This window comes from Nocardioides sp. NPDC006303, assembly GCF_040613175.1.
Lineage (GTDB): Bacteria > Actinomycetota > Actinomycetes > Propionibacteriales > Nocardioidaceae > Nocardioides.
This window is the reverse complement of sequence record NZ_JBEXRR010000043.1, coordinates 1-55,023: the sequence shown is the minus strand read 5'-3', so window position 1 is coordinate 55,023 and position 55,023 is coordinate 1. Positions and strand designations below refer to the sequence as shown.

At 68.7% G+C, this 55,023-nt stretch carries 54 protein-coding genes and 3 tRNA genes; 31 read left to right on the top strand and 26 right to left on the bottom strand.

The window, feature by feature from the left end:
- Positions 1-202: 202 nt before the first annotated feature.
- The 3 genes from ABZY89_RS24580 to ABZY89_RS24570 all read left to right on the top strand — a co-directional run bounded on the left by ABZY89_RS24580 (position 203) and on the right by ABZY89_RS24570 (position 3,029).
- Positions 203-1,051, top strand: a complete 849-nt coding sequence (locus tag ABZY89_RS24580) for a glycerophosphodiester phosphodiesterase (protein WP_355231436.1) — start codon at positions 203-205, stop codon at positions 1,049-1,051.
- Entirely contained in the window at positions 1,048-2,400 is a 1,353-nt protein-coding gene (locus ABZY89_RS24575) for an MFS transporter (protein WP_355231433.1), read from the top strand. The genes ABZY89_RS24580 and ABZY89_RS24575 overlap by 4 nt, the downstream gene beginning before the upstream one ends.
- Positions 2,401-2,642: 242 nt before the next feature.
- Positions 2,643-3,029 (top strand): RNA polymerase-binding protein RbpA, encoded by a 387-nt coding sequence (locus ABZY89_RS24570; protein WP_008359714.1) that lies wholly within the window; start codon positions 2,643-2,645, stop codon positions 3,027-3,029.
- Positions 3,030-3,105: 76 nt separating this feature from the next.
- Here ABZY89_RS24570 and ABZY89_RS24565 read toward each other — a convergent pair whose 3' ends face one another.
- From ABZY89_RS24565 to ABZY89_RS24540, 6 genes are all read right to left on the bottom strand, one after another.
- Entirely contained in the window at positions 3,106-3,585 is a 480-nt protein-coding gene (locus tag ABZY89_RS24565; protein WP_355231431.1) for an FxsA family protein, read from the bottom strand.
- On the bottom strand, positions 3,582-4,382 hold the full coding sequence (locus ABZY89_RS24560) for a polyprenol monophosphomannose synthase (RefSeq protein ID WP_355231429.1): 801 nt from the start codon (positions 4,380-4,382) through the stop codon (positions 3,582-3,584). Before ABZY89_RS24560 ends, ABZY89_RS24565 begins: the two co-directional genes overlap by 4 nt.
- Before the next feature lie 486 nt (positions 4,383-4,868).
- A complete protein-coding gene (locus tag ABZY89_RS24555; RefSeq protein ID WP_355231427.1) occupies positions 4,869-5,267 on the bottom strand; it encodes a hotdog domain-containing protein in 399 nt (132 codons plus the stop codon).
- The gene (locus ABZY89_RS24550; RefSeq protein ID WP_355231425.1) at positions 5,264-6,004 is read right to left on the bottom strand and encodes an OAM dimerization domain-containing protein; all 741 of its coding nucleotides are present in this window, start codon (positions 6,002-6,004) and stop codon (positions 5,264-5,266) included. Before ABZY89_RS24550 ends, ABZY89_RS24555 begins: the two co-directional genes overlap by 4 nt.
- Positions 6,001-7,557: a lysine 5,6-aminomutase subunit alpha gene (locus ABZY89_RS24545; protein WP_355231423.1), complete on the bottom strand. Its 1,557-nt coding sequence runs from the start codon at positions 7,555-7,557 to the stop codon at positions 6,001-6,003. The genes ABZY89_RS24550 and ABZY89_RS24545 overlap by 4 nt, the downstream gene beginning before the upstream one ends.
- A complete protein-coding gene (locus ABZY89_RS24540; RefSeq protein WP_355231421.1) occupies positions 7,554-8,630 on the bottom strand; it encodes an L-erythro-3,5-diaminohexanoate dehydrogenase in 1,077 nt (358 codons plus the stop codon). Before ABZY89_RS24540 ends, ABZY89_RS24545 begins: the two co-directional genes overlap by 4 nt.
- 110 nt (positions 8,631-8,740) lie before the next feature.
- Between ABZY89_RS24540 and ABZY89_RS24535 the strand changes: the two genes are divergently transcribed.
- Positions 8,741-10,120 carry a lysine 2,3-aminomutase gene (locus ABZY89_RS24535; protein WP_355231419.1) on the top strand — a complete coding sequence of 460 codons (1,380 nt, stop codon included), beginning with the start codon at positions 8,741-8,743 and terminating at the stop codon, positions 10,118-10,120.
- Positions 10,121-10,158: 38 nt separating this feature from the next.
- Here the strand turns inward: ABZY89_RS24535 and ABZY89_RS24530 are convergent, their stop codons facing one another.
- The 3 genes from ABZY89_RS24530 to ABZY89_RS24520 all read right to left on the bottom strand — a co-directional run bounded on the left by ABZY89_RS24530 (position 10,159) and on the right by ABZY89_RS24520 (position 12,133).
- Positions 10,159-10,602: an Lrp/AsnC family transcriptional regulator gene (locus ABZY89_RS24530; RefSeq protein WP_355020057.1), complete on the bottom strand. Its 444-nt coding sequence runs from the start codon at positions 10,600-10,602 to the stop codon at positions 10,159-10,161.
- Between the two features lie 92 nt (positions 10,603-10,694).
- On the bottom strand, positions 10,695-11,396 hold the full coding sequence (locus ABZY89_RS24525; protein WP_355231417.1) for a cache domain-containing protein: 702 nt from the start codon (positions 11,394-11,396) through the stop codon (positions 10,695-10,697).
- Entirely contained in the window at positions 11,393-12,133 is a 741-nt protein-coding gene (locus tag ABZY89_RS24520; RefSeq protein WP_355231415.1) for a GntR family transcriptional regulator, read from the bottom strand. Before ABZY89_RS24520 ends, ABZY89_RS24525 begins: the two co-directional genes overlap by 4 nt.
- Before the next feature lie 86 nt (positions 12,134-12,219).
- On the opposite strand from ABZY89_RS24520, the gene ABZY89_RS24515 reads away from it, so the two are divergent.
- The 7 genes from ABZY89_RS24515 to ABZY89_RS24485 all read left to right on the top strand — a co-directional run bounded on the left by ABZY89_RS24515 (position 12,220) and on the right by ABZY89_RS24485 (position 19,189).
- Entirely contained in the window at positions 12,220-13,290 is a 1,071-nt protein-coding gene (locus ABZY89_RS24515; RefSeq protein ID WP_355231413.1) for an ABC transporter ATP-binding protein, read from the top strand.
- Positions 13,291-13,316: 26 nt separating this feature from the next.
- Positions 13,317-14,492, top strand: a complete 1,176-nt coding sequence (locus ABZY89_RS24510) for an extracellular solute-binding protein (protein ID WP_355231411.1) — start codon at positions 13,317-13,319, stop codon at positions 14,490-14,492.
- Positions 14,489-15,349 (top strand): ABC transporter permease, encoded by an 861-nt coding sequence (locus ABZY89_RS24505; protein ID WP_355231410.1) that lies wholly within the window; start codon positions 14,489-14,491, stop codon positions 15,347-15,349. The genes ABZY89_RS24510 and ABZY89_RS24505 overlap by 4 nt, the downstream gene beginning before the upstream one ends.
- Entirely contained in the window at positions 15,346-16,158 is an 813-nt protein-coding gene (locus ABZY89_RS24500) for an ABC transporter permease (RefSeq protein WP_355231408.1), read from the top strand. Before ABZY89_RS24505 ends, ABZY89_RS24500 begins: the two co-directional genes overlap by 4 nt.
- 24 nt (positions 16,159-16,182) lie before the next feature.
- A complete protein-coding gene (locus ABZY89_RS24495; RefSeq protein ID WP_355231438.1) occupies positions 16,183-17,091 on the top strand; it encodes a 5'-3' exonuclease in 909 nt (302 codons plus the stop codon).
- Positions 17,092-17,192: 101 nt separating this feature from the next.
- The gene (locus tag ABZY89_RS24490; protein WP_355019981.1) at positions 17,193-17,630 is read left to right on the top strand and encodes an SsgA family sporulation/cell division regulator; all 438 of its coding nucleotides are present in this window, start codon (positions 17,193-17,195) and stop codon (positions 17,628-17,630) included.
- A 125-nt stretch (positions 17,631-17,755) separates the two neighbouring features.
- Entirely contained in the window at positions 17,756-19,189 is a 1,434-nt protein-coding gene (locus ABZY89_RS24485; protein WP_355231406.1) for an OFA family MFS transporter, read from the top strand.
- Positions 19,190-19,304: 115 nt separating this feature from the next.
- Here ABZY89_RS24485 and ABZY89_RS24480 read toward each other — a convergent pair whose 3' ends face one another.
- Entirely contained in the window at positions 19,305-20,126 is an 822-nt protein-coding gene (locus ABZY89_RS24480; protein WP_355231405.1) for an aminotransferase class IV, read from the bottom strand.
- A gap of 168 nt (positions 20,127-20,294) precedes the next feature.
- Between ABZY89_RS24480 and ABZY89_RS24475 the strand changes: the two genes are divergently transcribed.
- From ABZY89_RS24475 to ABZY89_RS24460, 4 genes are all read left to right on the top strand, one after another.
- Positions 20,295-20,367 (top strand) — tRNA-Gly (locus tag ABZY89_RS24475).
- A 35-nt stretch (positions 20,368-20,402) separates the two neighbouring features.
- Positions 20,403-20,473 (top strand) — tRNA-Cys (locus ABZY89_RS24470).
- Between the two features lie 32 nt (positions 20,474-20,505).
- Positions 20,506-20,577: transfer RNA gene (locus ABZY89_RS24465), tRNA-Val, on the top strand.
- Positions 20,578-20,712: 135 nt separating this feature from the next.
- On the top strand, positions 20,713-21,408 hold the full coding sequence (locus tag ABZY89_RS24460) for a DUF3841 domain-containing protein (protein WP_355231403.1): 696 nt from the start codon (positions 20,713-20,715) through the stop codon (positions 21,406-21,408).
- Here the strand turns inward: ABZY89_RS24460 and ABZY89_RS24455 are convergent.
- Both ABZY89_RS24455 and ABZY89_RS24450 read right to left on the bottom strand, forming a co-directional pair.
- On the bottom strand, positions 21,383-21,946 hold the full coding sequence (locus ABZY89_RS24455) for a flavoprotein (RefSeq protein WP_355231401.1): 564 nt from the start codon (positions 21,944-21,946) through the stop codon (positions 21,383-21,385). The genes ABZY89_RS24460 and ABZY89_RS24455 overlap by 26 nt on opposite strands.
- Before the next feature lie 23 nt (positions 21,947-21,969).
- Positions 21,970-22,857: a helix-turn-helix transcriptional regulator gene (locus ABZY89_RS24450; RefSeq protein ID WP_355231399.1), complete on the bottom strand. Its 888-nt coding sequence runs from the start codon at positions 22,855-22,857 to the stop codon at positions 21,970-21,972.
- Positions 22,858-22,992: 135 nt separating this feature from the next.
- On the opposite strand from ABZY89_RS24450, the gene ABZY89_RS24445 reads away from it, so the two are divergent.
- From ABZY89_RS24445 to ABZY89_RS24435, 3 genes are all read left to right on the top strand, one after another.
- Complete coding sequence (locus ABZY89_RS24445) at positions 22,993-24,309, top strand: MFS transporter (protein ID WP_355231397.1); 1,317 nt, start codon at positions 22,993-22,995, stop codon at positions 24,307-24,309.
- Between the two features lie 64 nt (positions 24,310-24,373).
- Positions 24,374-26,002 carry an AMP-binding protein gene (locus ABZY89_RS24440; RefSeq protein WP_355231395.1) on the top strand — a complete coding sequence of 543 codons (1,629 nt, stop codon included), beginning with the start codon at positions 24,374-24,376 and terminating at the stop codon, positions 26,000-26,002.
- Between the two features lie 7 nt (positions 26,003-26,009).
- The gene (locus ABZY89_RS24435; protein WP_355231394.1) at positions 26,010-26,777 is read left to right on the top strand and encodes a thioesterase family protein; all 768 of its coding nucleotides are present in this window, start codon (positions 26,010-26,012) and stop codon (positions 26,775-26,777) included.
- A 4-nt stretch (positions 26,778-26,781) separates the two neighbouring features.
- On the opposite strand, the gene ABZY89_RS24430 is transcribed toward ABZY89_RS24435, so the two are convergent.
- Positions 26,782-28,221, bottom strand: coding sequence for an MFS transporter (locus tag ABZY89_RS24430; RefSeq protein ID WP_355231392.1), 1,440 nt, complete (start codon positions 28,219-28,221; stop codon positions 26,782-26,784).
- A gap of 95 nt (positions 28,222-28,316) precedes the next feature.
- Between ABZY89_RS24430 and ABZY89_RS24425 the strand changes: the two genes are divergently transcribed.
- Entirely contained in the window at positions 28,317-28,877 is a 561-nt protein-coding gene (locus ABZY89_RS24425; RefSeq protein ID WP_355231391.1) for a TetR family transcriptional regulator, read from the top strand.
- Here ABZY89_RS24425 and ABZY89_RS24420 read toward each other — a convergent pair.
- Both ABZY89_RS24420 and ABZY89_RS24415 read right to left on the bottom strand, forming a co-directional pair.
- Entirely contained in the window at positions 28,868-30,598 is a 1,731-nt protein-coding gene (locus ABZY89_RS24420) for an AMP-binding protein (RefSeq protein WP_355231389.1), read from the bottom strand. The genes ABZY89_RS24425 and ABZY89_RS24420 overlap by 10 nt on opposite strands.
- 53 nt (positions 30,599-30,651) lie before the next feature.
- Positions 30,652-31,131: an OsmC family protein gene (locus ABZY89_RS24415; RefSeq protein ID WP_355231387.1), complete on the bottom strand. Its 480-nt coding sequence runs from the start codon at positions 31,129-31,131 to the stop codon at positions 30,652-30,654.
- A 234-nt stretch (positions 31,132-31,365) separates the two neighbouring features.
- On the opposite strand from ABZY89_RS24415, the gene ABZY89_RS24410 reads away from it, so the two are divergent.
- The gene (locus ABZY89_RS24410; RefSeq protein ID WP_355231386.1) at positions 31,366-31,764 is read left to right on the top strand and encodes an ion channel; all 399 of its coding nucleotides are present in this window, start codon (positions 31,366-31,368) and stop codon (positions 31,762-31,764) included.
- Between the two features lie 57 nt (positions 31,765-31,821).
- Positions 31,822-33,522 carry an alpha-glucosidase gene (locus ABZY89_RS24405; protein ID WP_355231384.1) on the top strand — a complete coding sequence of 567 codons (1,701 nt, stop codon included), beginning with the start codon at positions 31,822-31,824 and terminating at the stop codon, positions 33,520-33,522.
- Between the two features lie 18 nt (positions 33,523-33,540).
- On the opposite strand, the gene ABZY89_RS24400 is transcribed toward ABZY89_RS24405, so the two are convergent.
- From ABZY89_RS24400 to ABZY89_RS24385, 4 genes are all read right to left on the bottom strand, one after another.
- Entirely contained in the window at positions 33,541-35,142 is a 1,602-nt protein-coding gene (locus ABZY89_RS24400) for an alpha-amylase family glycosyl hydrolase (RefSeq protein WP_355231382.1), read from the bottom strand.
- A 27-nt stretch (positions 35,143-35,169) separates the two neighbouring features.
- A complete protein-coding gene (locus tag ABZY89_RS24395) occupies positions 35,170-36,672 on the bottom strand; it encodes an MFS transporter (RefSeq protein WP_355231380.1) in 1,503 nt (500 codons plus the stop codon).
- A gap of 61 nt (positions 36,673-36,733) precedes the next feature.
- Positions 36,734-37,903 (bottom strand): CoA transferase, encoded by a 1,170-nt coding sequence (locus ABZY89_RS24390; protein WP_355231378.1) that lies wholly within the window; start codon positions 37,901-37,903, stop codon positions 36,734-36,736.
- A 5-nt stretch (positions 37,904-37,908) separates the two neighbouring features.
- The gene (locus ABZY89_RS24385) at positions 37,909-39,237 is read right to left on the bottom strand and encodes an SLC13 family permease (protein ID WP_355231376.1); all 1,329 of its coding nucleotides are present in this window, start codon (positions 39,235-39,237) and stop codon (positions 37,909-37,911) included.
- A 110-nt stretch (positions 39,238-39,347) separates the two neighbouring features.
- Between ABZY89_RS24385 and ABZY89_RS24380 the strand changes: the two genes are divergently transcribed.
- Both ABZY89_RS24380 and ABZY89_RS24375 read left to right on the top strand, forming a co-directional pair.
- A complete protein-coding gene (locus tag ABZY89_RS24380; protein WP_355231375.1) occupies positions 39,348-40,049 on the top strand; it encodes an FCD domain-containing protein in 702 nt (233 codons plus the stop codon).
- A complete protein-coding gene (locus ABZY89_RS24375; protein ID WP_355231373.1) occupies positions 40,046-40,807 on the top strand; it encodes a sulfite exporter TauE/SafE family protein in 762 nt (253 codons plus the stop codon). The genes ABZY89_RS24380 and ABZY89_RS24375 overlap by 4 nt, the downstream gene beginning before the upstream one ends.
- A gap of 15 nt (positions 40,808-40,822) precedes the next feature.
- Here ABZY89_RS24375 and ABZY89_RS24370 read toward each other — a convergent pair whose 3' ends face one another.
- A complete protein-coding gene (locus ABZY89_RS24370) occupies positions 40,823-41,098 on the bottom strand; it encodes a DUF4873 domain-containing protein (protein WP_355231371.1) in 276 nt (91 codons plus the stop codon).
- Positions 41,095-41,775, bottom strand: coding sequence for a TetR/AcrR family transcriptional regulator (locus ABZY89_RS24365; protein WP_355231369.1), 681 nt, complete (start codon positions 41,773-41,775; stop codon positions 41,095-41,097). The genes ABZY89_RS24370 and ABZY89_RS24365 overlap by 4 nt, the downstream gene beginning before the upstream one ends.
- Positions 41,776-41,857: 82 nt before the next feature.
- On the opposite strand from ABZY89_RS24365, the gene ABZY89_RS24360 reads away from it, so the two are divergent.
- A complete protein-coding gene (locus tag ABZY89_RS24360; protein ID WP_355231368.1) occupies positions 41,858-42,745 on the top strand; it encodes a diiron oxygenase in 888 nt (295 codons plus the stop codon).
- Between the two features lie 9 nt (positions 42,746-42,754).
- On the opposite strand, the gene ABZY89_RS24355 is transcribed toward ABZY89_RS24360, so the two are convergent.
- Complete coding sequence (locus ABZY89_RS24355) at positions 42,755-43,333, bottom strand: TetR/AcrR family transcriptional regulator (RefSeq protein ID WP_355231366.1); 579 nt, start codon at positions 43,331-43,333, stop codon at positions 42,755-42,757.
- Between the two features lie 99 nt (positions 43,334-43,432).
- On the opposite strand from ABZY89_RS24355, the gene ABZY89_RS24350 reads away from it, so the two are divergent.
- Both ABZY89_RS24350 and ABZY89_RS24345 read left to right on the top strand, forming a co-directional pair.
- Complete coding sequence (locus ABZY89_RS24350) at positions 43,433-43,861, top strand: DUF4267 domain-containing protein (RefSeq protein WP_355231365.1); 429 nt, start codon at positions 43,433-43,435, stop codon at positions 43,859-43,861.
- Between the two features lie 360 nt (positions 43,862-44,221).
- The gene (locus tag ABZY89_RS24345) at positions 44,222-44,713 is read left to right on the top strand and encodes a hypothetical protein (RefSeq protein ID WP_355231363.1); all 492 of its coding nucleotides are present in this window, start codon (positions 44,222-44,224) and stop codon (positions 44,711-44,713) included.
- 215 nt (positions 44,714-44,928) lie between these two features.
- Here ABZY89_RS24345 and ABZY89_RS24340 read toward each other — a convergent pair whose 3' ends face one another.
- Positions 44,929-46,113, bottom strand: a complete 1,185-nt coding sequence (locus ABZY89_RS24340; protein WP_355231361.1) for an acyl-CoA dehydrogenase family protein — start codon at positions 46,111-46,113, stop codon at positions 44,929-44,931.
- Positions 46,114-46,250: 137 nt separating this feature from the next.
- Here ABZY89_RS24340 and ABZY89_RS24335 point away from each other — a divergent pair, with 137 nt between their 5' ends.
- The 3 genes from ABZY89_RS24335 to ABZY89_RS24325 are packed head-to-tail and all read left to right on the top strand — an operon-like array spanning position 46,251 to position 48,232.
- Positions 46,251-46,922: a YceI family protein gene (locus ABZY89_RS24335; RefSeq protein ID WP_355231359.1), complete on the top strand. Its 672-nt coding sequence runs from the start codon at positions 46,251-46,253 to the stop codon at positions 46,920-46,922.
- Positions 46,923-46,961: 39 nt separating this feature from the next.
- Positions 46,962-47,465 (top strand): sigma-70 family RNA polymerase sigma factor, encoded by a 504-nt coding sequence (locus ABZY89_RS24330; RefSeq protein WP_355231357.1) that lies wholly within the window; start codon positions 46,962-46,964, stop codon positions 47,463-47,465.
- Positions 47,462-48,232, top strand: coding sequence for a zf-HC2 domain-containing protein (locus ABZY89_RS24325; protein WP_355231355.1), 771 nt, complete (start codon positions 47,462-47,464; stop codon positions 48,230-48,232). Before ABZY89_RS24330 ends, ABZY89_RS24325 begins: the two co-directional genes overlap by 4 nt.
- A gap of 14 nt (positions 48,233-48,246) precedes the next feature.
- Here the strand turns inward: ABZY89_RS24325 and ABZY89_RS24320 are convergent, their stop codons facing one another.
- A complete protein-coding gene (locus ABZY89_RS24320; protein WP_355231353.1) occupies positions 48,247-49,851 on the bottom strand; it encodes an AMP-binding protein in 1,605 nt (534 codons plus the stop codon).
- Between the two features lie 52 nt (positions 49,852-49,903).
- Positions 49,904-51,487, bottom strand: coding sequence for a GMC family oxidoreductase N-terminal domain-containing protein (locus tag ABZY89_RS24315; RefSeq protein WP_355231352.1), 1,584 nt, complete (start codon positions 51,485-51,487; stop codon positions 49,904-49,906).
- Between the two features lie 158 nt (positions 51,488-51,645).
- Here ABZY89_RS24315 and ABZY89_RS24310 point away from each other — a divergent pair, with 158 nt between their 5' ends.
- On the top strand, positions 51,646-52,671 hold the full coding sequence (locus ABZY89_RS24310; RefSeq protein ID WP_355231350.1) for a DUF4236 domain-containing protein: 1,026 nt from the start codon (positions 51,646-51,648) through the stop codon (positions 52,669-52,671).
- 11 nt (positions 52,672-52,682) lie between these two features.
- Here ABZY89_RS24310 and ABZY89_RS24305 read toward each other — a convergent pair whose 3' ends face one another.
- Entirely contained in the window at positions 52,683-53,645 is a 963-nt protein-coding gene (locus ABZY89_RS24305; RefSeq protein WP_355231348.1) for a tyrosine-type recombinase/integrase, read from the bottom strand.
- A 100-nt stretch (positions 53,646-53,745) separates the two neighbouring features.
- Between ABZY89_RS24305 and ABZY89_RS24300 the strand changes: the two genes are divergently transcribed.
- Positions 53,746-54,840, top strand: coding sequence for a hypothetical protein (locus tag ABZY89_RS24300; RefSeq protein ID WP_355231346.1), 1,095 nt, complete (start codon positions 53,746-53,748; stop codon positions 54,838-54,840).
- Positions 54,841-55,023 lie beyond the last annotated feature (183 nt).

Here is a 55,023-nt window from a genome sequence, read left to right as displayed (position 1 = left end):
GGTCAGGTGGAGCGGGTAGTCGGCGCTCGGCTGCTCGGCCGGGCCACGGTGGGCGACGTCGATGAAGCGGGCGCGGCCGACGCGCCGACTCGACTGGATTTTCGGTCAGGATGAGCCGACTCGACGCACCTGCTGGGTTGTGGCGGCATCTGAGTCCGCGGGCTCATGTGATCCGAGACTCACGGGTGGTTAGATGCTCCCCGTGAGGGAGCAGCAACGACGCGTACGCGCCTATGCGCACCGTGGTGGAGCGCTCCATCCCGACCTGGTCGGGATGGAGAACACCATGGAGGCGTTCCGGCATGCGGTGGAGCTCGGCTACACCCATCTCGAGACCGACGTGCACGTCACCCGCGACGGTGTCCTGCTCGCCTTCCACGACGAAGCGCTCGACCGGGTGACCGACGTGAGCGGCCTGATCGCGGAGATGACGTACGCCGAGGTGCAGGCCGCCCGGATCGGCGGCCTGCACGGAGTGCCGACGCTGGCCGAGCTCTTCAAGGCGTTCCCCGAGGTCACCTTCAACATCGACCTCAAGTCCGACGGCTCGGTCGGCGCGGTGGCCGAGCTGCTCGCCGCGACCGACCACGAGGACAAGGTCATCGTCGGCTCGTTCTCGGCCCGGCGGCTGAAGGCGTTCCGCCGGCTGACCGAGGGGCGGGTGCGGACCTCGGCGCATCCGCGCGAGGTGCTCGCCTACCTGCTGGCACCCACCACCGGGATCGCCAAGAGACTCGTCGGATCGCGGTTCGACGCCTTCCAGATCCCCCATCGCCAGCACCTTCGCGGGCCGCTGTCGATCCGGGTGGCATCTCGTGGTCTCGTCCGCCGCGCCCACAAGGCGGGCAAGGAGGTCCATGTCTGGACCGTCGACGACCCGGCCGAGATGGAGCGGTTGCTCAAGCGCGACGTCGACGGGCTGATGACCGATCGCACCGACGTACTGAAAGCGTTCCTGGAGGAACGTGGGCTGTGGGAGGCTGTGCCGTCTCGGGTCGAGCCCGTCGACGAGGCCGAGTCCGATCCGAATGACGAGGAGCCCGAGAAGTGACCACATCAGCCGGGATCGGCGACTTCACGCCGGTCGAGCGGGCGCGGGAGCAGAAGGGCTGGTTCTTCACCGACTGGGCCGTCTCCGCCTTCCAGACGACGGTGGCCGGCGTGCTGTTCGCGCCCTACCTGATCGAGATCGCGAAGGCAGCCGCCGTCGACAACCGGATCGACGTCCTCGGGCTCTCGATCGCGCCCGGCGCACTGCCGTCGTTCGTCATCACGTTCTCGACGATCCTGTCGGCGATCATCTACCCGCTGGTCGGCGCGATCGCCGACCGCACCTCGCGCAAACCGGACCTGATGGCCGGGTTCGCCTGGGCCGGCGCGCTCTGCGCGGCGCTGTTGTTCTTCATGACCGGGGACAACTGGTGGTTCGGCTCGATCATGTTCATCATCGCCAACCTGTGCGCGGGCGCGGCGGTGGTGGTCAGCGACTCGATCCTGCCGCTGATCTCGACCGAGGAGGAGCGCGACCGGGTCTCCTCGATCGGCTGGGCCTACGGGTACGCCGGTGGCGGACTGCTGCTCGCGATCAACTTCCTCCTGGTCACCTTCGCCGATCCGCTCGGGCTCGGGACGGCGCTGGCGGTGCGGATCTCGATGCTCTCGGCCGGACTGTGGTGGGCGGGGTTCATCATCATCCCGTGGCGCCGGATCCGCCGGCGCGAGCCCGCCGACGTCGAGGAGGTCTCCGGCGGTGTCGTGGCACGCTCCTTCGGTCAACTGTTCGTGACGCTCCGGGAGCTGCCGCAGTATCCGGTCGCGCTGACCTTCCTGCTGGCGTACCTCTTCTTCAACGACGGCATCCAGACGGTGATCAGCTCGGCGTCGATCTACGGGGTCGAGGAGCTCGGGTTCGAGACCGGCACGATGCTCGGCATCTATCTGCTGGTGCAGTTCGTGGCGGTCGGCGGAGCCATCTTCTTCGGCCGGCTGGCCAAGAGCTTCGGTGCCAAGCGGGTGATCCTCGGCGGTCTGGTCGGCTGGATGGTCATCGTGGTCGCGGCCTACTTCGTGCCCGAGCAGACCCTGGTGCCGCTTCTCGTCGTCGCGGTCGGGATCGGTCTGGTCATGGGCGGCACCCAGGCGCTGGCCCGGTCCTACTTCTCGCTGTTCATCCCGGCCGGCAAGGAGGCGGAGTACTTCAGCCTCTACCACGCCATGGACCGCGGTACCTCCTGGCTCGGCACCCTGGTCTTCGGACTCGTCTACCAGATCACAGACTCCTACCGGCCGGCGATCCTGGCGCTGATCGCCTTCTTCGTCCTCGGCGGCGGGCTGCTCGCGCTGGTGAACACCGCGAAGGGCATCGAGCAGGCGGGCAACCGGGCGCCCGAACGGGTCTAGGACCGCGCCTGGCGGTTGGCGGGTTCGAGACATCGGCCGCTCAGGACTTTCTCAGAGAGATCCGCAGGTCAGGCGGGTCCTGTGTCGAACAACACGGCGAGGATCTCGACAATTCACGGAATCATCACCTCCTCTGTACCGTTGACGATGTGAAGAGGCCTGACCGGCCTGCGTTATGAGTCCGCAGACCGCCTCGCTCTTCAGCTCATTCAACGGGGGACGATCGACTCAGGAGGTGCTTCATGGCCGAGCGCACGTTGCGCGGCGCCCGACTGGGCGGACAAAGTTTTGAGGACGAACGCGGGATCGAGTTCGCGGGCCGTCAGCAGGTGGCGTACCGCTGCCCGCAGGGTCACGACTTCGAGATCACGATGTCGGACGAGGCCGAGGTTCCGGCCATCTGGGAGTGCCCGCGCTGCGGCATGGAAGCTCTCAACCTCTCCGGTGCCAAGCCGGAGGAGAAGGCCGAGAAGCCGGCGCGTACGCACTGGGACATGCTCCTGGAGCGGCGCTCCGAGAAGGAGCTCGAGGACATCCTCAAGGAGCGCCTCGACCTGCTTCGCGGTGGCGAGATCGGCCCGGCTCACCTGCACCGCAAGGGACCGGGGAAGAAGAAGGCCAACGCCTGACTTCTGACACAGCCAGATACGCCGAAGGCGGCCTTCCAACTGGAAGGCCGCCTTCGGCGTATCTCAGGCCAGATCGTCAGGCCAGGTTGTCCTTGTCGATGACCTCGCCGGTGACGATGTCGTCATTGCGCGGCCGGGCTCCGGAACCGAACGTGGAGGGCATCGCGGCGGTCACCAGGCGCTTCTGCACGACCTTGGCCAGGATGCGGCGGAAGAACGGCCGGGTGAACGGCAGGATGAGCACGATGCCGAAGATGTCGGTCACGAAGCCGGGGCTCAGCATCAGCGCGCCACCGAGCAGGATCAGGGCTCCGTCGGCGATCTCGTTGGACGGGAGCTTGCCCGAGGAGAGCGCCGTGGACAGCGCCGACCAAGCCCGTGAGCCCTCGCGGCGCATCAGCCAGGCACCGAAGATCGAGTCGGCGACCAGCAGCAGGATCGTCCACCACACGCCGATGACCTGGCCGACCTGGATGAGCACGAACAGCTCGGCCAGCGGCATCACCAGGAACAGCAGCACCAGCACCCAGGAGAACCTGCGGCGACGCGTCGTCATCGACGGCCTCCCACGAAACGGTCCAGCCCGAGTCGGCGCAGCAGGCGGAGCAGCTGGTCGCGGCGTTCGGACAGGCCCCAGCGAGTCACCCGGCGCATCGACTCGGCGGCGACCGCAGGGCTCATCTTCGACTCGCCCCGGACCCGCTCGATGAACTGGATCGGGACCTCCTTGACAGTCAGGCCGGCCCGCAGCGTACGCGTCACCATCTCGGTCTGGAAGACATAGCCGGTCGACTCGACGCTGTTCAGCTGCAGCTTCTCCAGCGTCGTACGCCGGAAAAGGCGGTAGCCCGCGGTGGCGTCGTGGACGCCGATGCCGAGCAGGAGCCGGACGTAGAAGTTGCCGCCCACCGACAGCACGCGTCGCGACAGCGGCCAGTTGACCACCGAGCCGCCGCGGATCCAGCGGGCGCCGATCACCAGGTCGGCGGAGGTGAGCGCCTCGAGGAGCAGGTGGAGCTCCTCCGGCTGGTGCGAGCCGTCGGCGTCCATCTCCCCGACGACGTCGTAGCCCTGCTCGAGGGCCCAGCCGAACCCGTGCAGGTACGCAGCCCCCAGCCCGGCCTTCTCGGTGCGGTGCAGCACGTGGATCTGCTCGTCGTTGTCGGCCAGCTCGTTGGCGATCGTGCCGGTGCCGTCGGGTGAGCCGTCGTCGACGATCAGCACATCGACACGTGGCTGCGCCTTGCGTAGCCGCCCGACGATCCAGGCGAGGTTGTCCGCCTCGTTGTAGGTCGGGATGACCATCACCGCCCGGCCGATCTCGGTCCAGGGTGGAAGCTGCTCGTTCGTCACGTACGCCGGCCTTGTCAAGGAATGGGGGTGGAGATCACAGGATATCCGCACACCGGTTGATCCCAAGATCCCGATCGAGCGGGACAGCGCGACGGCGAGGCGATCGCAGACAGACAGAGCGCGGGAGGAGCAAGACGTTCTTCGGGCCGTTCCGATCCCTGCTGGCGGCAGGGGGACGATCGTTGTCTAAGGGCGCCTTGGCCCTCCCGCGTTGCCCTCGCGGCCGTTGACCGCGCCCACGAAAACGCGTCGAAGGCATGCCTGGCTCGACACCCCCCGACCCGATTCGTCGAGCGCCGGTCCGCCGACCGCAACTCTGCATGGGCGAACGCTGTCACCATCACCCGCTGGCTCCGCAGAAGTCAACACGGCGCTGACCTGCGGAAACAGACGTTTTCGCAGGTCAACCACAGCCTGCGGAGCGCGAGAAAGTGACGAATTATCGCGGAACTTCGGCGTGTCGCCCTCGCGTACCCGTTACGGCGCTCACGGAACGACGACTGTACCTCGTGCGGAGGTGGCGAGGATCGGTGCCTTCAGCATCTCAGCGGCCCCAGGACGGGCCTCCGTGGCGGCTCCCCGGGCCACGACGTACACCGCGAACTCCATCACCCGGGACCGGGTCCCGGCCTTGATCAGCTCGCAGGTGATCTCCAGGACGTCGCCGGCACGCACGGGTGCCTTGAACTGCACGTCGTCGTAGGAGGCGAACAGACCCTCGTCGCCGTCGGTGAGGATGCACATCTCCGTCGCGACGTCGCCGAACAGGCCCAGGCTGTAGGCCCCGTCGACCAGGTTCCCGGCGTAGTGGGCGTGGGAGTACGGCACGTAGCGGCGGTGGACGACCTTGGTGCCGATCTCAGGGCCGATCTTGGGACTGCTCATGCCGCGGGCTCCTTCGAGGTGGTGCGGTGGACGAGGTAGGAGGCGACCTCGGCAGGGGTGGTGCCGCGGCCGAATATGCGGTCGACGCCGAGCTCGGAAGTCATCGACTCGTCGAATCGTGGACCACCGGCGACCAGGAGCGGCCGCTCCCCCGCCGGATAGGCCTCACGGAACGCCGCCGACATCTCCCGGGTGTTGAGCAGGTGCGCGTCGCGCTGGGTCACGACCTGGGAGACGAGCACGGCGTCGGCGCGCCGGGTGACGGCAGCCTCGACCAGGGACGGCACCGAGACCTGGGCGCCGAGGTTCACGACCTCGATCTCCTTGTAGTACTCCAGCCCCTTCTCCCCCGCGAACCCCTTGATGTTGAGGATCGCGTCGATCCCGACGGTGTGGGCGTCGGTGCCGATGCAGGCGCCGACGACGACCATCGGGCGCCGCAGCGTCTCCTTGATCACCGCGTTGGCCTCCTTCGGTGTCAGCAGCGGGAAGTCACGTTCGACGACCTGCACCTTGTCGGTGTCGACGAGATGGTTCACCTGCCCGTAGACCACGAAGAAGGTGAAGTCGTCACCCATCGGCTTGGAGTGGACGACCATCGCCGGCTCCATGCCCATCTTGTTGGCCAGCTGCAGCGCGGCGCCGTCGGCGACCTTGCTGTGCTTGATCGGCAACGTGAAGGAGACCTGCACCATCCCGTCACCGGTGGTGTCGCCGTACGGCCGGATGATGCTCATTCCTCGCCCTCCAGAATGGTGCTCGCGGGGTTGTAGTACGCCTCGGACTTCACGGCCACACCCTCGAGGCCCTTGCCTGCGTCGGCAGGGCGCTTCATCAGGCCGAAGGTGCCGTCCGCGATCGCGTCGAGGAGCCCGTTGGGCTCGTCGATGATCTTCCCGAGCAGGTCGATCGACTCCCCCAGGACCTCGCGCGCCCGGTTGGCGATGAACCCGTCAGGAGCCGGGTGGAAGTCCTCGCCGAGGCGTCCGGCGGCATCCATGACGTACCGGACGTTCTGCAGGGCCAGGTCGCGGTCGGAGATCCACGGTGTCACCACCGCCTCGGTCATCATCCCGACCAGCAGGATGCCCTGGTCGGTCATCGCGCCGGCCAGGTTGAAGAACCCGTCGAGCAGGTAGCCCTTGAAGATGTCCCCGGTCATGTGCCGCGTCGGCGGCATCCACTTCAGCGGGGCGTCGGGGAAGATCGTCTTCGCCAGCAGCGCGTGCGCGAGCTCGAGGCGGAAGGAGTCCGGTACGTCGGGGTTGATCTCGAAGGCGTGACCCAGACCGAGCTGCCAGTCCTCGAGGCCGGCCTCCTTGGCGAAGTACTCGTTGAGCAGCTGCGAGGTGGTCACCGTGTGCGCCGCCTCGACCGCGTCGGCGGTGGTGAGGTAGTTGTCCTCGCCGGTGTTGATGATGATCCCCGCCCGCGCGTGGATCTGGCGCGAGAGCCGCTGGTCGACGAACGTACGCACCGGGTTGATGTCGCGGAACAGGATCCCGTACATCGAGTCGTTGAGCATCATGTCGAGACGCTCCATGCCCGCCAGCGCGGCGATCTCGGGCATGCACAGCCCGCTCGCGTAGTTGGTGAGCCGTACGTAGCGTCCGAGCTCACGGCTCGTCTCGTCGAGCGCGGCCCGCATCAGCCGGAAGTTCTCCTGGGTCGCGTACGTCCCGGCGAACCCCTCCCGGGTGGCGCCCTCGGGCACGTAGTCGAGGAGCGACTGGCCGGTCGAGCGGATCACCGCGATGATGTCGGCGCCCTCGCGCGCGGCGGCCTGCGCCTGCGGGATGTCCTCGTAGATGTCGCCGGTGGCGACGATCAGGTAGATCCACGGCTTGCGGGGTGCGTCGCCGATCTCGGCGATCATCCGCTCGCGCGCCACCCGGCTGGCATCGAGACGGGCGATACCGACCCCGACCGCCTCGCGGGCGTGCTTCGCGGCCAGCTCGGCCTCGGCGCCCTCGGGCAGGTGGAAGGTCACCTGACCGGCGGCGGCCTCCTCGGCGAGCCGCGAGAGGTCGTTGTCGTGGGCGGCCAGCGCCTGCCACACCGGTAGCGCGACGCCGTGCTCCAGCCCGATGTCGGCGCGCACCGCGTCGACCAGGTGGTTCACCCACGGGGTGCCGTCAGGGTCAGCTCCGGCGAGCCCGGCCAGGCGCAGCGTGGCTCGCTCGACGGCGACCGTGGTGTGCTTCTTGGCCATCTCGACGATCGGGTCGCCGACCTTCGCGGCCAGCGCGCGGGCCTGGGCGATCGTGCGTGGGTCCAGTTCGAGTCTCACAGTTCCAGTCTTCCTTCGAACAGTGCCCGGACCCCGGCATTGGCGCGGAGAAGATCCAGGGCGTAGGCGGCGTGCCCGGGGACGTAGCCGTTGCCGACGAGCATCGTGACGTCGGCGGCGAGGCCCTCGGCGCCGAGCGCGGCGGCGGAGAAGGAGGTCGCCATCGAGAAGAAGATGACGGTGCCTCGGTCGGCGGTGGCGAGGATGGCGCCGCCCTCGCAGCCTGGCACGTCGACGCAGACGACGGTGACGTCGGCGGGGCCACCTGCCGAAGCGGAGCCCGAGGCGATGGGCGCAGCCTTGGCGACCGCGTCCCGCAGCGCCACTGGGTTCCGGGCGTCGGCGATCACGACCTCGTCGGCCAGGCCGGCGTCGCGAAGGCGCTCGGCCTCGGCCTCGGTCGGGACGATGCCGATCAGGTGGCCGGCTCCCGCGTCGCGGGCCGCGGCCAGCGACAGCGATCCGGACTTGCCGCCGCCACCGATCACCGCGACGACGCCGCCTGCGTAGCGCTCCGAGACGACCCGTCGGGTCAACGCCGGAGCCCCGCACACGTCCATCACCGACAGCGCGAGCTCGGGGGCGAGGTCGTCGGGCAGGACGGCTGCGATCGAGCGGCCGAAGAGGATGGCGTACCCCTCGCAGGGCACCTGCTCGGAGTCACCGTCCCAGCTGGCCAGCTTGTCCTCGATCACCAACGGGGTCAGGGTCAGCGACACCAGCGTCGCGACCCGGTCCCCGACCTTCAGCCCCAGAGGCGACTCGGGTCCGACCTCCTCGACGACACCGACGAGCATGCCGCCGGACCCGGTCACCGGGTTCTGCATCTTGCCGCGCTCGGCGACGATGTCGAGCACCTCGCGGCGCACGGCCTCTCCGTCGCCGTCGTGTGCCGACTCGAGCTGCCGGAACGAGGCGGCGTCGAGGTTCAGACGCTCCACCCGGATCCGCACCTCGTCGGGCCACAAGGTCTTGCGGGTGTCGAGTCTTCGGGCAGCCTGAGGCAGCGGCAACGAGCCGTTCACCGGCTCATCGAGCACTCGGTGCAGGCCTGTCGGGTCAGAAGTGGTCATCGTCGTACGCCTCCTTGCGTCCATCTCACGGCGGACCCTACCAGCGGTTGCGGGAAGAATTGCGGCCGATGGTTGCAGATGCCGCAGGATCTCCCGCTATGGTGGAGGGCATGACGGCAACCATCGAGCCTACGACCCGAGACGGACAGCCCTACGCCTACCAGCGCGTAGAGCTGGTCGAACCCGACTGGACCCGGTTCCCAGGCTGGGCCGACATCACCGACGAGCAGTGGCGCGACGTGCAGTGGCAGCGCGTCAACTGCATCAAGAACGTCCGCCAGCTCCGTGGTCTGATGGGCGATCTTCTCGACGAGCGGTTCTACGCCGACCTCGAGCGCGACATGGCCGAGCGGGCGACGATGTCGATGCTGGTGCCGCCGCAGATGGTCAACACGATGGTGCCCTCGGGCGCGTCGGCCGGCGAAGAGTTCACCGCGGCGTTCTACGCGGACCCGATCCGGCACTACATGATCCCGGTCTTCTCCGACCGCCGCACCGACTGGCCGTCACACCCGCAGGCGAGCCGCGACTCGCTGCACGAGCACGACATGTGGGTCGCCGAGGGGCTGACCCACCGCTACCCGACCAAGGTGCTCGCCGAGCTGCTCTCCACCTGCCCGCAGTACTGCGGCCACTGCACCCGGATGGACCTGGTCGGCAACTCGACCCCGGTCATCGACAAGCTCAAGCTCACCGGCAAGCCGGTCGACCGCCACGAGGCGATGCTCGAGTACCTCCGCAACACCCCGCAGGTGCGCGACGTCGTGGTCTCCGGCGGCGACGTCGCCAACCTGCCCTGGCCGCGCCTGGAGGACTTCCTCACCAAGCTGATGGCGATCGACAACATCCGCGACATCCGGCTGGCCACCAAGGGCCTGATCGGTCTCCCCCAGCACTGGCTCCAGGAGCCGCTCCTGGAGGGGATGAACCGGGTGACCACGATCGCCCGTGAGCGCGGCGTCTCGCTGGCGATCCACACCCACGCCAACCACGCCAACTCGGTCACTCCGCTGGTCGCCGAGGCGTCCAAGGCGCTGCTGGCGGCCGGGGTTCGCGACGTACGCAACCAGGGCGTGCTGCTGGCCGGCGTCAACGCCGACAGCCACAGCCTGCTCGACCTGAGCTTCCGTCTGCTCGACGGCGCGCAGATCATGCCCTACTACTTCTACATGTGCGACATGATCCCGTTCAGCGAGCACTGGCGGGTCTCGGTCGCCGACGCGCAGCGGCTGCAGCACGACATCATGGGCTATCTTCCCGGGTTCGCCACTCCGCGCATCGTGTGCGACGTACCTTTCGTCGGCAAGCGCTGGGTCCACCAGATCGCCGACTACGACACCGAGCGCGGCATCTCCTACTGGACCAAGAACTACCGCACCTCGATCGAGGCGTCGGATCCCGAGGCGCTGTCCAGGACCTACGAGTACTACGACCCGATCCACACCCTGCCCGAGTCGGGCCAGGAGTGGTGGCGTACGCACGGGGAGTGACCCGAACGTGACTGGGACCCGGCGCTGGGCGCCGGGTCTCAGTGCGTCATGGTGGGGCGGTTCTCGTAGTAGGTGTACATCGCGATCGTGGTGCGCGTGGACACGTTGGCGACCGAGCGGATCCGGCCGAGCAGCTCCTCGAGCGCCTCGGGCGTGGCGACGCGCACCTTGAGCATGTAGGACTCGACGCCGGCGATGGACCAGCAGGCCTCGACCTCGTGGAGGTCGGCCACCCGCTCAGGGGTGTCGTCGGGCTGGGAGGGGTCCATGGGCTGCACCGCCACGAACGCGGTCAGCGGCACCCCGATCGCGGCGTAGTTGACGGTGGCGCCGTAGCCGGTGATGAGACCGCGCTGCTCGAGGCGCTTGACGCGCTGGTGCACTGCCGAGGTCGACAGGCCGGTCGCCTTGCCCAGGTCTGTGTAGGACATCCGACCGTCCTCCGCGAGAAGCTGGAGGATTTTACGGTCGGTGGCCTCGATCTCAGGTGCAGTCACGGCGACAGCGTACCCACAACAGCAATATCTCCGCCGTAACGTCCAAAAAAGTAGTTGATGTCGAAAGATTTCCGGCCTCAGGAGGGCCAGTCGGCGAGCGTCTTCAGCTCCCCGTGACCGTCCGTAGAGGGCTGGACCACCGACAGCATTCGCCCGCCACGAGCCTTGTCCGGGACAGCGTTCATCGCCTCACCGGTGGCCTGGTGCGGGTCGGCGGAGACGACGACCCGGCCGTGCGAGTTGACCAGCGTCGCACCGATCTCGCGCAGGCCGGGCAGCAGCATCCGCTCCAGCGTCTCGACCGACGTGTCGGCGCCGGCGACACCTACGATCCGGCCGGCAGCGTAGACCGGCAGCGTCATGGTCATGACGTACTCGTCGGTGCAGACGAAGTCGACGTAGGGGCCAGCGAGGTTCAGCGCTCCGGTGCGCTGCGGCATGCGGAACCATGCCTGCCGGGTGTAGTCGAGAACCTCGCCCGTCGCCGGCACCACCGCGTCACCGAGGAAGTCGCGGCCGGCGCCCTGCCACCACGCCAGGTAGAGCCGGCGGTCGACGAGCGCGTCCGGTGCGGCGACGAACCCGCCACCCAGGAGGCTCGGGTCCTGAAGGAAGGCCAGCGTCCCCGTCTCGACCTGCGCGATCAGCTCGTCCGAGGTGACCGGTCCCGCGGCGAAGAGCGCGCCGACCTCGGCGCGCACCCGCTCGAGCTCCGTGAGTATGGAACCGAAGTGCTGCTCGATCCGGACGGCACAGTCGGCCGACACATCGATGTTCACGGTCGTACCACCTCATGGATCTCGGTCAGACGTTCAACGGCGTGGGTCACGTGGTCGCGTACGCTCCCCCGCGCCGCGGCGACATCGCCCGTCTCCAGCGCGGCGACGAGCGCCCGATGCCGCGCGGCGGATGCCTGACGGAAGTCCGACTCGCTCAGCGGCACTCGCAGCAACGTACCGAAGTCGGCCTCCTGTCGCACCACCTCCCGGGTGAGGCGCGCCGACTGGGTAAGCGCCGCGACCGAGAGATAGAGCTCGCTCTCGGCGTCGCGCCACCGGCCGACGTCGTCCTCGCCGAGCGGGATCAGCAGGTCCTGGAGATCCTCGACCTCGTCAGGGGCTGCTCGTTCGGCCGCGAGCTCCGCACAGCCGGTCAGCACCACCTGATAGAGACTCGCCCGGTCGCGCAGCTCCACCCGCGACATCGTGGCGAGCCGCCCCTTCACGATGTCGCCCGGATCGGGAGCGCGCACGAACGAGCCACCGCCGCGGCCTCGGGTCGTCACGACCAGGCCCTGTGCCCGCAGCGACACCAGCGCCTCCCGGGCGGTCACCGTCGCCACGCCGAGCATCTGGGCGAGCTCCTGCTCGCTCGGTAGCCGGTCGCCGTCGGCGAGCACGCCGGAGCGGATCGCCTCCGCTAGTCGGTTCTCGACACGTACGGCTCTGCCTTCGTCGCCGATCGGCGCGAAGATCGCCGACCGGGCGCGCGAGGTCATCGCACGGGCGTTGGCCACGATCGGGCTCCTCCTTCGAGTGGGTTTACAAAGAACTTACGCAGATACCCTTTAAAATCTAAGATCTGGTTCCATATGATTCAGCAATGGGACCGACCGAATCTCCGCAGATCCAGCTCGAAGCTGTGACCAAGGCATACGGCGACGTGATGGCTGTCGACGCCCTCGACCTGACCATCGGCGATGGTGAGTTCTTCTCGATGCTCGGGCCCTCCGGCTCCGGGAAGACGACGGTGCTGCGCCTGATCGCGGGCTTCGAGCACGCCGACTCTGGCACCATCCGCCTCGGCAGCGAGGACGTCACCGCCCTGGCGCCCTTCGACCGCGACGTCACCACCGTCTTCCAGGACTACGCGCTCTTCCCGCACTTCAACGTGCTCGAGAACGTCGCGTACGGCCTGCGTGTGCGTGGTGTCTCGAAGGCCGAGCGAAGCGCCCGTGCACGCGAGGCGCTGGAGATGGTCCGCCTCGGCCACGTCGCGAACCGGAAGCCGACCGAGCTCTCCGGCGGGCAGCGGCAGCGGGTGGCGCTGGCTCGCGCCATCGTCGTACGCCCTCGGGTGCTCCTCCTCGACGAGCCGCTCGGCGCTCTCGACCTCAAGCTCCGCGAGCAGATGCAGGTCGAGCTCAAGCAGATCCAGCGCGAGCTGGGGATCACCTTCGTCTTCGTCACCCACGACCAGGAGGAGGCGCTCACCCTCAGCGACCGGATCGCGGTCTTCGACAGCGGCCGGATCGTGCAGCTGGGCACGCCGAAGGAGATCTACGAGCGGCCCACCTCGCAGTACGTCGCCGACTTCGTCGGCACCTCCAACGTCTTCGACGAGCAGGCGTCGAAGCGGATGCTGAAGATGGACGGCGCCTTCGCGCTGCGGCCCGAGAAGATCCTGCTGTCCCCGGAGACCGCGAGCGCCCCGGTCGGCGCGATGACCGCCGCCGGCGTGATCACCGAGTCCATCTACATCGGCACCGGGCACCGAGTCCACATCGAGCTCGAGGACGGCACCAGGCTGGTCGCCCTCGAGCAGAGCCGTGGCTCGCTGCACCCGGATGCCGCCGAACCCGAGTCTCGGGGCGACCGCGTGGTCGCCTCCTGGTCGCCGGGCGACCTGGTCCCCCTGGGCACCGATTCGTCCCGTGCCGTGCAACACCGATGAGCCAGAGAACACCAGAGAGGTTGACCATGCGAAACATCCGAACCAGACACACCATCGGGGGCGCCCTTGCGGCCCTGTCCCTGATCACGCTGAGCGCCTGTGGCGGCGACGACGGCGACTCCTCGACCGGAGCGGTCGAGAAGCTCGGCGAGAACGAGGGCGAGGTCTCGATCCTGGCCTGGCCCGGCTACGTCGAGGACGGCTCGACCGACCCCGAGGTCGACTGGGTCTCCAGCTTCGAGGAGGAGACCGGCTGCCAGGTCACCGCGAAGGTCTACGGCACCTCCGACGAGGCCTTCAACCTGGCCAAGTCCGGCGAGTACGACGTCGTGGCCGCCTCCGGCGACCTCACCCTCCGCATGATCGCGGCGGGCGAGGCAGCCGAGGTGAACACCGACCTGATCCCCAACTACGAGGGCATCTACGACTTCCTCAAGGACCGTGAGTGGAACACCGTGGACGACAAGAACTACGGCATCCCGCACGGCTACGGCGCGAACCTGCTGATGTACAACACCAAGGACGTCACCCCGGCCCCGACCTCGTGGAAGGCGGTCTTCGAGGACGCTCCGAAGCACAAGGGCCAGGTCACCGCGTACGACTCGCCGATCTACATCGCCGACGCAGCGGTCTACCTGATGGCGCACCAGCCCGACCTGGGCATCGAGAACCCCTACTCCCTCGACGAGAAGCAGCTCGCGGCAGCGGTCGACCTGCTCAAGTCGCAGCGGACCTCCGTCGGTGAGTACTGGTCCGATTACACCAAGACGCAGGCCTCCTTCGAGACCGGCGACACCGTGGTCGGCACCACCTGGCAGGTGATCGCCAACCTGATCGACCCGAAGAAGGCCTCCGTCGAGGCGATCCTCCCCTCCGAGGGCGCGACCGGGTGGAACGACACCTGGATGATCTCCTCGAACGCGAAGTCCCCCAACTGCGCCTACGCCTGGCTCAACCACATCTCCGACCCGGAGATCAACGCCCAGGCGACCGAGTACTTCGGCGAGGCCCCCAACTCCGACGAGGCCTGCGAGTTCGCCTCCGAGGGCCACTGCGAGACCTTCCACGCCGGCGATGAGGAGTACGCCGAGAAGATCTGGTTCTGGAACACGCCGATCGAGAAGTGCCTGGACGGCCGGACCGACGTGAAGTGCACCGACTACCAGGACTGGACCAAGGCCTGGGCAGAGATCAAGGGGTGACCTTGAGCTCTGTCAGCAGCACGCTCAGCAGGAGGCCGGGGTTCCGCCTCGGCCTCCTGCTGGCCGCACCTCTCACCTGGCTGGTGCTCGTCTACGTCGTCGCCCTCGCCGCCCTGCTGGTGACGGCCTTCTGGACGATCGACTCCTTCACCAACGAGCTCGAGCGCACCTTCACCCTCGACAACATCCGTGAGATCACCGGTCAGGCGCTCTACCGGACCGTCACGCTGCGCACCATCGGTGTGGCCCTCCTGGTGACGCTCATCGACTGCCTGATCGCGCTGCCGGTCGGCTTCTACATGGCCAAGGTCGCCTCGCGGCGCTCACGCCACCTGCTGGTGATCGCGTTCCTGACGCCGCTGTGGGCGTCCTACCTGGTCAAGGCGCTCGCCTGGCGCTCGCTGCTGTCCAACGGCGGACTGCTGGACTGGGCCGGCGGCCTGGTCGGTCTCGGTTCACCGGGATTCGGCGTCACTGCGATCGTTCTCACCCAGGCGTACATCTGGCTCCCGTACGTCATCCTGCCCGTCTACGCGGCCTATGAACGTGTCCCGGACTCGCTGCTCGACGCCGCCGGCGATCTCGGTGCCCGGCCGGCGCTGACGTTCCGCACGGTGGTGCTGCCGCTGGTGGTCCCGGGGCTGGTGGCGGGTTCGATCTTCTCGTTCTCGCTGACCATGGGCGACTACATCACGGTCAACATCGTCGGCGGCGCGAACCAGATGCTCGGCAACCTCGTCTTCATCAACTCGGGGTCCAACCTGCCGCTGGCCGCCGCGATCGCGCTGATCCCGATCGTCGTGATCATGATCTACCTGGCGTTGGTACGCCGCACCGGAGCTCTGGAGAACCTATGACCATCTCGAGATCGACCCGGCGCCTGCTGGCCGTGATCACCGGCCTGGTGCTCGCCATGCTCTATGCACCGCTCGCCCTGGTCGTGGTGAACTCGTTCAACACCTCCCAGGCGCTGACGTGGCCACCCAGCGGCTTCACCACACAGTGGTGGCAGCGGGCGGCGGTCAACCCGGGAGCCCACGACGCGATCCTCACCTCACTGACGGTCGCCGCGTGCGCGACTGTGATGGCGCTCCTCCTCGGCACTCTGCTCGGCCTGGCGATGCAGCGGTACTCCTTCTTCGGGAAGGACACCGTCAACCTGCTGGTGGTGCTCCCGATCGCCCTGCCCGGCATCGTCACCGGGATCGCGCTGTCCAACGCGTTCTCATCGATCCTCGGCGTACGGCTGGGGTTCTTCACCCTCGTGGTGGCCCACGCGACGTTCTGCATCGTGACCGTCTTCAACAACGTGCAGGCGCGGTTGCGGCGGATGGGCGGCAGCCTCGAGGAGGCCTCGGCCGACCTGGGCGCGGGGATGTGGACCACGTTCCGGCTGGTCACGCTCCCCCAACTGCGCTCAGCGCTGCTGGCCGGCGGGCTGCTGGCGTTCGCGCTGAGCTTCGACGAGATCATCGTGACGACGTTCGCCGCGGGCCCCGGTGTCACCACCCTGCCGGTCTGGATCCTGACCAACCTGTTCCGTCCCGGTCAGGCCCCGATCGTCAACGTGGTGGCGGTCGTCATGATCGTCGTCTCGGTCGCGCCGATCTGGCTCGCCCAGCGACTTTCGTCCGACCCGACCGACACGACGAGGGCGATTCACTAGGCTTCACTCGTGGTTGAACCTCGAATGCTCCTGCTGGACACCGCCTCGCTCTACTTCCGCGCCTTCTTCGGCGTACCCGACATCCGAGCCGAGGACGGCACTCCGGTCAACGCCGTCCGCGGCCTGCTGGAGTTCATCTCCCGGCTGGTCAACGACTACTCCCCCACCGACCTGGTGTGCTGCTGGGACAACGACTGGCGACCGCAGTGGCGGGTCGACCTGATCCCGTCCTACAAGGCGCACCGGGTGGTGGAGGAGGTCGAGACGGCGCCCGACGTCGAGGAGGTCCCCGATCCGCTGCAGGTGCAGGTGCCGATCATCCGCGAGGTGCTCGCCGCGGCCGGGATCTGCGTCATCGGCGCCGACGGCTACGAGGCCGACGACGTGATCGGCACCCTCGCGACCGGCGCGGGGATGCCGGTCGACGTCGTCACCGGCGACCGCGACCTCTTCCAGCTCGTCGATGACGCTGCCGGCGTACGCATCCTCTACCCGACCCGGGGCGTGAGCGACCCGGATCTGGTCGACGAGAAGTGGGTGCTCGCCAAGTACGGGATCAGCGCCGCGCAGTACGCCGACTTCGCCACGATGCGTGGCGACACCTCCGACGGGCTGCCGGGGGTGAAGGGCGTCGGCGAGAAGACCGCCGCCAAGCTGCTCGAGCAGTACGGGGACCTCGAGGGGATCATCGCCGCCATCGCCGACCCGACCACCGCGATCACCAAGTCGCAGCGGCAGAAGTTCATCGACGCGGCCCCCTATCTGGCAGTCGCGCCGAAGGTCGTGGCGGTCGCTCGGGACATCCCGCTGGACCGCACTGGCACCGCTCTGCCGAGCGCTCCGGCCGACCCGGAACGCCTGCACGAGCTCGCCGCGACGTACAACCTCGCCTCCCCCGTCGCCCGCCTGGAAGCCGCTCTCGCGCGGGTGTGACACAGGTCTCCACAACTCCATTCAGAAAGTTTGTAGAAACGGCATCATCAGCCGCGTACGTCTCCGTCTCCTTGGCAAGACCACCAAGAAGGAGCGGACGAATGAGCGACATCAAGCACCCGGCAGTGCAGCAGGACATCAAGATCTCGTGCCTTGACCCCTGGGGCCGGACCGTGGAGGTGCCGACGACCCTCGGCTACCGCGAGAACGACCCGTACGCAGTGAGCCTGACCTTCCACTCCGGCGCCGGTGACGTCGAGTGGGTCGTGTCCCGTACGCTGATGCTGCAGGGCCTGGCCGCCCCCGCCGGCGAGGGTGACGTGAAGATCTACCCCAGCATCGACGAGGACGCGAAGGCAGTCGCCGTCTTCGACTTCAGCTCCCCCGATGGCCGCCTGATCGCGACCGCCGACTCGCGCGAGGTGCAGACGTTCCTCGGCAAGTCCTTCTCGGCCGTCCCGGTCGGCTCCGAGAGCCAGCACCTGGATCTCGACGCGCTGATCGCAGACCTGCTGGGCAGCTCGTTCGACGCTGAGTAGGCACTCCGCCCGCCTGCTCATTCGTTCACGAACCCTCCCGTCCCGGAATCCCCGGGGCGGGAGGGTTCGTACTTTTCGCTGGCCGGAAGCAATTCCTCGCCGTTGCCACGTCAACTGTGATAGTGATGTGCGTCACCCGCACCACCACCTCGGAGGTCACAGTGCTGCCAGCTTTCCTTTCTCGCGAGCGAACGGTGGCCGGCCCCGGCTTCAGTCGCTGGCTCATTCCGCCCGCCGCCCTTGCCGTCCACCTCTGCATCGGCCAGGTGTACGCCACCAGCGTCTACAAGACCGCCCTGGTCGAGCACTTCGACACGAGCCAGACCGCGATCGGGGTGATCTTCTCGATCGCGATCGTGATGCTCGGCCTCTCGGCCGCGGTGATGGGCACCTGGGTGGACCGCAACGGACCGCGTGCGGCGATGACCGTGGCCGCGATCTTCTGGTCCTCCGGCTTCTTCATCGGCGCCCTCGGCATCGGCACCGGCCAGCTGTGGCTGGTCTATCTCGGCTACGGCGTCATCGGCGGCATCGGACTCGGGATCGGCTACATCTCCCCCGTCTCCACGCTGATCAAGTGGTTCCCGGACCGGCCGGGCCTGGCCACCGGCATGGCGATCATGGGCTTCGGCGGTGGCGCGATGATCGCCAGCCCGCTGAGCGGCCGGCTGCTCGCGCTCTACGACCCGTCCTACACCGGTGACGCCACCACCGTCCCCGACGGCCACGCGGTGATGATGCTCTTCCTCACCCTCGGCGTGGTCTACCTGGTCTTCATGTCCTTCGGCGCGGCCACCGTTCGGGTCCCACCCGAGGGCTGGACGCCGGCGGGATGGGACCCGGCCAGCGTGAAGGAGAAGAAGCTCGTCACCACGGCGAGCGTCTCGGCGAACAACGCGATCAGGACCCGGTCGTTCTGGCTGGTGTGGATCGTGCTCTTCTGCAACGTCACCGCCGGCATCGGCATCCTCGAGCAGGCGGCTCCGATGATCCAGGACTTCTTCCGCACCGACGGAGTCTCCTCCGTGAGCGCGGTCGCGGCCGGTGGCTTCGTCGGGCTGCTCTCGATCGCCAACATGAGCGGCCGGTTCATCTGGTCCTCGACCTCCGACGTCATCGGTCGCAAGCCGATCTACATGATGTATCTCGGGGTCGGACTCGTGCTCTATCTCCTGCTGGCGACCATCGGGGACACCTCGATGGCGCTGTTCGTGCTGCTCGCCGTCGTGATCCTGTCGTTCTACGGCGGCGGCTTCGCCACCGTCCCCGCCTACCTCCGCGACCTCTTCGGCACCTTCCAGGTCGGCGCCATCCACGGCCGGCTGCTGACCGCCTGGTCGGCCGCCGGCATCGCCGGACCGCTCATCATCAACGCCTTCCTCGACGCCCAGGGTGAACCCGGCACGCTGACCGCAGCCGCCTACCGGCCCGCGCTGCTGACCATGGTCGGCGTCCTCGCGGTCGGCTTCATCGCCAACCTCCTGGTGCACCAGGTCCCCGACCGGTTCCACGAGCCCAAGTCCGCCGACTCCACCGAGACCGAGAGGAGCGCAGCATGAACGCCAAGATCGCAGGTGCCTGGGCCCTGGTCGGGATCCCGCTGGCCTACGGAGTAATCGAGACGCTGCGCCGTGCGGCGCAGCTCTTCACGGGCTGAGCTCGGCTTCAGACAGGTCAGAGGCCGAGCAGGCTCGGCTCGTTCGTACGCCACGCCTCCTGCGCCGCCTGGGTCACCGGGCCGTGCGGGAGGGTGCGCGTACCCCACTCGGTCACAGCCTGGACGTCGCGCAAACTGGAGGTGAGGAAGACCTCTGAGGCGTACTCCTCGACCTCGGCCAGCGGCTCGTCGGTCTCCTCGGCGCCGAACCACTCCAGCACCAGGGCGCGGGTGATCCCGGCCAGCGGGCCGCTGGAGAGCCTCGGAGTCTTGAGCGCGCCGTCGAGCACGTAGAAGATGTTGCTCCCGGTGCCCTCGCACAGGTCGCCGACGGTGTTGGCGAAGATCGCCTCCGTGGCCCCGTGCTTGCGGGCCTCGGCGAGGGCGATGACGTTCTCGGCGTACGACGTCGTCTTCAGACCGGTCGTCGCACCGTGCTCGTTGCGGCGCCACGGCACGCTGACGACCTTGGTCTCGGTCGGGTTGGGCTCCGCGTCCTCGAGGCCGATGATGATCGTGGGCGCCACGTCCGCGCGCCCGGAGCCGAACGGCGCCGGCCCGCCCGTGACGGTGATCCGCAGCCGTCCGTACGCTGTCGGCGCTGCGCCCAGCACGGCCTCCACACCCTTGGTGATGAGCGAGCGGTCGGGGGTCGGCAGGCCGAGGCCGCTCGCGGAGCGCTCGAGGCGGTCGAGGTGGAGGGCGAGCGCGAACGGCTGGTCCTTGATCACCTTGAGCGTCTCGAAGACGCCGTCGCCGACCACTAGACCGTGGTCTCTGATGGAGACCGCCGGGGCGGCCGGGTTGTCGAGAAGCTGACCATCGATCCACGCGCGCATGCGGCAACTCTAAAACGTCCCTGGTCAGAGCAGGGAAAGCGCGCCGGTGTGGTCGTCGAGATGACAGGTGAATGACACGCAGGTGACCCTGGATTTGGCCTCGGGCAGCGGCTCCGATAATGTTCTTCTCGTCGCCAAGGGCACGGGAAACCGGGCCTGAAGCAGCAAGCGGACGTAGCTCAGTTGGTAGAGCGCAACCTTGCCAAGGTTGAGGTCGCGAGTTCGAGCCTCGTCGTCCGCTCGGAGTAGGTCTCCACCGGAGGCATTGCCTCCAGCGGTGGGTTGGCCGAGAGGCGAGGCAACGGACTGCAAATCCGTGTACACGGGTTCAAATCCCGTACCCACCTCGAAGCACCACCCTGATAAATTGAATAACCCCGGACGATTGGCGCAGCGGTAGCGCGCTTCCTTGACACGGAAGAGGTCACTGGTTCAAACCCAGTATCGTCCACAACAAGATTCTGACTCCGACCTGGCAATGGGTCGGAGTCAGAATCTATTTCCCGTGGCGACGTCGGTGTTCACGGCTAACATCCGCGCTATGCCGGAACGAGCCCCTCGGTCGAAGAAGCGCCAAGGGGCGGACATGCGGTTTCACGAGCGCGCCCTTCCTCGCTGGCTTCCATGGTTTCTCTCTGTTCCGGCGGCGCCTCACGTCCAGGCCGATGCGGACTCGGATGCGTACGTCGACCTCCACACGTTCCAGACGGTGAAGGCATTCGAAGAGCTCCGGCAGACCGGGGTGTTGGAAGGGTCGCCGCGCTACTGGGAGCCGGACTTCGCCGAGGCATACGGGTGGATGAAGCGGGAGATGGATTGCCGGCTTCCGACCTCGGGCGACGGAATGGTGTGGATGTGGGCCGCCACGACACGGCGCGAGCTCTTGAATTCGGCACGTCGGTACCGAGGTGAAGTACTCATCTCGGTCAGGCTTCCGCGCAAGCAGGTACTGCTCAGCCACTTCGGCGACTGGCACAGTGTCCTCAACAGGACGCTCCTCATCCGCGGCGACCGCGACCTGCCGTGGCCGGACTGGGAGGCACGGTTCGATCGGTCCTGGGACGAGTGGTCGGAGCGTACGAGTCATTGCGATCAGATGTCGCTGGCATCGTGGCCCCGACCGCTTCGTGAGGAGCTCGAACGGTCGTGGCAGTCGATCTTCGACCCGTCAGCGTGGGTCGAGTCGTACGACGGCGCTTCGTGGGTCCCTGCGCGCCATATCCAGGCGACGACCCACCGGATCACGCTGGACGCGGTCACCCGCGCTGTTCGCCTGCTGTGAGGCCCCGTTGGACGGCCTCGATGATCGCGCCCCACGGCAGTTTCTGGTCCGGTGGCATCTGGCGGGGTGGGTGGAGGGGCCAGATGTCGGGGCCTTCGATGAGGTCGACGCCGGCGCGGCGTAGGGCTGCCACGTGGGAGGGCCAGGCGGGGTGCTCGGCGTGGGCGGCGTTGATGAGCGGGAAAACGACGACCGGAACGGTAGTGAGGTTTTCGGTGACGACGGTGAGGGCCTGGTTGTCGGCCAGGCCCAGGGCGATCTTGGCGGTGCTGTTGAAGGTTGCGGGGGCGACGACGACGGCATCGAGCTGCGCCGGGTGCGTACGCGGCTCCCACGGGAGACGGCTCGGTCCCCGTACAGGGAACCCAGTCAGCGCCTCGATCCGGTCGGCCTCGCCGTTCGCGCGCAGCCAGGTGAAGGCCGTCGGGGTCAGTGTCACCGGAACCTGGTGGCCGGCGTCGACCAGCGGGGTGACCAGCTCGTCGCAGAGTTGCTCCACGCCGCCTGCAGCGCAGGCGATGACTCCGATGATGGCCACGCCGAGAGCGTACGCGACGTGGATCAGTCGATCAGGCCGGCCTCGCGCGCCATCCGGACCGCGTGGACGCGGTTGTTGGCGTTGAGCTTGCGGGTGGCGCTCTTGAGGTAGGACTTCACGGTGCTCTCCACGATCCCGAGGGCCTCGGCGGCTTGCCGGTTGCTGTTCCCGAGCGCCACCTGGCGCAGGACGTCGAGCTCGCGAGCGGCCAGGCGTACGGCCGGAGCGAGCTGAGCTGGCTGCTTCTCCCCCGGCGCGGCGGTGAGCCGGAGGACCATGGCCTCGAGGCGGCTGCGGACCTCGGGGTCGACGACCTGGCCGGCCAGGTCGGTGAGCTCGGCCGCCATCTCCCGGCGTTCGGCGAGATCGCGCTTCGCGGCCGTCTCGTCCGCTCTAGGAGCCCGACTCGGCGCGGGCGCCAGCCGGGAGAGCCGGTTGCGGACCTCGTCGTCGATCAGGATCTCCCGCTCGAGGGTGCGGATCAGCGGCCGCAGCGAGTCGAACCAGACGCCGCCGAGACCGAGCCGGGAGCGGGAGGCGAGGTAGATGAGCATCCGCGGGGCCCGGTCGACCATGATCGGCAGGGCGGCGACGGTCTGGATCTGCTCCTGAGCGACGGCGGTGTCGTAGAGGTGGGTGATCCCGCGAGCGGTGTAGTAGTGGTCGACGGACCCGGGTTGCCGGGTCTGCAGCGTCTTGCCGCCCAGGCCCTCCCCGTTGACCACCCGCAGGCCGCGCAGCGAGACGCCCTTCGCGCCACAGGTCGCGGTGATGTCGATGGCCGTGCCGTCACCGCGCACCGGGCCACCGAAGGCGAGATCCAGCCCCGACGCGGTCCGGAAGGAGGCCAGCGTCTGGGCGATCCGGGACCCGTCGTACGGCGCCTCTGGGGCGATGGCGGTGGTGCTCATGGCGTTGAGCGTAAGTGACGACCATCACAGGCAACAAGAGGCATACCCCCTCTTTCGAGGGCACTCGTCCGGGGGTATCGGACAGGTGGTGTCGGTCCCACACTCGGTTCACCAATCCAAGTAGGAGGCACGATCATGGCCCAAATCGCGGCTAACCGAGCCGAGGTCGACGGGCGCACCATGCGCCGCGTCGCGACGGCGTCACTGACCGGCACCACCATCGAGTTCTACGACTTCCTCATCTACGGGCTCGCGGCAGCCCTGGTCTTCAATGCCGTCTTCTTCCCGTCCATGGGCGGTCCCGAGGGCACCTTGGCCTCGATCGCGACCTTCGGCGTCGCGTTCGTCTTCCGACCATTGGGAGCGATCCTCTTCGGCCACTACGGCGACCGGATCGGCCGCAAGGCCACGCTGATCACCACCCTGATGATCATGGGCACCTCGACCTTCGCGATCGGCCTGCTCCCGAGCGTGGAGTCGATCGGCAAGGGCGCCGTGGTGATCCTCGTTCTGCTGCGCGCACTGCAGGGCATCGCGCTCGGCGGCGAGTGGGCGGGCGCCGCACTCCTCACCACCGAGTACGCCGCCCGCGGCCAGCGCGGGCGCTACAGCATGTTCCCGCAGCTCGGCCCCAGCCTCGGGCTGATCCTCGCCGCCGCAGCCATGCTCACGACCTTCCGCCTGATGGAGCCCGCCGCGTTCGCGGCCTGGGGTTGGCGGATCCCGTTCCTGGCCAGCGCCGTCCTCATCGCGGTCGGCCTCTGGGTCCGGCTGAAGATCGCCGAGACGCCGTCGTTCAAGAAGGTCCAGTCGGCAGGCACCCGCAGCGCGCTCCCGTTCGTCGGCTGCATCCGTGACCAGTGGCGGCAGGTGCTGCTCAGCGGCGGGATCATGGCGGTCGTCTTCGGCGCCTTCTACACCGGCGCCAGCTTCATGGTCGCCCACGCGGTCGGCACCCTCGGCCTGAGCATGAGCCAGGCCCTGCTCGGCGTCATCGTCGCGGCGTTCGCGATGAGCGTCACGGTGATCGCCTCCGCGTGGCTCTCCGACGTCCTCGGCCGCCGTGTGGTCCTGCTCATCGGCGCCGCCTTCGGCCTCGTCGCCGGCCCGCTGTCCTTCGCCATCATGGAGCCGGGCAGCTTCGTCAGCTTCGCCCTCGGCAACAGCCTGATGCTGTGCGTACTCGGTCTCAACTATGGTCCGATCGCGGCGTTCCTGCCCGAGATGTTCCAGGCGAAGTACCGCTACACGGGAGCCGGTCTCGGCTACAACATCGCGGGCATCCTCGGCGGCGCTGTCCCGCTGGTCATCGCCGAGGACCTGCTGGCCCGGTGGGGCACCGACGGCATCGCGTACTTCCTCAGCGCCCTGGCCGTGCTGAGCATCGGCTGCCTGCTGGTGGCCAAGGAGACCAGCCGCGTGGAGCTCGACGCGGAGCCCGCACTCGCCTGATCCGGCACCGCTCACCCTCCTTCGGGGGTGTGGCTGCCACCGTGGTCTCGGTCATGCTCGCGGCATGACCGAGACCTCATCCATCACCGCTTCGTCGGCTCGTGGCGACATCGACGTTCCGCTGCTCGAGGAGACGATCGGAGCCAACTTCGAGCGCACCGTCGCCCGCCACGGAGACCGTGAGGCGCTCGTCGAGATCGCCACCGGACGACGCTGGACCTACGCCGAGCTGGATGCCGACGTGGATGCCCTCGCGGTCGGCCTGCGCAAGGCCGGCATCGGCAAGGGTGACCGCGTCGGCATCTGGGCTCCGAACTGCGCCGAGTGGACGATGGTCCAGTTCGCCACGGCCAAGATCGGTGCGATCCTGGTCAACATCAACCCCGCCTACCGCACCCACGAGCTCGCGTACGCGCTCAACCAGTCCGGGGTGCGGCTGCTGATCAGCGCGACCGAGTTCAAGACCAGCGACTACGTATCGCTCGTCGGCGAGGTGGCGGGCGACTGCGGCGCGCTCGAGCAGACCATCTTCCTGGGTACGCCGCAGTGGGATGAGCTGCTGGCCGCCGGCCGTGGCGAGCGGCTGGCCGACCACGTCGAATACACGCTCGACCCGAACGACGCGATCAACATCCAGTACACCTCCGGGACCACGGGCTTCCCTAAGGGCGCGACGCTGTCGCACCGCAACATCTTGAACAACGGCTTCTTCGTCACCGAGGCGATCCACTTCACCGAGCAGGACCGGCTCTGCATCCCGGTGCCCTTCTACCACTGCTTCGGCATGGTGATGGCCAACCTCGGCTGCACCACCCACGGTGCGACCATGGTCATCCCGGGCCCCGGCTTCGACCCGGCCACGACGCTGCAGACGGTCCAGGACGAGAGGTGCACGGCGCTGTACGGCGTGCCGACGATGTTCATCGCGATGCAGAACGACCCTGACTTCGCCTCCTACGACCTCTCCACGCTGCGTACCGGGATCATGGCCGGCGCGCTGTGCCCGATCGAGGTCATGAAGCGGTGCGTCAGCGAGATGCACATGAGCGAGGTCGCGATCGCCTACGGCATGACCGAGACCTCGCCGGTCTCGTGCCAGACCCGCACCGACGACGACCTCGAGCGGCGCACCGAGACGATCGGCCGCGCGGCCCCGCACGTCGAGATCAAGATCGTCGACCCGGCCACCGGCGAGGCGGTCCCCCGCGGCACGGCGGGCGAGTTCTGCACCCGCGGCTACTCGGTGATGCTCGGCTACTGGGACGATGAGACGAAGACCGCCGACGCGATCGACGCCGACGGCTGGATGCACACCGGCGACCTGGCCGTGATGCGCGAGGACGGCTACTGCGTGGTGGTGGGAAGGATCAAGGACATGGTGATCCGTGGTGGCGAGAACATCTACCCGCGCGAGATCGAGGAGTTCCTCTTCACCCATCCCGACATCGCCGAGGCGCAGGTCGTGGGCGTCCCGGACGAGAGGTACGGCGAGGAGCTCTGCGCCTGGATCCGGATGCAACCCGGCGCCGAGCCGCTGGACGCCGAGGCCGTACGCGCCTTCGCTAGCGGCAAGCTCGCCCACTACAAGGCGCCGCGCTACGTGCTGCTCGTCGAGGAGTTCCCGATGACCGTGACCGGCAAGGTCCGCAAGATCGACATGCGCGAGCAGAGCGTCGCTCTGCTCGGCCTCTGAGCCGCCGATGAGCTACTGGCACCGGACCGGTCCATGCACCTTTACGCCGACCGAGCACGTCGGCGGGGCCTGGGACCTGGACACACAGCACATCGCCACCCTGCTCGGCGTGCTCGCGCACGAGGTCGAAAGAGACCGCGACGCCCGCCGCGACGACGGGCTCCAGATCACCCGGATCAGCTACGACATCCTCGGCACCGTCCCGCTCGAGCCGGTCGATGTCGAGGTCACCGTGCTCCGCGCCGGACGTACCATCGAACTCGTCGAGGCCCGGGCCTGCCACGGCGGCCGGCCCGTCGTGCTCCTGCGTGCCTGGCTGACCGCCGGCTACCCGACCGCGGAGCTCGAGGGCACCCGTCACCTGCCGATGTCCGCGCCGGACGAGGTGCCGGCCTGGGACATGACCACCTTGTGGGACGGGGGCTTCATCGCCTCGGTGGAGGTGCGCCGCCATGACCTCGGCCCGGGGCGGGCGCAGTCCTGGGTGCGTACGGCTCACCCCCTCGTCGCCGACGAGGAGGTGAGCCGGCTGGCGCAGGTCGCCGGGCTGCTCGACATCACCAACGGCGTCGCCGTCCGCGTCGACCCGAAGGTCGTCAGCTTCCCCAACCTCGACCTGACCGCGCACCTGTTCCGGGCTCCGGCTCCTGGCTGGTTGGGGCTCGACACGACCGTCTCGTTCGGCCCGGAGGGCGCCGGTGTGACCACGTCCGTGCTCCATGACGAGCGGGGCGCCTTCGGCGTCAGTACGCAGTGCCTGACCGTCCGTCCCTGACGGCTCAACTGGCGGCCGCGACCGTGATCGGCGCGGTCGACCTGCTGGCGCGCCGGTGGGCGGTGAGCATGACCAGGGCGACGATCACGGCAAGGGCGTAGAAGCCGGTCGCGACGTCGAAGACGGTCGAGTAGCCATGGGCCTGGGCGACGGCGCCCGGGGCGGGGTCGTGGTGCACCGCGCTGCCGTACACGACGGTCAGGAGCGCGAGCCCGATCGAGCCGCCGATCTGGTGGGCGGTGTTGACCAGACCGGAGGCGGCGCCGGCGTCACCCGGGTCGACCCCGGCCATCCCGAAGTCGGTGAGGAGGATGATCGCGATGCCTTGGCCGATACCCAGCACCAGCAGCGGCGGCAGGATCGACACCACCGGCGTCGTCGCGTCGATCCGGCTCAGCCAGGCCATGCCGATCCCCGCCGTGACCAGGGAGGTCAGCAGCAGCACGGGCTTGCTGATCCTCGGTCCGGCCCAGCGCACGGCGTACACCATTGCGAAGAACATGCCGGTCATCGGGATGTAGACGAGTCCGGTGGCGAGCGGGCTGAGGCCACGTACGTTCTGGAGATACTGCGAGAGGAAGTAGAACGTCGAGAACATCGCGCCGACGATCAGGATCCGGCCGATGTACGCCCCGGAGCGGTGCACGCTGGAGAAGAGCCGGATCGGCACGATGGGCTGCGCGGCCCGCAGCTCGATGAGCACGAAGGCGACGAGCAGGACCACCGACGCGGTGAGCGGGAGCAGGGTCTGGGCGCTGCCCCAGCCGATCTCGGCGGCCTCGACGAGGCCGTAGACGAGCGCCGACATACCGACGGTGACGCTCAGCGCGCCCAAGATGTCGACCCTGCCGGGCCGGGGCTCGGTCTCGGGGAGGTAGCGCGGTGAGAGGGCGAGGATCAGGATCCCGAGCGGGACGTTGACCAAGAGACCCCAGCGCCAGGAGAGGTACTCGGTGAAGACGCCGCCGACGATGATCCCGACGCTGGCTCCGGCACCGATCACCGCGCTGTAGATCGCGATCGCCCGGGTGCGCTCCTCGGGCTCGGGGAAGCTGGTGATCAGCAGTGCCAGCGTTGACGGGATCGCGAAGGCCGACGCCACCCCCTGCAGCGTGCGCGCGGCGATGAGAAGTTCGGCCGACGGCGCGAGCCCGGCCAGGAGCGAGGCCGCGGTGAAGAGCGCCGTCCCGGCGATGAACACGCGGCGCCGGCCGAGCAGGTCACCGGCTCGTGCGCCGAGCAGCAGGAGGCCGCCGAAGGCGAGCACGTAGGCGTTCTGGATCCACGACAAGGACGAGTCGGTGAAGCCGAGCTCCGCCTTGATGTGGGTGAGCGCCGTGGTCACGATCGAGGCGTCGAGGGTCATCATCAGCTGGCAGCCGAGGATCACCATCAGGACGACCGCCCGGTGACGGGCACCAGGGCGCAGGGGTGTCGGAGACATGTGCACTTCCTAAGTAACTAACGAGTTGGTTATTTCAGTGAAGCACTGAGTGGCACGAAATGCAACTAACTAGTTACTTGCTTTAGGGTGGGTGCATGGCCAGAGACTCCGAGGCGACCCGCACCCGCATCCTCGACGCCGCCGAGGCCGAGTTCGCGGCGTACGGCATCGCCGGCTCGCGCGTCGACCGGATCGCGGAGACGGCGCTGGCGAACAAGGCGCTGATCTACAAGTACTTCGGCACGAAGGACGAGCTCTTCGACGCCGTCTTCGCCCACCGGGTGCTCGCGTTCGTCGACGAGGTCGAGTTCGACGCCACCGACCTGCCCGGCTACGCCGGACGGTCCTTCGACCTCTACGAGCGCTTCCCCACGACGCTACGGCTGACGACCTGGTATCAGCTCGAGCGCCCGACCGGGAAGCTCCCGGCGATCGTCGCCTCCAACGACGCCAAGCTGGCCAAGATCGAGGAGGCGCAGCAGGCAGGGAAGCTGACGACCGCCTACTCGCCGCTCGAGCTGCTCACCGAGGTTCGCGCGCTGGCGATGAGCTGGCACCTGCACACCCCCGAGCTCGCCCTGGTGCGCCGGCCCAGCCGCGCTCGGTGCCGGGAGATCGTCGTCGAGAGCGTACGGCGCCTGGTGACTCAGGACTGACGGGAGAAGAAGTCCTCGTAGCGGTGCTCCCCCGGTGGCCGCTGGTCGACGACCTCCTGCTCACGGGTCCGGAGCTCGACGCGCCGGATCTTCCCAGAGATCGTCTTGGGCAGGTCGAAGAACTCCAGGCGCCGTACGCGCAGGTAGGGCGGCAGGTGGTCGCGGGCGAACTCGAGGATGGCCCGGGCGGTCTCGGCGGTTGGCTCGTGGCCGGCCGTGAGGGAGACGTACGCCTTGGGAACGGCGAGTCGCACCGGGTCAGGGGCCGGCACGACCGCCGCCTCGGCCACCGCGGGGTGCTCGATCAGGACCGACTCCAGCTCGAAGGGCGAGACCTTGTAGTCGGAGGCCTTGAAGACGTCGTCGGTGCGGCCGACGTAGGTGATGTAGCCCTCCTCGTCGCGGCTGGCGACGTCGCCGGTGTGGAAGAAGCCGCCGCGCATCGCGTCGGCGGTGCGCTTCTCGTCATCACGGTATTCGGTCATCAAGGTGGCGGGCCGCGACGAGAGGTCGTGGCCCAGATCAAGGCACAGCTCGCCTTCACCCGGCCCCTCGATCACGGTCCCCTCGATCGGGTCGACCAGCACGACCGGGACACCGGGCAACGGCCGGCCCATCGAGCCCGGACGTACCGGCTGACCCGGGCTGTTGGCGACCGTCGCGGTCATCTCGGTCTGCCCGAAGCCGTCGCGGATGGTCAGGCCCCACGCCTGCTGGACCTGGCTGATCACCTCGGGGTTGAGCGGCTCACCGGCGCTGATCGCCTCGCGCAGGGACCCGCAGCCGCCGGAGAGGTCGGCCTGGATGAGCATCCGCCACACCGTCGGCGGAGCGCACATGCTGGTGACGTGCTCCTCGCGGATCCGCTGCAGCAGCGTGGCCGCCTCGAAGCGCGCGTAGTTGAGGACGAAGACGGTCGCTCCGGCGAGCCAGGGAGCGAAGAAGTTCGACCAGGCGTGCTTGGCCCACCCGGGGCTGGAGATGTTCATGTGGACATCGCCGGGGCGCAGACCCAGCCAGTACATCGTCGACAGGTGCCCGACCGGGTAGGTGTAGTGGGTGTGCTCGACCAGCTTCGGACGGCTCGTGGTGCCGCTGGTGAAGTAGAGGAGCAGCGCGTCGGTGGTGGCGTTGCCTGGGTGCTCGAGCGGCTCCTGGCTCTCGGCGGCGGCCGCGGCGTAGTCGTTCCAGCCCTCCCGCTCCCCCGCGCCGAGCCCGACACCGATCCGTACGTAGTCACCGGGGACGCCGTCGAACTTGTCCGCGTCCACGGCGTTGCACACCACCGCGCGGGCCCGGCCCCGGGCGAGCCGGTCGACCAGCTCGGCGGTGCCGACCGCGGTCGTCGTCGGCATCAGCACCGCGCCGACCTTCATCGCCGCGAGCATCGTCTCCCACAGCTCGACCTGGTTGCCCAGCATGACGACCACGCTGTCGCCCGACCCGACGCCGAGGCGCCGAAGGTAGCGGGCCACCGCGTCCGAGCGACGCGCCAGCTCGTCGAAGGAGTACGCAGCCCGCGAACCGTCCGACTCGGCGATGACCAGCGCCGGAGCGTCGTTGCCCCGAGCCATCGGGTCGAACCAGTCGTGGGCGAAGTTGAAGATCGCCCCGACGTCGGGCCAGCGGAAAGTGTCCAGCGCCTCGGCGTAGTCGAGGCGCTGGGCGATCAGCGCGTCCCGGGCGGTGAGCAGGGCGTCGGTCGAGGTCGATCCAGTCATGGCGGTCATCATCGTCGCGAGGCCGACCCCCGCCCTACCCCCGGAAGAGGGGGCTAGCGCGTCAGTCCACCGACGATCACGGTCGGCTCGACGTCGACGGGGAAGTTCACGCTGCTCGCGATGAAGCAGTCCAGGTGGGCCTGGTGGTGGGCGGAGGTCGCGGCCTCGATCATGGAACCGTCCGCGACAGTGACGACCGGGTGGAGCACGGCGCGGGTGAACCGGCCGCCGGTGCCCTGTGTCTCCATGGTGGCGGTCGCGGCGTCGTGGTAGTCGACGACGACCACGCCCACCGTCACCGCCTGGTGGAGGTAGGACAGCATGTGGCACTGCGCCAGCGAGGTCAGCAGGAGCTGCTCGGGGTTGTGCCGACTCGCGTCGCCGCGGAAGGTCGGATCGGAGGAGCCCAGAATGTCGGGCAGGCCCTCGATGCGTACGACGTGGTCTCGGGCGTAGTCGCGGTAGCCGCTCGTCCCGGTGCCGCGGTTGCCCGTCCACTCCACCGAGACCGTGTAGTCATGGGTCAGAGCCATGCGCACACCTTAGTGCCGGAATTTCCGGTGATCGACCCCGCATTCGGTGGACTGGATCCGGTGTCACCCAGGACGGGTGACGCGTCACTCCGCCCGCGAACGCATCCTGAGGATTCAGTCGTACGACGAATCGAGAGTTCCATGGGGAAAGCCGGGTGGCGTCCGATCTGGACGTTGAGCGGCCTACTGGTCGCCTACTACGCGTTCCCTCTGCGGTGGACGGCAGATTCGTTGGTGGCCGTTGGCACGAGCTTGCTGGTGACAGTGGGTGCACTCTCACTCGTCGGCACGGTGATGGTCAAAGAGCTTGGTGCCGTTCGCAGGGGCGCGCCTGGACGCAGCCTGCGGGTGCTGGCCATGATGCTGATCGTGCTGGTGATGGCGGCATCGCTGACCTTCTTCCTGCTCGACGAGATTCGTCCTGACGAGATCACCGGCCTGGATACGCGCACCGATGCCCTCTATTTCACCTTGAGCACAATGACGACGGTCGGGTACGGCGATGTCCACGCCGAGGGTCAGATCGCGCGGGTGCTGGTGTGCGTGTTGATCGTCTTCAACATCGTGGTGGTGGCCTCGCTCGTCAGGTCCCAGACTCGTTCCCCGACTCCCCCCACTCCACCGAAACGCTAGCGCCGGCCTGTGGACAGGCGTGTATGCGTGGCGTCCCGCACGGTTACCGCGAACGTCATGACCCACTTGCCGCGCGCTGAAGGAGAAAGCACACCGTCGAGCGTCCCCGCACCCGCTGGGCGCACCGGTCCGGGCTGGTGGCGATCCGCCGTCGTCTACCAGGTCTACCCACGCAGCTTCGCCGACGGGAACGGTGACGGGGTGGGCGACCTCCGCGGGATCAGGCAGCACCTCGACCACCTCGAGTGGCTCGGGGTCGACGTGCTGTGGATCTCCCCCGTCTACCCCTCGCCGATGGCTGACAACGGCTACGACGTCAGCGACTACCACGATGTCGACCCGACGTACGGCACGCTCGCAGAGCTCGACGCGCTGATCGCGGACCTCCACGAACGAGGGATGAAGCTGGTGATGGATCTCGTCGCGAACCACACCTCGGATGAGCATCCCTGGTTCGTGGAGTCGAGCTCGAGCCCGGAGAGCCCCAAGCGCGACTGGTACTGGTGGCGCGACGAGCCCAACAACTGGGGGTCGTTCTTCTCTGGGCCGGCCTGGACGTACAGCGAGGGCAGGGCCGCCTACTACATGCATCTGTTCACCAAGAAGCAGCCGGACCTGAACTGGGAGAACCCCGAGGTGCGGCAGGCGGTGTACGAGGTGCTGCGCTGGTGGCTGGACCGCGGCGTCGACGGGTTCCGCATGGACGTGGTGAACCTGATCTCCAAGGACCCGGAGCTCCCGGAAGCACCGGTCATGCCCGGGCAGCGCTACGGCAACATGCGGCAGTCGGTGATCGACGGGCCGCGTGTGCACGAATACCTCGCCGAGATGCACCGGGAGGTCTTTGACCGCTACGACCGCGACCTGCTGCTGGTCGGTGAGACCGGCGAGACGACGGTCGAGGAGGGCCGGAAGTACACCGACCCGGCACGCCGCGAGCTCGACATGGTCCTGCACTACGAGCACGTCGAGATCGACCACGGCACCTTCAAGTGGGACGTACGCCCCTTCGAACTCGGCCGCCTCCGTGATCGGTTCGCGGCCTGGCAGGAGGGTCTGGCGGACGTGGGCTGGAACAGCCTCTATTGGGACAACCACGACCAGCCGAGAGTCGTGTCGCGGTACGGCGACGACGGCCGCTGGCGAACCGAGTCGGCCAAGCTGCTCGCGACCGTGCTGCACCTGCAGCGGGGCACCCCGTTCGTCTATCAGGGCGACGAGATCGGGATGACGAACTACCCGTTCACCTCCATCGACGAGGTCGACGACGTCGAAGCGGTGAACTACTACCACGAGGCGGTCGCGCTGGGAGTGGATCCCGAGGACGTGATGCGCTCGCTCCGGGCGATGTGCCGCGACAACGGGCGTACGCCGATGCAGTGGGACGCCTCTCCCTCAGCAGGCTTCACCACCGGAACGCCGTGGCTCGCGGTCAACCCGAACTACGCCGAGGTCAACGTCGCCGCACAGATCGACGACCCGGACTCGGTGCTCTCGCACTACCGCCGGCTGATCCGGCTGCGCCACGAGGACCCGGCCGTGGTCGACGGCGACTTCACCCTGCTGTCCGACAGCCATCCGCAGATCTTCGCCTTCCGCCGGCGCCACGAGAGCGGGCAGCTGGTCGTGCTCGCGAACTTCAGCGGAACCGAGGCGCACCTGGGCGAACTCGTGGACGAGTCCCGTGGCGAGCTCGTGCTCGGGAGCGGCAGCGGTCCGACGATGGCACCGTGGGAGGCGCGGGTCCTCCGCCGCTGAGCCGGTGCTGAGGCTGGGTCAGTCGTCGCCGAGCAACCAGACCGCGGTGTCGGGCGGCAGCTCTGGGCCGACCGGCTCGCCGCTGCTGATCACGACGTCGCCACGAGGCAGCGGCGTCGGCACCGCGCCGCAGTTGAGGACGACGCTCAGCCGGCCACGTCGAAAGGCGATGACGTCCTCGGGCGCATCGAGGAACCTCACCTCCTCGTCGCCACCGAGGGCGTAGCGGCGACGAGCCTCGAGCGCCGACCGGTAGAACTCCAGGGTCGAGTCCGGCCGGCCGGTCTGAGCGGCCACGGTCAGATCCGTCCACTGCACCGGCTGCGGTAGCCAGGGCTGTCCGTCGCCGGGACCGAAGCCGAACGGCGGCGCATCGCCGCTCCACGGCAACGGCACCCGACAGCCGTCGCGGCCGTTCCCGCCCTCTGCCCACGGGTCCTGCTGATGCTCCGGAGGCAGCTCCACGTGCGGCAGCCCGAGCTCCTCGCCCTGGTAGAGGCACGCCGACCCGGGCAGCGCCAGCATCGTCAGTGTCGCCGCGCGGGCGCGGGCGAGCGCCTGCGGCCCGTCGCCGTAGCGGGTCCGGTGGCGTACCGCGTCATGGTTGGAGAGAACCCAGGTCGGCCAGGCGCTGGAAGGACGCAGTGCCTCCAGCGTGGAGACGATCGCATCGGTGAACTCGCGCGCCGACCAGTGCGCCTGCAGCCACCGGAAGTTGAACGCCTGCTCGAACTCGTCGCTACGCAGATAGCCGCGCAGGTACTCCGGTCCCTGGGTCCACGCCTCGGCGATCAGCATCCGCTCACCCGGGTAGGACGCGACGAGATCGTGCCAGTCCCGGTAGACCCCGTGGACGTCCGGCTGGTCCCACATCGGATCGTCCTCGATGCCCTCGTCGTACATCACCGCCGGGTCGGAGTTGGGTGTTCCTCCGTCCGGGACGTGCTGGTCGCGCAGGTCCTTGACCAGGCCGTGGGCGACGTCGACGCGGAACCCGTCGACGCCCCGGTCCAGCCACCACTTCAGCACGGAGCGGAACTCTTCGGCCACCTCGGGGTGGCGCCAGTTGAGGTCGGGCTCCTCCTCGTCGAACATGTGGAGATACCACTGCCCGTCCTCGACCCGCGTCCACGCCGGTTGGCCGAAGACGGACCTCCAGTTGGTCGGCGGCTCTTCGCCGTCGGGCCCTCGGCCATCGCGGAAGAGATAGCGATCGCGCTCCGGCGAGCCGGGGCCGGCCGAGAGTGCCTTGGTGAACCACGGATGGCTCGAGGAGGTGTGGTTGGGGACCAGGTCGATGATCACTTTCAAGCCGACTTCGTGCGCCTTCGCGAGCAGGTCATCGGCGTCGGGGAGCGTCCCGAAGAGCGGATCCACGCCGCGGGCGTCGGAGACGTCGTACCCGTAGTCGATCTGTGGCGAGGGATAGAACGGCGAGAGCCAGATCGCGTCCACGCCGAGGTCGGCCAGATGGTCCAGCCGCGACGTGATGCCGGCGAGATCGCCCGTGCCGTCCCCGTCCGCATCGGCGAACGAGCGCGGATAGATCTGGTAGGTCACGGCCTCACGCCACCACGGAGCATCCACGGGAGCCCGGTAACCGGATGCCGCCCGGGTCATGCCACTCAGGACGGGTCGGGGCCGGCCTCAGTGGTCGTGGTCGGCGGGGTGCAGTTGGGTGCCGGTCACACCGCAGTGCGCGCAGGTCTCGATGTGCACCCGATGCTCCTCGACCTCGGATCCGGCGGCGAGCGGGCGGCGTACGAACACCGCTGAGAGGGCCGCGCCGAGGATCAGGAGGGCGGCGTTGATGATCATCGCCATGCCATAGCCCTCGTCGAAGGTCTGCGGGTCGGTGTAGTCGTCGCCGGCGATCCCGACCGCCGCCGGGATGACCGCGACTGCCAGCAGCCCGGCGGTGCGGGCCACCGCGTTGTTGACGCCCGAGGCGATCCCGGCGTGCCGGTCATCAGCGGCATCGAGCACGGTGGCGGTCAGCGGCGAGACCAGCAGCGTCAGCCCGATGGCGAAGAGCAGGACAGGCGCCAGCACGTCGCCGACGTAGGACGCTTCCGGGCCGATCTGCCCCATCCAGAGTGCGCCGCCGGCCGCGAGCAGCGGCCCGAGGGTCATCGGCAGGCGCGGACCGATGCGCTGCGCCAGCGCGCCGGCACGCGACGAGAAGAGCAACATCACCACGGTCACCGGCAGCAGCGCCGATCCCGCGGCGATGGGCGACCAGCCGCTGACGACCTGGAGCTGCAGGACGAGGAACACGAAGATCACGCCGAGCGCCGCGTACACGAGCAGGGTGACGGCGTTGGCCGCGCTGAACTGGGGGTTGCGGAACAGCTCGAGCGGGACCAACGGGTGGGTCGAGCGTGCCTCGACCACGACGAAGGCGCCCAGGCACGCGATGCCGGCTGCGGCGGTCACCGCCACGGAGCCGTTGAACCCGACGTCGCCCGCCCGGGTCAGCCCGAAGGTGAGTACGCCGAGCCCGGCCGCGGCGAGCAGGGTGCCGGTCAGGTCGAGCCGGCCGGCGGCGTCCGGGTCTCGGCTCTCCGGGACGTGGCGCAGGGCGACGATGACGATGAGCACCGCGACCGGCACGTTGATGAGGAAGACCAGCCGCCAGTCGATCTCGACCAGCCAGCCGCCGACGAGCGGTCCGACGGCAGCCGCGATGCCGCTGAGACCCGACCAGGCGCCCACGGCCGCGGACCGGTCGTCGACATGGAACGACGCGGCGATGATCGCCAGGCTCCCCGGTGTCAGCAGCGCGCCGCCGACCCCCTGCAGCGCCCGCGCGGCGATCAGCAGCTCGATGTTGGGAGCGAGCCCGCACAGCAGTGACGCGACGGCGAACCACACCACGCCGATGAGGAATACCCGGCGCCGTCCGAAGCGGTCACCGAGGGAACCGCCGAGGAGGATCAGGGACGCGAGGCTCAGCGTGTAGGCGTTGACCGTCCATTGCAGACCGGAGAAGCTCGCGTCGAGGTCGTCGCCGATCCGGCCGAGGGCGACGTTGACGACGGTCGAGTCGAGCATTGCCAGGCCAGAGCCCAGCACGGTCGTCGCCAGCACCCAGCGGCCGCGGGCGGTACCCAGCCGGAGAGGAGCCCGATCACCCGGAGATTCCTTCATGATCGGGCTCCTTCCCTCGACGACAGAGACGCGGTGCGAGCAGTATCCCAGTCAGGGGCGGTCAGGGCTGGTCCGCCACCCACGTACGCAGCCCGGGCCCGTGCTGGTCGAGGGTGGGCGGCGCGGCGTGGTCGGTGGGAGTCACCTCCGACCCGTCGGAGAAGAACCGCAGCGGCGGCCCGGGGAGGGTCAGGTGGCCGAGGGTGGAGTGGTCGACGTCGATCAGCAGACCCTGGCTTGCGGTCTGCTCCCAGGCGTAGACCTCGTCCAGGGAGCGCACCTTGCCGGCCGGGACGCCGGCCTCGGCGAGCTTGGCGAGCAGCTCCTCGGCCGGCCAGGGCGCGAAGAGCGTCTCGACGAGCTCGACGACCTTCTCCCGGTTGGCCGCCCGCTCTGGATTGGTCGCCATGCCCTCGAGGTCCGGTGAGATGTCGAAGGCGGTGCAGAACCTCCGCCACAGTCCCTCGCTCCCGACCGCGATCTGCACGGTCCCGTCGGCGCAGCGGAACAGGCCGTACGGCGAGATGCTCGGGTGATGGTTGCCCTGGGCTCGCCCGACCTCGCCTGCCACGGTCCAGCGGGTGCCCTGGAAACCGTGGACGCCGACGACGGCGGAGAGCAGCGAGGTGCGTACGACCGTGCCGTGGCCGGTGCGGTCGCGCTCGTGGAGAGCGGCGAGCACGCCGTAGGCGCCGTACATCCCGGCGAGCAGGTCGGCGATGGGCGTGCCGACACGTTGGGGGTCTTCGGGTCCCGATCCGGTGAGAGACATCAGCCCGGCCTCACCCTGCGCGATCTGGTCGTAGCCGGACCGACCGCCCTCGGGGCCGTCGTGGCCGAACCCGGTGATCGAGAGCACGACGAGGCGCGGGTTGCGGGCCTGGAGCTCGTCGATGCCGAGCCCGAGCCGGTCCAGGACGCCGGTGCGGAAGTTCTCGATGAGCACGTCGGCCCGGTCGACCAGGCGCAGCAGCACGTCCTTGTCGTCGGTGTCCTTGAGGTCGAGCGTGATCGACTCCTTGTTGCGGTTGGCGGAGAGGAAGTACGTCGCCTCCCGCTGCCCCTCCTCCCCCACGAACGGCGGGCCCCAGCCCCGGGTGTCGTCGCCGTGCCCGGGCGCCTCCACCTTGATCACGCGGGCACCGAGGTCGCCCATCATCATCGCGGCGTGCGGCCCGGCCAGAGCGCGGGAGAGATCGAGGACGACGACGTCGTCGAGCGGTCCACGCATGCCCGTCACCAGCCCGGGAGGACCATGGTGGCCCAGACCAGGAGGGGACCGACGAGCACCACGATGACGCTGTAGCCGAGGATCTGCTTGTAGTAGCGCTCCTCGGTGATGGTGTCGGGACGGTTGGCCAGCATCAGCGCGCCGTTGGTGGAGAACGGGCTCACGTCGACGATGGTCGAGGAGATCGCCAGCGCGGCCACGAACATGGCGGCGTCGATCCCGCCCTCGGCGATCAGCGGCACCGAGATCGGGATGATGATGGGGAGCAGCGCCGTCGAGGAGGCGAACGCGGAGACGACCGCGCCGACGTAGCAGAGGATGAGCGCGCCGATGGCCGCGACGCCCAGGCTCGCCGCCCAGCCACCCACGAACTCCGGCGATCCGGCGGTGTTGAGGATCGTGGCGTACGTCGAGACGCCGGCGACCAGGAGGACCGTCGGCCAGGCGATCTGGCGGATGGCGTCCTTGTGCTGGCTCGGGGAGAGCGCCGCGAGGATGGTCGCCGCGGTGATCGAGGCGAAGCCGATGTTCTTGTCGAAGAACAGGGCGACGGCGGCGACGATCACGAAGGCGGCGAGGGTCAGGACCTGCTCGGTGCGGATGCCGGGCTTGGTCCCGGTCGGGGCGACGGTGCCGTAACCGCGGGCCGGGACGGTCACGCCGCCCTCGTGCAGATCGCCCGGTACGCCGGCGGCGGCGCCGGCCGCCTCGTCGGGGTCGAGCCGCATGCTCATCAGCGATCGTCCGCCGAGGGCGAAGAACAGGATGGTCGCCATGATCAGGTTGACCACCAGGCTGGCGATGAAGATCGTCATCTCGCTGGCGGGCAGGCCGTTGTCGACCATGACCGAGTTGGTGATCGTGCCGTAGATACTGATCGGCGAGAAGCCGCCGCCCTGGGCGCCGTGCACGACGAACATGCCCATCATCAGCGGGTTGATCTTGTAGCGGCCCGCGAACCCGAGCGCCACCGGCCCGATGATCGCGCAGGCCGCCGGGCTGGCGGCTCCCATGGCGGTCAACAGCGCGGTCACGCCGAACATCACCCACGGGATCAGGGCGACCCTGCCGCCCACCGCGCGTACGGCACTGCTGACGATCAGGTCGACCGTGCCGTTGTTCCTCGCGATCGCGAACAGATAGGTCACGCCTATCAGCGTCAGGATCAGGTCGGCACTGACTCCGGCCAGGATCTCCTTCTCGTCGAGGTTCAGCGCGAACATCCCGACGAGCCACGCTGCGACGTACGCGAGCGCTCCCATGTTGATCGGCAGCAACGTGCCTGCCACGAACAAGGCGACCAGCGCGATGATCGCCACCCATTCCGGTCCCATCGGACTTCCCTTCTGTATGGCCCCCGTCTGGCACCGGTGTGACTCGCATCACCCTCGGCTCAGTGGCCTAGCCAATAGGACAATCGGCCGAACGTCAATACCCTGTACCCATGAGTGAGTCCGCGCGCTTTCCACGTCCACTGCAGCGAACCCGCCTGTATGAGCAGGTCGCGGAGCAGATCACGGCCTGGATCTCCGAGAACGATCTGAAGTCCGGAGACCGGCTGCCGCCGGAGAGACAGCTCGCCACCAGCCTCGGCGTGAGCCGAGCGACCCTCAGCCAGGCCCTGGTCGCGCTCGAGGTCATCGGCGTCGTCGCGGTACGCCACGGCGATGGGACGGTGCTGACCGACAAGCCGCGGGTCGAGCGCATCACCGATGCGATCCGGGCGCACGCGGAGCGGATCCCCGACGTCATCGAGGCGCGTGACGCGCTGGAGACGAAGCTCGCCGCCCTGGCGGCACAGCGGCGTACGCAGGAGGACCTGGACCGTATCGACGCGGCACTGAAGGCGATGGACGAGGACATCACGGGCGGCGGGCGCGGCGTCCACGGCGACGAGCTCTTCCACCGGGCGGTGACCCAGGCGGCCCACTCCCCTCTGCTCGAGCAGATGATGTCCGAGATCAGCGAGCTGATCCGGGAGACCCGGATCGAGTCGCTCTCCCAGCCCGACCGCCCCAAGACGTCCCTCGCCGGGCACCAGAAGATCGCCGACGCGATCGCTGCCGGTGACGCCCAACGTGCCGCTGCCGCGATGCACGGCCACGTCATGCTGGTCAGCGACGTGGCGCTGCTCCGCGACGCATGACGTGGGTCGACCAGCTCGTGGTGCTCGCCGCGGGCCTGGGTGCGGGCATCCTCACCTCCACCGTCGGGGTCGCCTCGCTGCTCAGCTTCCCCGTCCTGGTCGCGGTCGGCCTTCCGCCGGTCGTGGCCAACACGTCCAACACGGTCGGGATGACGCCCGCCGGGCTCAGTGGCTCCTTCGGCTACCGGCGCGAGCTGGCCGAGCATCCGGGAGCGACCGCCGCGGTGCTGATCACCGCGGGCGGCGGCAGCATCGCCGGAGCGTTGCTGCTGCTGTGGTTGCCGGGATCGGTCTTCGAGGCGGTCGTGCCGTGGCTGATCCTGGGCACCTGCGTACTCGTGGGGGTGCAGCCGCGGCTGAGCCGCTTCCTGCGCCAGCACGCCGTCGATGACGAGCCGCGGGTGCGGATCTCCGGGTTCACCACGGTCTTCGCGACGCTGACCGGCGCCTACGGCGGCTACTTCGGTGCCGGGTCCGGGGTGATGATGATGGCCGTGCTCGGGCTCGGGACCGATCTGGAGTTCCGTACGGTCAACGCGCTCAAGACGCTCGCGGTGATGGCCTCGAACGTGGTCGCGACGGTGATCTTCGTGGCCATCGCCGACCTCGACTGGCGGGCCGTCGGCCTGCTCGCCGCGGGATCGGTCGTGGGCGGGTACGTCGGGGCGCACATCGGCCGCCGGCTGCCGGCCACGGTCCTGCGCTCACTGATCGTGGTCGTCGGGATCGGCGCCGCGACGCTCATGATCGTGCGCTGAGATTTCTTCGCAGCGTCAGAACGGCGGCTTTCCCGTCCCGGAGACGCGGAACCGCCCCCAGGGGTCGATGTCGGAGAGCCGCCCCTCGGCTTCGCCGTGGTCGGTGCGGACGGTGACGCTCTGGCCGTTGCGTACGCCGTCGAGGGCCGTGCCGACGCGGCCGTACCAGTGGAAGTGGCCGTCGATCGGCTGGAAGGCGCCGCGCAGTGCGACATCGACCTCCCAGGTGCCGTGCTCGGACTCGAGGCGCGCGGGACCTTCGTAGAGGTGCTGGGGCTCGTGGTCGCTCATCGGGGGCTCTTTCGCAGCGGGGTGACGATCTCGGGACGGTCCAGGGCGCTCAGGTCGACGCCGTACTCGGCGGTGGTGCCCTCCAGTGCGTGCCAGACGAACTCGCTCAGATAGCGGGTGAACGCAGCGCGGGACATGGTGCGCCGGTCGAGCCACCACTGGCCGGCGGACTCACCGATCCCGACGAGGCTGTGCGCCCAGGGCTCGGCGCCGGCGGCGTCGACACCGAGGCGGCCGAAAGTGTCGTTGAGCAGCCGCGCGAAGGTCGCCGCGATGAGCTGTTTGCCGTCCGCCAGCGGATCCGTGCCGCCGGTGTGCTGGCGAACCAGGAGCAGGTAGACGTTGGGGTGCTCGGCGATGGTCTCGACGTACGCCGCGACCCCGGCCTCGACCCGCTGGCGGGTCGGCGCTGGGGCGAGCACGGCGTCGACGACCGCGTCGAGGATCTGCCGCGCGGCCCACATCCCCACCGCGCCGTGCAGCTCGGCCTTGTCGGCGAAGTAGCGGTAGAGCACCGGCTTGCTGACCCCGGCCTCCGCGGCGATGTCGGCGATCGAGACCTCGGTCCCGGCCGAGTCGACGGCGCGTACGGCTGCCGCCACCAGCTCCGCCCGTCTCGTCTCGCGGTGGGCGTCCCAGCGCGAGGAGCGGCCGTCGTCCTTGACCTTCCGTGTCATGTCCTGCACTCTAGCAACTACCCGTAACTCTGGGTAACACCTAGTTCCAACGCTCAGTCAGATCGCTCAGTCAGGGAGAAGAATGACCATCGCCGACCCGACCTCCGACCGGCTCCTACGCTCCACCGCGCGTCAGTCCTACGACCCGGAGGTCGACCTCGACTGGGACGCCGCACCCGTCGAGGGACTGTGGTGGATGCAGCCCGAGCGCGTCTCCCTCTACGGCACCCCGACCTGGGACCGGCTCAGCCAGGAGCAGCAGATCGAGCTCTCCCGGCACGAGGTGGCCAGCATCATGAGCGTCGGGCTGTGGTTCGAGGTGCTGCTGATGCAGCTGCTGCTCCGCGAGGTCTACGGCGCGGACCCGCGCACGGCGCGGACGCAGTACGCGCTGACCGAGATCGGGGACGAGACCCGGCACTCGGTGATGTTCGGCCGGGCGATCGCGGCGATGGGCGCGCCGGCGTACGGCCCCCGGCCCGCCGTCCTGCGCATCGGGAAGCTCGCTCCGCTGCTGCACGGAGCCAGCGTCTTCTCCGCGACCCTGGTCGGCGAGGAGCCGCTCGACCGGTGGCAGCGCGAGCTGATGAAGGACGAGCGCTGCCAGCCGCTGACCCGGATGGCCTCCCGCATCCACGTCACCGAAGAGGCTCGCCACGTCACCTTCGCCCGTGAGGAGCTCGCCGCGGCGATGTCGCAGAAGATGGGGCGTACGCAGCTCCGGCTGCACCAGAACCTCACCGCCCGCTCGGCCTACGTGATGGCGCGCTCGCTGGTCCATCCGGACTGCTACGCGGCCGTCGGCCTCGACCCGATGGCCGCCCGCCGCGAGGCGCTCGGCAACGAGCACTACCGCGCGACGCTGGCCTGGATGGGCGAGAAGATGATGCCGTACCTCACCGAGCACGGGATGGTCTCGGAGAAGGACCGCAAGCTCTGGCGGGCCTCCTTCCTGGTGCCGCGCGACTGACGCGAGGCGTCAGAGCACGGTGAGGCGATCCACCAGCAGCTCGATCCTGCGCTCGGCGTCCTCCGGCAGGAGACGCCCCGAGCGGGTCAGGGTCGCCACTCCGTGCAGGGACGCCCAGAACACCTCGGTGAACAGCTCCGGCTCGACGCCGTCGCCGGCGACCTCACCCAGCGTCTCCAGCAGCGCCGCGAAGGCGTCCTTCAGCTGCTCGGGGGTGTCCTCCTGCGCGTACGCCAGGCCCCCGTCGAGCTGGAACAGGGCGTCGTAGACCGCCGGGTTGCGCTCGGCGAAGTCGAGATAAGCGCGGGCCAGGGCGGCGACCCGCTCGCGCGGAGTGCTCGCGGCGGCCGTCGCCGACCGCATCGCCACGGCCATTTCCGAGGCGCCCTCGAGCGCGACGGCACCGATGATCTCGCGCTTGCCGCGGAAATGGCTGTAGAGGACCGGCTGGCTGTACTCGATGCGCTCGGCGAGTCGGCGTGTGGTCACCGCGTCCCAGCCCTGCTGCTCGGCGAGCTCGCGGGCCGTCGCCACGATGAGCCGCTCGCGGTCCGCCCGCTCGCGCTGCTTGCGTTCCTGTACCGACATGGCTTGAGCCTAGCACTGCTAGACATCCGAGCAGTATCACTGCTAGCGTCGACTCATGCGCTAGCAGTGCTAGATAGCCTTACTCGGAGGAGCATCACCATGTCACTGAAGAACGTCAACACCGTCCTGGCCACCGCTGTTACCCTGTTCGCCCTCTACCTCGGGTTCTCCTTCATCCTGATTCCCGAGGCGTCTGCGCCAGGCGTGGGGCTGCCGACCTGGCCGGAGGGCGACGGCGGTGGCTTCCTGGTCATGAAGGGCATCCGCGAGCTCTCGATGGGTCTGATCACCGCGATCCTGCTGGTGACCAGCCATCGCCGCGCCCTGGGCCTGGTCCTGCTGATGGAGGCCGTCGCCCCGTTCGGCGACATGATCAACGTCCTGGCCCACGACGGCACCGTCGCGGCCGCCCTCGGCGTCCACGGGTTCACCGCCGTCGTGATCGCGATCAGCGGCCTGCTGATCCTCTGGGAGACGCGCAAGCCCGCTGATGCCTCCATCCCAAGCTCCGAGATTCTTGCAGTCTGAGGCTCGGAGCGTCGATCGGTCAGAGAGCGGGCCGAGTGCATCTAAGATCGTCAGTCGTGCGAGTACAGCTGCGTCGGACGTCCCAGATCTGCGGCCGCGTGCCGATAGATGAACTGGCTGAGTTCGTCGAGACCGCATCATCAAGTCTTGGAGACGATCTGACCGTACGCGCGGTCCTCAGCGACAATTTCTCTTTCGAGGAGACCATCGAGTCGCTGGCTGGCCTTCGGGACGCGGGTCCATTCGACAGACCTTTAAAGCGCCGCGCGGAGAGTCCAAGTACGTTGGCGCATTGCGCTGCGATCTGCGTGCTGCAGGGACGAGGGGCAGCGTTCATGTCGACGTCGGTGCTCAAGTTCGATGGCGGCGCGCGATCACGACACCATCACGATCAGGCATTCAGATCCGCATACCGCCGAGTTGCTGTTGCGGGCCGCCCAGGCTCTCTTGCGTCGGCATCGTGCTTACCTTGTCTACCTCGGCTTGATCAACGCGGCGCTGTGGGGTCTCCTCATGTTGAGTTGGGCGCTTAGCCCACCGCCGGCAAGCGCATTCGACTGGTTCCCCGTCGACGCAGCGGGCAACCCGAAAGGTAGTCCGACCGGCTGGATCACGGTTGGTGTGGTGACGCTGTCACTCTTCTGGATGATCGATGTCATCCTTACCCCGAGATGGACCAGCACAATCACGATACCTGCCACACTCAGCGCTAGTCACAGGCCCGCGCGCTGGAACCCATCCGCTGAATCGGTCAAACGATGGGCTGTCATCGGCGGCCCTGTCGCTGTCCTCGCATTGCTTGTCGGTGCGGCATCGCTCTACGTACAGCTGACGGGGATCAAATTGCCCTAGATGATTGATGCACGGGGCGGCCGTCGCGAGCGGCACTCTGTAACGAACGAAAATTCGTTCGCTTGCCGCTTCCTCTCGAGGAGAAGGGTCCTGGCGCTGAAAGAAATTTTTCTTTCACCGATCAACTCACCTGCGGTGAGTTGATCGAAGCGCCTCACGGGACGAACGAATTTTCGTTCGCCCCGTGAGGCGGTATTTGAGCGAGCGAGAAAGGGTCAGCGGAAGGCGGACTCCCCTGTCAGCGCCTGCCCGATGATGAGCTGGTGGACCTCGCTGGTGCCCTCGTACGTCAGGACCGACTCGAGGTTGTTCGCATGGCGGAGGATCGGGTACTCGAGGGTGACGCCGGCGGCGGCGAGGATGGTGCGGCACTCGCGGGCGATGGCGATGGCCTCGCGGACGTTGTTGAGCTTGCCGAGGGAGATCTGCTCGGAACGGAGGGTGCCCTCGTCCTTCAGGCGGCCCAGGTGGAGTGCGAGGAGCATCGCCTTGCCGAGCTCGAGAGTCATGTCGGCGAGCTTGGTCTGGGTGATCTGGAATCCGGCCAGGGGCTTGTCGTAGATCTCGCGGGAGGCGGCGTACGCGATGGCGGACTCGAGGCAGTCGCGGGCCGCACCGACGGCGCCGAAGACGATGCCGAAGCGGGCCTCGTTCAGACACGACAGCGGACCCTTCAAGCCCCTGACATCAGGGAACGCGGCAGACTCGGGGAGGCGTACGTCGTCGAGGACGATCTCGCCGGTGACCGAGGCACGCAGGGACAGCTTCTGCTTGATCACCGGCGCGGAGAAGCCCGGGGTGTCGGTGGGGACCACGAAGCCGCGGATCCCCTTGCCGTCGGGCGCCTCGTCGGTCTGGGCCCAGACGACTGCGACGTCGGCGACAGGGGCGTTGGTGATCCACATCTTGGTGCCGGACAGGATCCAGTCACCCGACGCGTCTCGGCGCGCCCGGGTCCGCATGCCGGCCGGGTTGGAGCCGAAGTCGGGCTCGGTGAGGCCGAAGCAGCCGATCGCCTCTCCGGCGGCCATCCGCGGCAGCCACTCCTGCTTCTGCTCCTCGCTCCCCCACTTCCAGATCGCGAACATCGCCAGCGAACCCTGCACCGAGACCAGCGAGCGGATGCCGGAGTCGGCAGCCTCGAGCTCCATGCAGGCCAGGCCGTACGCCGTCGCGCTGGTGCCCGCGCAGCCGTAGCCCTCCAGATGCATCCCGAGGACACCCAGCTTGCCGAGCTCGGGAGCGAGCTCGCGGACCGGGACCTCGCCGGCCTCGAACCAGTCCGCGAGGTGCGGCTTGATCTCCTTCTCCGCGAAGGATCTCACCGTGTCGCGGATCGCGCGTTCCTCATCGCCGATGAGGGCCTCGGTGCCGAAGAGCTCGAGCGGGGTCTGGGGCATGGGGTCTCCTTGGGTCGAGAGAGGGCGCTGCCGATTGTGTCACCCGTCACTGGAAGTCGTTTGAACCGTTCGCCACCGCGCTCCGTAGTAGGGGTGAAGGCCGGCATCGGGTCAGCCTCCAGGCGAGAGGAATCGGCGTGCGGACACGTACGAAAGCAGCAATCGGGATCGGTGCGGCAGTGGTCGTGGTCGGAGGCGCTGCGGTGATCTTCGGGCCCGGGTGGTACGCGGACCGGGCCGAGGACGCGGCCGCCGACGAGCCCAGCCTCAGCGCGTCGGCCGCGCCCGCGGACGGCGCCGACAGCAGCGGCACCTGGACCGTCTCGGACGGCTCGTACGCCGGCTACCGCCTCGACGAGGTGCTGCAGGGCGAGGACGTCACCGTCACCGGCCGGACCGAGGACGTGACCGGCGAGGTCACCATCGCCGATGGCGAGGTCACCGAGGCGAACATCGAGGTCAAGGTCGCGACGATCGCAACCGACTCCGACAACCGCGACGGCTACTTCCGCGAGAACGCGATCGAGGCCGACCAGTTCCCGACCGCCACCTTCGAGCTGACCGAGCCCGCCGCCCTCGAGGAGGGCGCTACCGAGGTCGAGCTCGTCGGTGACCTCACCGTGCACGGCGAGACGAAGTCGGTGACCGTCGACGCCGAGGTCGGCGGCGACGGAACCAATGCGCTCCAGGTCGTCGGGAGCGTCCCGATCACCTTCGCCGACTTCGGTGTCGAGGCGCCGAACCTGGGCTTCGTGAGCGTCGAGGACACCGGCAGCGTCGAGTTCTCGCTCGACCTGGCCAAGAGCTGACCCGGGTCTCTGGGATCCTGGGTGCGTGCGGGAGGTGACATGGGTGCGGAGGACGAGCTGCTCGTAGCGGTGCACGACGCCCACTCGGAGGCGCTCTACCGCTACGTCGTACGCCGCACCGGTGACGCCGAGGAGGCGCGCGACGTGGTGCAGGAGACGCTGCTGCGCGCCTGGCGTCATCCGGAGGTGCTGCAGCGGTCCGACGAGGGCGTACGCGCCTGGCTGTTCACCACCGCCCGCAACCTTGTCATCGACGACCTGCGCAGCGCGCGCCGGAAGCGGGAGTACGCCGCCGAGTCGCCGCCCGAGGAGACTCGAGCCGACCAGACCCAGGCGGTGCTCGACTCCTGGGTCGTCGCGGATGCGCTGCTCGCCCTCTCCCCCGATCACCGGGCGGTGGTGGTGGGGGCCTACTACGGCGGCCGGTCGGTCGCCGAGCTCGCCCACGAGCTCGACATCCCGCCCGGCACGGTCAAGTCCCGGCTGCACTACGGTCTGCGAGCCCTGCGTCTCGCCCTGCAAGAGAAGGGGGTCACCTCATGAACGACGACCTGGACGCCTCCGCACACGAGACGTACGCCGATTGGGACGCGTCCTACGTGCTCGGGGCGCTGAGCCCGAGCGAGCGGAGGGCCTACGAGCGGCACCTGACTGGCTGCAGCGTGTGCCACGACGCCGTCGCCGAGCTCGCCGGGATGCCCGGGCTGCTCGGCGCGCTCTCGCGCGGGGAGGCCGAGGAGCTGCTCGAAGAGCCCGCCGCGGTCGCGACTCCGCCGCTGGCGGAGCTGGCCGGGGCCGTACACAGGTCGCGACTGCGCCGCCGGGCGTTCGCGGTCGCGGCTGCCGTCGTCCTTCTCGCCGGCGGCACGGCGATCGGCGGTCTGGTGCTCGGTCGTGACGGCACCCAGCCGCCGGTCGCGGCCCCGTCGACCTCCGCCACACCGTCGGGTTCTGCAGGCGCGAACGTACGCACCGTCGACCTGAGGCCCGTGGGCAGCGTCGACATGTGGGCCCAGCTCGTCGTCACCCCGACCTCGTGGGGCACCAAGCTCAAGTGGAGCTGCCACTACCCGCCCGAGCCCGGCAAGAGCCCGCCGGGTCCGTCCGACTATCCGGGTGAGCCGGTGACGTACGACCTGGTGCTGGTCGGCCGTGACGGCGCGCGCACCGTCGCCGGGTCGTGGACCTGGTCGGGCGGGGAGACGCTCGGTCTGGACGCCTCCTCCGCGGTGCCGATCGCCGACGTCGAGCGGGTCGAGATCACCCTCGTCGGCGAGGACACCGCGGTCGCGGCGGCCTCGCTGACCTGAGGTTCTGAAGAGCCCTAGAGTCCGAGCTCGGAAACCGTCTTCTCCCGCATCTCGACCTTGCGGACCTTGCCGGTCACGGTCATCGGGAACTCCTCGACGACCAGGACGTAGCGCGGGATCTTGTAGTGGGAGAGCTTGCCGGCGGCGTACGTCTTCAGGGTCTCGGCCGTCATCCGCTCGGCGCCGGGGCGCAGGCGGACCCAGGCGCAGAGCTCCTCGCCGTAGGTATCGTCGGGCACGCCGATGACCTGGACGTCCTCGATGTCGGGGTGGGTGTAGAGGAACTCCTCGATCTCGCGGGGGTAGATGTTCTCGCCGCCACGGATGACCATGTCCTTGATCCGGCCGACGATGTTGCAGTACCCGTCGGCGTTCATCACGGCGAGGTCGCCGGTGTGCATCCAGCCCTCCTCGTCGATCGCCGCCCGGGTTTTCTCCTCGTCGGCCCAGTAGCCGAGCATGACCGAGTAGCCGCGGGTCTGGAACTCACCCGCCTCGCCCCGTGGCAGCACCGCGCCGGAGGTCGGGTCGACGACGCGTACCTCGACGTGCGGGTGCACCCGGCCGACGGTGGCGGTGCGGTGCTCGAGGTCGTCGTCCATCCGGGTCTGGGTCGAGACCGGCGAGGTCTCGGTCATCCCGTAGGCGATCGAGACCTCGCTCATGTGCATCTCGTTGACGCACCGCTTCATCACCTCGACCGGGCACGGGCTGCCCGCCATGATCCCGGTGCGCAGCGTGCTGAGGTCGAAGGTGCCGAAGTCGGGGTGGCTCTGCATCGCGATGAACATGGTGGGTACGCCGTAGACGGCCGTGCAGCGCTCGTCCTGGACCGCCTTCAGGGTGGCGGCCGGGTCGAAGGCAGGGCCCGGGATCACCATCGTGGCCCCGTGGGTGATGCAGCCCAGGTTGCCCATCACCATCCCGAAGCAGTGGTAGAAGGGCACCGGGATAGCCAGCCGGTCGTTCTCGTTGAAGCCGATCGTCTCGGTGGTGAAGTAGCCGTTGTTGAGGATGTTGCGATGGCTCAGCGTCGCGCCCTTGGGATAGCCGGTGGTGCCCGAGGTGTACTGGATGTTGATCGGATCCTCGGGGCTCAGCTCATAGGTGACGTGGTCGGTGAGCCGCTCGCCGGCGCCGGCTTCGAGGAGCGCGGTCCACTCCGGGTCGCCGATGAAGACGGTCTGCTCGAGGTCGGGGCAGTCGCCGCGGACGTCGGCCACCATCGAGCGATAGTCGGAGGTCTTGAACGCGGGCGCGGAGACGAGAAGCCTGATGCCCGACTGGGTCAGGGCGTACGCCAGCTCGTGGGTGCGGTAGGCCGGGTTGATGTTGACCAGGATCGCGCCGATCTTCGCGGTCGCGACCTGGGTCAGCGTCCACTCCGCGCAGTTGGGTGCCCAGATGCCGACCCGGTCGCCCTTCCCGATCCCGGCCTTGCGCAGCCCGACGGCCAGCGCGTCGACGTCGCGGCTCATCTCGGCGTACGTCCACCTTCTGCCGGAATCGACCAGCGCCTCGCGGTCACCGAATCTGGCGACGGTGCGGTCGAAGCTCGCGCCGATCGTCTCCTCCAGCAGCGGGGTGGTGGTCTCTCCGGCAGCGTAGGAATCCGTCATGAGCCCAGTGTGACCTGAGTCACGGGTGGGTTCCAAGGGTCTGCTGAGGGTGTCAGTCGCCGGTGATGAGCTCCGCGGCGCGCTCGCCGATCAGGATCGCGGGCGCGTTGGTGTGGCCACGAACGATCCTGGGCATGACCGAGGCGTCGGCGACGCGGAGGCCCTCGACGCCGCGTACGCGAAGCCTGGGGTCGACCACGCTGGCCTCGTCCGTGCCCATCCGGCAGGTGCCGGTCGGGTGGTAGAGGGTGTGGGCATGACGTGCCAGGAGCGCGTCGGCGACCTCGTCCGCGGACGAGTCCACCGGGACGTCGGGGCGCAGGAACTTGCCGAGGAACGGCTTGAGCGCGGGCTGCGAGGCGATCTCCAGCGCCACCCGGACACCTTCGACGATGGCAGCACGGTCCCTGCCCTCGGGATCGGAGAGGTAGCGGGGGTCGATGATCGGCTTGGCGGCGGGGTCCTGGGAGGTGAGCGTGATGCTGCCGCGGCTGGCCGGGTCGACGAGGATCGGACCGGCGACGACCGCTTCCCCCACGAACGGAATCAGACCCTCGTCGAAGAAGCCGACCGGGGCGAAGATCATCTCGATGTCGGGCGCCTCCAGATCGGGGCGCGAGCGGATGAAGCCGTACGCCTCGCCGACGTTGGAGGTGAGCATCCCGCGTCGGCGCAGCAGGTAGTTGAGCAGGTGACGTGCCGACTCCGCGGTCGCCAGCGAACCCTGCTCGACCTCCCAGCCGATGCCGGCGACGAGGTGATCGGTGAGGTTCTCCCCCACCTCCTTCGCATCACGGACGACATCGATGCCGAGGTCCTTCAGGTGGGCCGCCGGACCGATCCCGGAGAGCATCAGCAGTTGCGGGGTGTTGATCGCTCCGCCGGAGAGGATCACCTCGCGCCGGGCGGTGATGGTCGTCTGCTGGCCGTCGACGACGGCCTCGACGCCGGTGGCGCGAGTGCCGTCGAAGGTCACCCGCGACACCAGGGCGCCGGTCACCACGTTCAGGTTGGCGCGCCTGGCGGCGGGCTTGAGGTAGGCCGCGGCCGTGCTCCACCGGGAGCCTCGGCGCTGGGTGACCATGGTCTCGGCGTACGCCTCGGGGTTGGGGCCGTTGGCCCGTCCGCGCCGGTAGCCTGCCTGCTCGGCTGCCTGGAGGAAGGACTCGGTGTAGGGACGGGGGCTCCGTTGCCGCTCGACGCGGACCGGGCCACCGGTGCCGTCCAGCGCGGTGGCATCCTCGACGTCCTCGAGCTTCGCGTACGTCTTCTTCACGACGTCCCAGCCCCACTCGGGCCCGGCCGCCGCGCCCCACTCCTCATAGTCGGCCTGGAGGCCCTTGACCCACATCATCGCGTTCATCGAGGACGAGCCGCCGAGCATCCGGCCGCGCGGCCAGTAGATCCGACGGCCGCCGAGCGCCGGCTGTGGCTCGGTGGAGTAGTCCCAGTCGTGCTCGGACTGGAAGAGCTTCGAGAACGCCGCCGGGATGTGGATGTTCATGCTCTTGTCGCGCGGACCCGCCTCGAGCAGCGTGACCCGGACGCTCGGGTCCTCGCTGAGACGTGCCGCGAGCACGGCCCCTGACGATCCGGCCCCCACCACCACGTAGTCGCTGGTCAGTTCCTGGCTCATACCGGATCTCCTTCGTCAACGATGACGGGCTTTCGGAAGATTACCGCCGTGGACGTGTGGTTGGGGAGGAGATGAGTCAGTACGCTGCGGGCCGGTCTTCGCCCCCGGAAGGCCGCCGGGCCGGCCCGGGAGCGCCGGCGAGAGCGAAGGAACGACGCGTGGGTTTCCGCATCCGCAAGCAGATCAAGATCCTGCCCGGGATCAAGCTGACCGTGACCCCGCACGGGGTCTCCACGACGCTGGGGCCGAAGGGCTTCAGCCTCAACGTGCACTCCAAGGGCCGGGTCACCGGCACGGTCGATCTGCCGGGGAGCGGTGTCCACTACGTGAAGACGACCTCGGTGAAGCGAATCAGGGCGAAGATGCGGGGTGGGTCTGAGGCTGCTCCAGCGGTGTCTTCTCCGGCCGCGCCGGAGCCGGGGTTCTTCTCGCCCGCCTGGGAGAAGAAGCTGTTCCGGGCGCTTGCTGAGAAGCGCTACGACCGGATCGCCGGGATCGGGGAGCGCTACGACGACGCCCGGCCGTCGACGGTGGTGCTCGACTCGATCCTGGTCGCGCACCCGGGCGGCGACATGGCGCGGGTGCGCGACAACCTCTCCTGGCTGCGGTCGGCCGGGCGGAGGGTCGAGGACGACGCGTTCATCGCGACGTACGCCGCCGGGGGCGAGGTCTCCGTGCACATCGCCGCCGGGGTAGATGTGGCGCTGCCGCTCTCCCAGGAGATCCTGGACCTGCTGCTGGTCGAAGCCCTCCAGGCGGGCGGCGACCTCGACAGGGCGATCGACGTCGCCGAGGGTCTTGAGCCGACCACCATCGCGGCGGTCTCCCTGGCCGAGCTCTACATCGACGCGGGCCGCTTCGACGACGTCATCGACGTGACCAACGCCTTGGTCAACGAGGACGAGGCGTCGACCTTCCTGCTGGTCCAGCGGGCCGCGGCGCTGCGGCAGACCGGGCTGCTCGAGGCAGCTCTGGAGGCCTTGCGAGAGGCGCTGCGACCGCGGTCGCGGCCGGCGGAGCTTCGGCTCGCTGCGTACCTGGAACGGGCGCAGGTCTACCTCGCCCAAGGGAAGAAGGGCATGGCCCGCAAGGACCTTGAGCGGGTCATCGCTGCCGATGCGAGCATCCCCGGTGTACGCGACCTCCTCGACTCGCTGACGCCGGAGCCCGCTCCGGCCGACTAGCTCTCGGGTCCTCAGTCGGCGAGGAAGGCGCCCAGGGCGTAGGCGGGGTGGCGGTCGAGGTTGTGGCGGCCGCGGTCGTAGCGGCGTGTGGTGCGGGGGTCGGCGTGGCCGGCGGCGTCCTGGACGTCCTCGAGAGGTACGCCGGCCTCGCGGGCCAGGGTGACGAAGGTGTGGCGGAGGCTGTGCGGGGAGAGCTTGTCGCCGTGCTCGATGCCGGCCGAGGCGCCAAGTTTGCGGATGAGTCGGAAGGCCTCGGAGCGGTGCCAGCGGTTGCCGGTGGCGGTGACGAAGACGGGGCCGTCGGCGCGGGCGTCGAGGTAGGCGTCGAGCGCCTGTGAGGTCGCCGGGTTGAGGACGACGTCGCGCCGCGCTCCGCCCTTGCGGGTGATCGTCAGGATGCGGTGGCCGCGGGAGTGGCTGAGGTCGCTCACGTCGGCGCCCAGGGCCTCGGAGATACGCAGGCCGTCGTGGAGCAGGAGGGTCACCAGCGCGGCGGCGCGGCTGGAGTGCTCCCGCGCGGTGGCGAGGAAGGCGCGCGCCTCTCCCCTGTCCATGCCCAGGGTCTGGGAGTCGTTGCTGGTCTTGGGACGCTTGATGTGCTCGGCCGGTGAGGCGCTCAAGACGTCCTCCGCCACGCCATAGCGGTAGAAGCCGGCGATGGCGGAGAGTCGTCGCGCGATCGTCGCGGGGCTCCGTCGTGTCTCCAGGTGGCGGGCGTAGCCGTCGACCATCGCCCGGTTTGCGGCGAGCGGGTCGATCTCCAGCGCGGCGCACCAGCGGAACCAGTCGGCGAGGTCTCGTCCGTACGCAGCGCGGGTGTGCCCTGCGTACGAGAGCAGGAACCTTCTGGCGAGAGCCTCGGCACGTTTTTCGTGGGGCAGCTCCCGGAGATCGTCCAGGAACAGCTCCCTGACGGATTCCGTCACGGCCAGGTCTGTGGAGGGGGTCTGCGGACGGTTCTCGAGCGTGCTCACGTGACACATCATAATGCCGGTTATGTTGTGCGTCTTGTCGGGATCTCATTTGGATGACATTGAGTATTCGTTACGTCTTTCGTCACGCTATGCTGACGTAATGACGGAAACGATTGTTGTGGACGAGAAGCTCTGCCGCTTCCCCGGCTGTCCGCTGCCCGCGGCGGCCTCGGAGAGCGGGAGCGGCCGGCCGCCGGAGTACTGCGACGATCCCTCCCACAACCGAGCCGCCGCCTGGCGCGAACGGAAGCGCCTGCAGAGGCTCGTGGAGACACGGGATCCCGAGGAGACCGCGCGACCGGTGCAGGCAGCCCAGCAGCGGGCCGCGGAGATCACCACCCAGCTGACCCAGCTCGCCGACAGGTTCCTCGACCAGCTTCCGAAGGCGCTGGAAGAGCTGCGTACGCTCGGCGACCTGACCGCTGCCGAGGCCCAGATAGCGACCGTGCAGAGCGAGGCACAGGAGCAGATCGCCGCGGCGAGCGCTCGTGCCGTGCGCGCCGAGCAGGCGCAGCGTACGGCCGAGGCGGAGCGCGACGAGGCAGATGCCGCCGCGGCGGAGGCGTTGGAGGAGGCAGAGCGCTCTGCCGAGATCCTGCGGGAGGCGCTGTCCGCCACCACCGCGGCCGAGGAGTCCCGCCAGGCCGCCCAAGCGGCGCGGGAGAGAGCAGAGTCCGACGCGGCAGTCGCGGCGAAAACTGCCTCCGCGACGATCGACTCCCTCGAGAAGCGTCTCGACGAGACGGCCTCGGCGCGCGAAGCCCTGGCCGAGAAGCTCGAGAAGCTGCAGGCCGAGCACGCCTCGGCCGTGCAGCGCCGGCGGAGCGAGACCGCGCGTGCCGACCACGCCGAGAAAGCGATGGCACGGCTCCAGGAGCAGCTGATCGCGGAGAAGAAGGCCGCCGAGAAGGCGGCGGCGAGTGCGGGGGCGACGATCTCCGGGCTGCGTACGCAGCGCGACGCCGCCCGCGAGCAGATCGACGCCCTGCGGGACCAGGTGGCCGACCTTCGCGGGAGCGAGGCGGCGGCGAAGGCGGATCGCGATGCCACTCGCGCCGAGCTGGACCGTGAACGCGCCCATGCGAGCGAACGGCTCGAGGATCTGCGGGCGGCACACCAGGCCCAGGTCGCGCAGCTGGTGGAGCAGATCGAGCGGCGTACGGCATCACCCGATGTGCCGGAAGAGGGTGCGTGACACGCGGGACCCCAGTTGGAGGTCAACGGACGACATCCGCTACTGTTCTTCTCGCAAGCGGACGTAGCTCAGTTGGTAGAGCGCAACCTTGCCTCGCCGCCGGTGAGACCACCTCGGTCGAGCTGACCCAGGCCCACCTCGACCGGATCGCCGCGGTCGACGGCGACGTCCACGCCTTCCTGC

Bases quoted from the DNA above. Each gene is read 5' to 3' on its own strand.
- ABZY89_RS24570 (WP_008359714.1), top strand. From the start codon at position 2,643: ATGGCCGAGCGCACGTTGCGCGGCGCCCGACTGGGCGGACAAAGTTTT.
- ABZY89_RS24565 (WP_355231431.1), bottom strand. From the start codon at position 3,585: ATGACGACGCGTCGCCGCAGGTTCTCCTGGGTGCTGGTGCTGCTGTTC.
- ABZY89_RS24555 (WP_355231427.1), bottom strand. From the start codon at position 5,267: ATGAGCAGTCCCAAGATCGGCCCTGAGATCGGCACCAAGGTCGTCCAC.
- ABZY89_RS24550 (WP_355231425.1), bottom strand. From the start codon at position 6,004: ATGAGCATCATCCGGCCGTACGGCGACACCACCGGTGACGGGATGGTG.
- ABZY89_RS24540 (WP_355231421.1), bottom strand. From the start codon at position 8,630: ATGACCACTTCTGACCCGACAGGCCTGCACCGAGTGCTCGATGAGCCG.
- ABZY89_RS24535 (WP_355231419.1), top strand. From the start codon at position 8,741: ATGACGGCAACCATCGAGCCTACGACCCGAGACGGACAGCCCTACGCC.
- ABZY89_RS24515 (WP_355231413.1), top strand. From the start codon at position 12,220: ATGGGACCGACCGAATCTCCGCAGATCCAGCTCGAAGCTGTGACCAAG.
- ABZY89_RS24510 (WP_355231411.1), top strand. From the start codon at position 13,317: ATGCGAAACATCCGAACCAGACACACCATCGGGGGCGCCCTTGCGGCC.
- ABZY89_RS24500 (WP_355231408.1), top strand. From the start codon at position 15,346: ATGACCATCTCGAGATCGACCCGGCGCCTGCTGGCCGTGATCACCGGC.
- ABZY89_RS24495 (WP_355231438.1), top strand. From the start codon at position 16,183: ATGCTCCTGCTGGACACCGCCTCGCTCTACTTCCGCGCCTTCTTCGGC.
- ABZY89_RS24490 (WP_355019981.1), top strand. From the start codon at position 17,193: ATGAGCGACATCAAGCACCCGGCAGTGCAGCAGGACATCAAGATCTCG.
- ABZY89_RS24485 (WP_355231406.1), top strand. From the start codon at position 17,756: ATGTGCGTCACCCGCACCACCACCTCGGAGGTCACAGTGCTGCCAGCT.
- ABZY89_RS24480 (WP_355231405.1), bottom strand. From the start codon at position 20,126: ATGCGCGCGTGGATCGATGGTCAGCTTCTCGACAACCCGGCCGCCCCG.
- ABZY89_RS24460 (WP_355231403.1), top strand. From the start codon at position 20,713: ATGCGGTTTCACGAGCGCGCCCTTCCTCGCTGGCTTCCATGGTTTCTC.
- ABZY89_RS24450 (WP_355231399.1), bottom strand. From the start codon at position 22,857: ATGAGCACCACCGCCATCGCCCCAGAGGCGCCGTACGACGGGTCCCGG.
- ABZY89_RS24445 (WP_355231397.1), top strand. From the start codon at position 22,993: ATGGCCCAAATCGCGGCTAACCGAGCCGAGGTCGACGGGCGCACCATG.
- ABZY89_RS24440 (WP_355231395.1), top strand. From the start codon at position 24,374: ATGACCGAGACCTCATCCATCACCGCTTCGTCGGCTCGTGGCGACATC.
- ABZY89_RS24435 (WP_355231394.1), top strand. From the start codon at position 26,010: ATGAGCTACTGGCACCGGACCGGTCCATGCACCTTTACGCCGACCGAG.
- ABZY89_RS24430 (WP_355231392.1), bottom strand. From the start codon at position 28,221: ATGTCTCCGACACCCCTGCGCCCTGGTGCCCGTCACCGGGCGGTCGTC.
- ABZY89_RS24425 (WP_355231391.1), top strand. From the start codon at position 28,317: ATGGCCAGAGACTCCGAGGCGACCCGCACCCGCATCCTCGACGCCGCC.
- ABZY89_RS24420 (WP_355231389.1), bottom strand. From the start codon at position 30,598: ATGACTGGATCGACCTCGACCGACGCCCTGCTCACCGCCCGGGACGCG.
- ABZY89_RS24415 (WP_355231387.1), bottom strand. From the start codon at position 31,131: ATGGCTCTGACCCATGACTACACGGTCTCGGTGGAGTGGACGGGCAAC.
- ABZY89_RS24405 (WP_355231384.1), top strand. From the start codon at position 31,822: ATGACCCACTTGCCGCGCGCTGAAGGAGAAAGCACACCGTCGAGCGTC.
- ABZY89_RS24400 (WP_355231382.1), bottom strand. From the start codon at position 35,142: ATGACCCGGGCGGCATCCGGTTACCGGGCTCCCGTGGATGCTCCGTGG.
- ABZY89_RS24395 (WP_355231380.1), bottom strand. From the start codon at position 36,672: ATGAAGGAATCTCCGGGTGATCGGGCTCCTCTCCGGCTGGGTACCGCC.
- ABZY89_RS24390 (WP_355231378.1), bottom strand. From the start codon at position 37,903: ATGCGTGGACCGCTCGACGACGTCGTCGTCCTCGATCTCTCCCGCGCT.
- ABZY89_RS24385 (WP_355231376.1), bottom strand. From the start codon at position 39,237: ATGGGACCGGAATGGGTGGCGATCATCGCGCTGGTCGCCTTGTTCGTG.
- ABZY89_RS24380 (WP_355231375.1), top strand. From the start codon at position 39,348: ATGAGTGAGTCCGCGCGCTTTCCACGTCCACTGCAGCGAACCCGCCTG.
- ABZY89_RS24375 (WP_355231373.1), top strand. From the start codon at position 40,046: ATGACGTGGGTCGACCAGCTCGTGGTGCTCGCCGCGGGCCTGGGTGCG.
- ABZY89_RS24370 (WP_355231371.1), bottom strand. From the start codon at position 41,098: ATGAGCGACCACGAGCCCCAGCACCTCTACGAAGGTCCCGCGCGCCTC.
- ABZY89_RS24365 (WP_355231369.1), bottom strand. From the start codon at position 41,775: ATGACACGGAAGGTCAAGGACGACGGCCGCTCCTCGCGCTGGGACGCC.
- ABZY89_RS24360 (WP_355231368.1), top strand. From the start codon at position 41,858: ATGACCATCGCCGACCCGACCTCCGACCGGCTCCTACGCTCCACCGCG.
- ABZY89_RS24355 (WP_355231366.1), bottom strand. From the start codon at position 43,333: ATGTCGGTACAGGAACGCAAGCAGCGCGAGCGGGCGGACCGCGAGCGG.
- ABZY89_RS24350 (WP_355231365.1), top strand. From the start codon at position 43,433: ATGTCACTGAAGAACGTCAACACCGTCCTGGCCACCGCTGTTACCCTG.
- ABZY89_RS24345 (WP_355231363.1), top strand. From the start codon at position 44,222: ATGGCGGCGCGCGATCACGACACCATCACGATCAGGCATTCAGATCCG.
- ABZY89_RS24340 (WP_355231361.1), bottom strand. From the start codon at position 46,113: ATGCCCCAGACCCCGCTCGAGCTCTTCGGCACCGAGGCCCTCATCGGC.
- ABZY89_RS24330 (WP_355231357.1), top strand. From the start codon at position 46,962: ATGGGTGCGGAGGACGAGCTGCTCGTAGCGGTGCACGACGCCCACTCG.
- ABZY89_RS24325 (WP_355231355.1), top strand. From the start codon at position 47,462: ATGAACGACGACCTGGACGCCTCCGCACACGAGACGTACGCCGATTGG.
- ABZY89_RS24320 (WP_355231353.1), bottom strand. From the start codon at position 49,851: ATGACGGATTCCTACGCTGCCGGAGAGACCACCACCCCGCTGCTGGAG.
- ABZY89_RS24315 (WP_355231352.1), bottom strand. From the start codon at position 51,487: ATGAGCCAGGAACTGACCAGCGACTACGTGGTGGTGGGGGCCGGATCG.
- ABZY89_RS24300 (WP_355231346.1), top strand. From the start codon at position 53,746: ATGACGGAAACGATTGTTGTGGACGAGAAGCTCTGCCGCTTCCCCGGC.